This is a genomic window from Streptomyces sp. 8K308 (assembly GCF_004348315.1).
Classification (GTDB): domain Bacteria; phylum Actinomycetota; class Actinomycetes; order Streptomycetales; family Streptomycetaceae; genus Streptomyces.
Map to the genome: position 1 here is coordinate 1 of NZ_SMKC01000018.1, position 44,098 is coordinate 44,098.

Here is a 44,098-nt window from a genome sequence, read left to right on the forward strand (position 1 = left end):
GGCGCGAGGGGGGCGGCGGGCCTAGCGGACCGGCGCCGGCTCCCGGGGATCGCTGAGCGGGGCGTAGACGCCGCACAGCACCGCTCGGCCGCCGTCCAACGCGAACGGGTCGACGGGCGCCGCGGCCGGCGCCTCGGCCCGCTCGCCGGGCAGCAGCGGGCGCAGCGCGTCCGACGGGTCGCTCGCGCAGTCCATCGGCCCGAGCAACAGCTCGACCTCGCGGAGCAGCACGTTGCGGTCGCGCAGCTCCTCCCTGCCGAACTGCAGCCGCAGCTGCCGCTGCACGGTGAACGCGGCGACCGAGGCCGGCGCTCCGTCGCCGGTGCCGGCGGCACGCAGCGCGTAGGCGAGGACGTGGCGTGCGGTGACCTGGAGGGTGTCGTCGTTGGTCTCCACGAAGGTGAAGCCGCCGTCCACGCGGACCTGGCCGTCGGCCAGCGCGACCTCGGCCGGGTCGAAGCGGATCAGCCAGTCCGTCGGCACCGACTGGAGGCCGTGGCCGCGCATCGCGCTGTCGAACTGCCGCTGCTGCTCGGCGCCGAGCAGCTCGCGCACCGGCGTCACCGTGTCGCCGCCGAGCACCTCGGGGGTGAGGGCGCTGGCCACCACGTACTCCTTGGCCAGGGTCAGCGCGGTGAGGACCTGCTCGCGCGAGAAGTGGTCGGTGGCCCGGGGGTCGGGCAGGTGGACGCCGCCGGCGCCGATGCCGTAGCCGGCGGCCGGGGTGCCGGCGAACGCGGCCTCCGCGTCGACCCCGCCTGGCACCTCGTCGTCGGGGACCAGCACGACGGTGTCGGCGGCCGGCGGGTCGGTGTTGAGCCGGACCGGGGGGTCGTACGGGTTGTTGTTGCCCAGGTAGATGGCGGCCGCGAAGGCCAGCAGGATGATCAGCGCCAGTGCTATGCCCTGCATGGGCACCGTCCGGCCCTCGGCCGGCTCCGGCTCGCGCCGGCGCACCGCCGTCGTGTGGTCCTCGAGGCGCTCCTGCGCCGAGAACTCCTGGAGCCGAGCAGCTCTGACGAACGACTCGTCGAAGACGGTCGACTGGTACTCCTCGTCCCCGGCTCCCGGGGTGCCCCCGGGAATCCCCTCGGGAGGATCTGTGCGCCCGGCCACCTGTCCAGCGTAAATCTCCGAGAGGACGGTCAACAGTCCCAGTCGGCGGGGATTTTGCCGAGCCCGCCCGCGCACCCGGCGCACGCCCTCGGTGCGTCGCACCCTACGGCGCGTGATGGCGTGGGGTCGGCGACCGGCCGCGTCCCACCGCGGGGGGCTACAGGGAGCCGTCCTCGTCGATCACCTCGGTCGCTTCGGTCACCTCGGTCAACTCGGGCAACTCGGCCTCCACGGCCGAGCCCTCGCCGGTCTCCCCCTCGGCCTCCTCGACGGCGTCGGAGTCCGTGGGCTCGGTGGGGGCCGGCGGCGTCGGCCCCGGTAGCCGCGAGGGGCCGGAGCCGGCGCGCTGGATGGCTATCAGCGCGAAGGCGATCACGCTGATGCCCATCACCATGGCCAGCACGCACGCGACCGGCCGCTGCCAGCGCAGCGGCCGCCAGCCGGCGGGCGCCTCGGCGTGCGCGGCCGAGGGGCCGGCGCCGGAACCGGGTATCGCGCCGTAGCCGCCGCCGTAGGGCGGGTAGGGGCTGCCGAAGGCCAACCCGTCCTGCTCCGCCAGCTCGTCGTACTCGCCGTCCGGCAGTTCTGGCAGGTAGCGGGTGTAGTCGGAGCTGTCGAAACGGCCCTCGTCGTCGGGGTCCTCGCCGTCCGCCTCCTCGTCGAGGAAGCTGGCCGGGCCGCCCGGCTCGAACCCGCCGAGCCCGTCGGAGGAGCCGGGGTCGAGGTCCGGGTCTCGGTAGAACCCGACCTCGCCGCCCGCCTCGGCCTCCAACTCGGCCTCGGACTCGGCGCGCTCCAGAGCCGCGTACAGGATCCGCTCGGCCGCGGTCGGCTCGTGAACCTCGGCCGCCTCGATGAATGCCTCGTCCAGCACCACCGAGGCGAACGCCTCGTCGGCGGCCCCGATGTCCTCGCTGTTGGGCCCCTCGCCATTCGGCGACGGCAGGCCCCCCACGTCGTCCGGCACGCAACCAGCGTAGGCCGAATAAGCGGCCAGGGGGAGGGCCATCCGGATTTCACTCCACGGTGTGACCTTCGCCGGTGACCACGTAGCGGGTGGTCGTCAGCTCGGGCAGTCCCATGGGGCCGCGCGCGTGCAGTTTCTGCGTGGAGATGCCGATCTCGGCGCCGAAGCCGAAGCGGCCGCCGTCCGTGAAGCGGGTGGAGGCGTTGACCATCACGGCCGCCGAGTCCATCAGCGAGACGAAACGCTTCGCCACCGCGCCGTCCCGGGTGACGATGGCCTCGGTGTGGCCCGAGGTCCAGCGGCGGATGTGCGCGACGGCCGCGTCCAGGTCGGGCACCACGGCGGCCGCGATGTCGTAACTCAGGTACTCGGTCTCCCAGTCGGCGTCGGTGGCCGGCACCACCTCGACGCCGGCGCCGGCGCCCGCCTTCCGCCACGCCTCGTCCCCGTGCACGGTCACCCCGGCCGCGGTCAGGGCCGCGAGCGCCAGCGGCAGGAAGCGGTCCGCGACCCCCTGGTGCACCAGCACCGTCTCCGCCGCGTTGCAGACGCTGGGGCGCTGCGCCTTGGAGTTGACCAGCAGCTCGACGGCCATGTCCAGGTCGGCGTGCTCGTCCACGTAGACGTGGCAGTTGCCGGTGCCGGTCTCGATCACCGGCACGGTCGACTCGGTCACCACGGTCTCGATCAGCGACGCGCCGCCGCGCGGGATCAGCACGTCCACCAGGCCGCGGGCCCGCATCAGCTCGCGCACCGACTCCCGGCTGGTGCCCGGCACCAGCTGCACGGCGTCGGCCGGCAGCCCGGCGTCGGCCACGGCGTCCCGCACGACCGCGACCAGCGCCTCGTTGGAGGCGTAGGCCGAGGACGAGCCGCGCAGCAGCGCCGCGTTGCCCGACTTCAGGCACAGCACCGCGGCGTCCACCGTGACGTTGGGGCGACCCTCGTAGATGATGCCGACGACGCCGAGCGGGACCCTGATCTGCCGCAGCTCAAGGCCGTTCGGCAGCGTCGAGCCGCGCACCACCTCACCCACCGGGTCGGGCAGCGCGACGACGTCCCGCACGTCGGAGGCGATGGCCGCGATCCGCTCGGCGGTGAGGGTCAGCCGGTCGATCACGGTCTCCGTGGTGCCGGCCTCGCGCGCCCTCGCCACGTCCCCGGCGTTGGCCTCGACCACCTCGGCGGCCCGCGCCTCCAGCGCGTCCGCGACGGCCAGCAGCGCCCTGTCCCGCGCGGTGCGCGGCAGCGGCGCCAGGGCGGCCGCGGCGGCCCTGGCCCGGCGGGCGGTGGCGATGACGGGGGAATCGGCGGAGGCGGGCACGCTGCTGGTCATGGTGTGCAGGGTAGTCGCCGCCCGGCCCGCGGCCGAACCCGTTTCACGAGGCGGTCAAGCGGGACCCGACGGGCCCTGGAGCGGGCTCCGGGGGCGCCAGGGCTCTAGAAGGGGTGGACGCCGACCGGGGCGGCCGGCGGTGGGCCGTAGCCCTCGGCGACGCGCTGGTGGTAGGTCTCCCGGCCGATCACCTCGAGGCCGACGATCTCCCACGGCGGCAGCTGCGCCGAGCGCCGGTGCTCCCCCCACAGGCGCAGCGCGACGGCCGCTGCGTCGTGCAGGTCGCGTGCCTCCTCCCAGTACCTGATCTCGGCGTGGTCTCGGGCGTAGCGGCTGGTGAGCAGGAAGGGGTGGTCGTTCGCCAGCCGCTCGAGGCCGCTGCGGACGTCCTGCAACGGCGCGGCGGGTCCCGCCACGCTGAGCGTGATGTGCCACAGCCGGGCTGCGGGGTGCTGGGCGTCTGTCCGCCGCTCCTCCCCCACCGCCCCGGTGCCTCCCTGGACGCTGGCCAGTCGCCTCACCGGCGGCCTCCTGACGTGGTGCTCGTGCTGCTGCTCGTGCGCTTGGTGACGCTGGGTGACGCTTGTGGCTCCAGGCGGGTGACGCGCGACGAGCCACTCGTCGAGTTGACCAGTTCACGGGGCGCCACGGGGGCCGTTTCCCGGAACCTTCGGTGGAAAGACTGGTCTTTCACAGATCCGGCACCGGCCCGGTGTCCGTCACGGTACGGCGCGCGGCGAGCGGCACCGAGGAGGCGGGAGGAGGCGCCGAGGAGATCATGCCCGCAACAGCACCAGGTCATCGCGGTGGACGACCTCCCGCTCGTAGGCCGGGCCGAGCTCGCGGGCCAGGTCGTGCGTGGAGCGGCCGATCAACCGGGGGATTTCGCGTGCGTCGAAGTTGACGAGCCCGCGGGCCACGGCGCGGCCCGACTCGTCGAGCAGTTCGATCGGCTCCCCGGCGGTGAACTCGCCCGCCACGCCGGTGATCCCGGCCGGCAGCAGCGAGCTGCCGCGCTCGGTGATGGCCCGCACGGCGCCCGAGTCGAGCGTGACCGAGCCGCGCGGCGTCGAGGCGTGGGCCAGCCACAGCAGCCGGCCGGCCGAGCGGCGCCCGGTCGGCCGGAAGTAGGTGCCGACGGGGGCGCCGGAGAGCGCGTCGGCGGCCTGGCTCGCGGAGGCGAGGACGACGGGGATGCCGGCTCCGGTGGCGATGGCGGCGGCCTCCACCTTGGTGACCATCCCGCCGGTGCCGACGCCGGCCCGGCCGGCCTTGCCGATCTCGATGCCGGCCAGGTCCTCGGGCCCGGTGACCTCCGCTATCCGGCTGGTGCCTGGCTTGCCCGGGTCGCCGTCGTAGAGACCGTCGACGTCGGAGAGCAGCACCAGCAGGTCGGCGCGGACCAGGTGGGCGACGAGGGCGGCGAGCCGGTCGTTGTCGCCGAACCGGATCTCGTCGGTGGCGACCGTGTCGTTCTCGTTGACGACGGGGACCGCGCCCATGGTGAACAGCTGGTCGAGGGTGCGGTAAGCGTTGCGGTAGTGGGCGCGGCGGCTGGTGTCGTCCGAGGTGAGCAGCACCTGCCCGACGCGGCGCCCGTAGCGGGCGAAGGAGGCGGTGTAACGGGCGAGCAGCAGGCCCTGCCCGACGCTGGCCGCGGCCTGCTGGCGGGGCAGGTCCGAGGGCCGGCGCGACAGGCCGAGCGGGGCGAGACCCGCGGCGATCGCGCCGGACGAAACCAGTACGATCTGCCTCCCGTCCTGTTTCACCAGCACATCGACGAGTGCGTCCACCCGGTCGGCGTCGAGCCCTCCGGCCGCGGTGGTCAGCGAGGATGAGCCGATCTTGACGACGATCCTGCGGGCGTCGGAGACGTCCTGCCGTGGTGCCGCTGCCACCGTGGTACCCCTGCGTTCGTTCGTTCCCGGTCGAACTGACCTGTCGGGCGTAATCTACGCGACCCTCGCGTGCCGGAAGATCGCCTCAGCGCTCATACAACCGTAACCTCGCGGTTCGCCGCCGCGCTTTTTCCGGCCTCGCGTGCCGCTGGAGGCGGTGTCCTCCCACGGCGTCCTCCCACGGCGTCCTCCCACTGCGGTCGCGTTCCGCCACGCCGCCGGTTTTCATGGCCTTGCGGCCTGTCATCTGTTCACCTCCCCCCACGACGCATTTCGGGAGCCCCACCTTGCCCGCTGCACCGCCGCCTCGCCGCGGCACGCAAGCTCTTGCCCCCGGCATCCTGCTCGCCCTCTTCACCGCGCAGTTCCTCGGCGCGCTGCTGCCGAACGCGCCGCTGCTGTGCGCCGCCGGCGCGGGCGGCCTCACGTTCGAACTCGCGGTGCGCCGCTGGCGCCCCGGTGCGCTGTCGCTGCTCAACCGGGTCCGGTGCGACGAGACGGTCAGACAGCTGCTGCGGGACCTGCTTTTCGTGCTCGGCCTCGTCCACCTCACGGACGTGGGCGGGACGACGCGCCTGGCGCTGGTCGGCGGCCTGCTCGCCGGCTACGCGGCGCACTTCCTGTGCCGGGCGATCGCCATGCAGGTGCGGCGCCAGCGCACCCTGCCGGTGCTCACCCGGAACGTCGACGCGAGCGAGCTGCGGCTCTCGCCGGCGCCGCCACGGCTGCTGACCAGCCCGGCCCGCCGGATCCCGCTGTTCTCCGTGCCGGCGACGGCCGGGCTGCTCGCCGCGGTGGCCAGCGGGCGGCCGTCATGGGGGCTGCTCGGCGTCGGCGTCACGCTCGCGCTGTTCGCGGGGGCCGCGGTCCTTCTCGCGACCTGGCTGCTGCCGGCCAGGCGGCCACCGGGCGACGAGGCGGTGCTCGAGTGGTTCACGCGCTGGCTCGCCGAGTACCGGCCCGAGGTCGGCCTCTACTTCTCCGGCGGCTCTGGCACCGCCTACCAGGCCAACATGTGGCTGTCCACGATGGCCGCGCTCGACCGCAGGGCGATGGTGGTGCTGCGGGAACGACCGATGGTCCAGCAGATCGCGGCCACCGACCTGCCGGTGGTGTGCCTGCCCCGGGTCGCCCACCTGATGCTGCTCGAACACTCCTCGCTGAAGGTGCTGATCCACCCGGCGAACGCGCCCAAGACCTCGCAGGTGCTGCGGATCCCCACGATCAAGCACGCGTTCGTCAACCACGGGGAGAGCGACAAGCTGTCCAGCTGCAACCCGTACGCCAAGGTGTACGACGAGGTGTGGGTCGCGGGCCCGGCGGCACGGCGGCGCTACGCGCTGGCGGACGTCGGGGTCGACGACCGCGACGTGGTGGAGGTGGGCCGGCCGCAGCTCGCCCCCATCCGCCGGTCCGCGGGCCCGCCGCCGCCCGGGGGACCGATCACGGTGCTGTACGCGCCGACGTGGGAGGGCTGGACCGACGACCCCGGCAACACGTCGGTGATCCTGGCCGGCGAGAGCATCGTCCGGGCGCTGCTGGCCGACCCGCGCGTGCGGCTGCTCTACAAGCCGCACCCCATGACCGGCACGGTCAACCGCGCGGCGGCATCGGCCGACGCGGCCATCCGCGCCCACATCGCGAGCGTCGGGGGCGCCCCGACCCCCGTCATCTCGTCCCTCGACGACGCACCCGTCCCCGCGCGGCGGGGGGCCGTGGGCCGCCAGGCCGACGACATGGAGCGGATGGTCGCGCAGGGGCCGCCCGAGCCGGAGCGCGCCGCGGAGGTGGCGGCACACGCCACCGCGTGGGCCGCCGCGTTCTGGGCGGCGCAGTCGGCCAGGGCGCACCTGGTGTTGACCGGGCCCCGGCCGGACATCTACAGCTGCTTCAACCAGACCGACCTGCTGATCGCCGACGTGTCGAGCGTCGTCGCCGACTACCTGGCCAGCGGCAAGCCGTACGCGGTCGTCAACACCAGCGGCCTGTCCGAGGAGGAGTTCCGCGCCGCCAATCCCACCGTGCGGGCCGCGACCATCGTGCCGCCCGACGCGGCGGGGCTGACCGCGCTGCTCGACGCCGTCGTCGACCCGGCGCTCGACACCCTGGCGGCGGCCCGCGCCGAGCTCACCGAGTTCCTGCTCGGCCCGGCGAAGCCGCCGTCGCTGGTCCGCTTCCGGGCCGCCGTGGACGCCCTGTGCGCGGCGGCCGAGGCCCGGCGGGCGCGGCAGCGGGAGGGGGAGAGCGCACAGGAGGTGCCGATGACGCACCGATCTAGCGAGCCAGCCGAGCGGTCAGCCAGTCGCCGATCCGGCGCGTGACGGACGGCTGGGGCGCGGCCAGGCCGTGCCCGACCCCCGGCATCTCGATCAGCTCCGTGCCGGCCGGCAGCTCGGGGAACTCCTCGGGCCGGCCGAAGGGATCGGAGCCGCCCTGCACGACCAGCGTCGGCACCCCGGCCCCGGTCAGTTCGTCGGCCCGGGACCTCTCGGGCCGGCCCGGTGGGTGCAGCGGGAATGACAGCGCCAGCACGGCGCGGGCGCCCAGTGGGCGCGCCGTGCGGCAGGCCACCCGTGCGCCGGCGCTGCGCCCGCCCGCGATCACGGGCAGGGCGGGCTTCGCGAGTTCCGGCCACAGCGCCGTCCAGGCCGCGTCCAGGGTGCGCGGCGCCGGGGCGACCTTCTTGCCTGCCACCCGCCACGGCTGCTCGACCAGCGCCACGGTGATCCCGCGCGCCGGCAGCGCGGCGGCCAGGGCCTGGAGGTCGGCGGTCTCGATGCCCCCGCCGGCGCCGTGCCCGAGGGCCAGCACGGCCCGGGCGCCGGCGGCCGCGTGCCAGGTGATCCGCGCGTCCCCCGCGGGTGTGTGCACAGTTCGCGTCATAGGCCCAGATTGTGGCAGCCGCCGGCCGCTCCCCCAGGCCTCGCCTTAACGCCGGCTGACGCTATGGTTCCGAATTGATGAACGAGACTCGACAACTCACGGGCACCCAGGAGACCCCCGCCGTCCCCCGCCAGGCCGCCGGCGGGGCCAAGCAGCGGGACGCGTTCTTCGACAACGCCAAGTACCTGGCCATCGTCCTGGTCGCGATCGGCCACGCCTGGGAGCCGCTGCGCGGCGACTCGCGCGTGGCCACGGCGCTCTACATGGCGGTGTACGCCTTCCACATGCCCGCGTTCATCGTGATCTCCGGCTACCTGTCGCGCAGCTTCGACGGCCGCGCCGACCGGGTGCAGCGGCTGGTCACCGGCGTGCTCGTGCCGTACGTCGTCTTCCAGGTCGCCTACACCCTGGTCCTGCGGCGGTTCGCGGACGGCGGGAACGACGACACCTACGTCGGCTTCTTCGAGCCGCGCTGGCTGATGTGGTTTCTGCTCGCCCTGTTCATCTGGCGGCTGACCGTGCCGGTGTGGAAGGCGGTCCGCTGGCCGCTGCCGATCGCCCTGGGGGTGGCCGCCGTGGCGACCGCCTCGCCGACCCTCGGCAGCGACCTGCAGATCCAGCGGGTGCTGCAGTTCATGCCGTTCTTCGTGCTCGGCCTGGTCCTGAGGCCGGAGCACTTCCAGCTGGTGCGCCGCAGGGCGGTGCGGCTGCTCGCGGTGCCGGTCTTCGCCGGCGCGCTGCTGGTGGCGTACTGGGCCGAGCCGCGGCTGCGTTACCAGTGGCTCTACCACAAGCAGTCGGCGCAGGAGTTCGGCGAGCCGTGGTGGACAGGCGTGCTGATGACGCTTGCGCTGTTCGGCTGCGCCGCGGTGCTGATCGCCTGCTTCCTCGCGCTGGTGCCTGGCCGGCGGACCTGGTTCACGGCACTCGGGGCCGGCACCATCTCCGGCTATCTGCTCCACGGCTTCCTGGCCAGGGCCGCCATCGAGTGGGGCTGGTACGACGGCGAGCCGATGAGCGGGATCTACTTCTCGCTGCCGGTCACCACCGCGGTGGCCGCCGTGGTCATCACCGTGCTGTGCACCCCGCCGGTGCGGCGGCTCTTCCGGCCCGTGATGGAGCCGAAACTCGACTGGCTGTTCCGCCGCGGGAGCTAGGGCCTGTCTTCTGGATCCTCGTGGATCAGCGAGCGGCGGATGGCTCCCCCAGCTGACGCTGGGAGGTGCCCCCATTCGCTGGCAAGGCGCCCCACGCGGCGGAGCCGCACATCGACAGCAGCGCAGCTCGTACTCGCGCGCGGTGTCCATATGCCGCTCCGCGGCGTGCGGCAACGCGGCCAGCCGGGATGCCTGGGGGTACCTCCCAGCCGCCAGGCTGGGGGCTCGTCGCGAGCCCGCGAAGATCCGGAAGACAGGCCCTAGACCCCCCGGAAAAGCGTCCGGCCGCCGGGGCGGGGCCCGGCGGCCGTCGTGTGGTCGAGGGGCCTCAGCCCCTGGCCTGCCCGATCTCCAGCATCCGGTCCACCACCCGGGCGGTGGCCAGGCCGTCGGACGGTTCGCAGAACTCCCGCACGAACGCCGCGTACTTCTCGTCGTAGGTGCGGCGCACCGACTCGGCGGTGCGGATGGCGTGGATCAGCTCGGCCGAGGTCTTGATCAGCGGCCCCGGCGCCTTCTCCGTGAAGTCGAAGTAGAAGCCGCGCAAGGTGTCCCGGTAGTGCTCCAGGTCGTAGGTGAAGAAGAGCATCGGCCTGCCGGAGTGCGCGAAGTCGAACAGCACCGAGGAGTAGTCCGTGATCAGCACGTCGGTGATCAGGTAGAGCTCGGCGATGTCCGGGTAGGCCGACACGTCGTACACGAAGCCCTGCCCGGCGCCCGGGATCGCGTCCAGGATCTTCGGGTGCTTGCGGAACAGGAAGACGTGGTCGTCGCTGAGCGCCTCGCGCGCCGCTGTCAGGTCGACCCGCAGGTCGAGCTTGAACTTCGACGCCGTGTGCCGCTGGTCGTCCCGCCAGGTCGGCGCGTACAGCACCACCTTGCGGCCCTCGGGGATGCCGAGGGTGGCCCGCACCCGCTGCGCGATCTTCTCCCGGTCGGGGCGGTGGAAGATGTCGTTGCGCGGGTAGCCGGACTCCAGGATCTCGCCCTCGCAGCGGAAGGCGTTGCGCATGATCGGCGTCGTGAACGCGTTGGGCGAGACCACGAAGTCGAACTGCCGGAACCGGTGCGGCAGGCTGGCGATGTACTGGAGGTTGGCCTTCGGGGTGCCGAGCAGGTCGGCGCCGATCTTCTTCAGCGGCGTGCCGTGCCAGGTCTGCACCACGCACTGCCCGTCGCGCCGCTCGTACCAGTCGCCGAGGCCGACGTTGGTGACGACGTACCGGCTGCGGGCCAGCGCCTCGTACCACTCGCGGCTGTGCCACTCCACGGGCCGCACCCCGGGCGGCAGGTCCACCTGCGCGTCGGCGACCGACCACAGGTGCTCGACCTCGACGCCGCGCCGCACGAACTCCTCGTAGATGGCGCGCGGGGAGTCGGAGAACTGCTTGCCGCCGAAGCTGTTGTAGAAGACGGTCTCGGTCAGCGGCTCCCGCTTGAACGCCGGGGTGTGCACCTGGCGCAGCTCGCGCTGCCGGTAGGCGCCGCGCTCCTCGCCGCGCAGCACGGGGCCCGAGCCGAGGAAGAGCCGGTCGAAGTAGCGGCGGTTGACCGCGTAGGAGCGGCCGGCGACGCGCTTCTTGAGCGGCAGCGTGTCGATCAGGTCGGCGCGCAGCTTCACGGGCACGTCGCCCTTGTTGCCCCAGGCGTCCTGGTCGCGCAGCGAGAAGTACCAGCGGCCGGCGCGCAGCGGCAGCACGGCGTCGTACGACGCCATCCGGTCGGGGGCGATCCGCACGCTGAACCGGCTCTCGGAGTCCACCCAGTTCAGCGGGAGCACGTGCTCCTCGAACCGCTCGCCGTGCCGCAGCACGAAGCGCTTGCGGTCGCCCGGCCCGGTGTAGGAACCCTCGACGAGCAGCACGCCCTCGCGGGTCCACTCCATGCGGTCCACCACGGCCTGCCTGGCCCGGTCGTGCAGCTTGAGCAGCCCGGGGCCGTCCGTGGTCACCGCGATCTCGCGGCCGCCCGGGCGCAGGTAGCGGCCCGGCAGGAAGCCCTCGAGGACGGTGGCCCGGCGGGACGAGCCGTCGGCGAACTCGATGTGGGTGATGAAGTCCTGGGTCTTCTCGGTCGGCTCGGTGGCCACGGTCAGGTCGCCGAACGGGATCTCGGCGCCCCAGCGGGCCCACCGCTGGTCGCCGTCCCCGGCCTCCTGCACGATCAGCGGGTACTCGACGCCGCCCTGTTGTCCCTTGCGGACGACGCGCAGCTTGGTGGGGCGCTTGCCGCCGGCCGGCGAGCGCAGGCCGAGGCGGAGCGCGTCGGCGGTGGCCGTCTGGTCGGTGACCTCGGCCTCGGGGATGTCGATGCTGAGCTGGAAGTTGTCCTCGTGGAACCCGGCGATCAGGCGCGCCCCGTCACCCAGGGACCGGGACTGGGAGTGCCCGGCGGAGCCGATGTCGACGCGCTGGGCCTTGCCCGGCACGTAGCCGCCGGGGCGCGGCAGGGCGAGCGTGAGGCCCCAGGTGCCGGACTTCCACTTGCCGCGCGACTTGAGTTTCGCCGGGTCGATGGTGATCTCGAAGCCGGCGTTGTCGTAGTTGTGCAGGGCCTGCTTGGAGTCGCGGGTCGCGCGCAGCGACTCCTGGGCGCGGAAGCGGACCGGGATCCGCCGCCCGCCGGGGGCGCGCAGCCAGGCGAGCCTGGGCAGCGCGCCGGGGCCGTTCGGCAGGTTGGCGACGAAGGCGTAGCCGTGCACGACGATCTTGCCGTCCTGCCACAGCACCTCGGTCGCCTTGGCCCGCACCGGCATCTCGCGCAGCCGCAGCCGGGTGACGGAGGCGGGCAGGCTGCGGCTGTCCACGCCGGGGATTGCCACGTAGGGGCGCAGCCGGCCGCGGACGGGGAAGGCCGAGGGGTTGACCCGCTCGAAGTCGATGACGGTGAGCAGGTCCGCGAGCCGGCGCTCGCGGACCAGCTCCCACTTGACGCGGGCGACGGGGGAGAGCTTGCGGAGCTTGGCCGAGTCGGCAGCGGCCAGGAACTCGGCGGCCGCGTCGAGGAACGCCTGGCGGTCCTCGTCCGTGGCCTCCGGAAGGAACCGCAACCGGCGCGCGAGTTCCTGGGGGATGATGTCTTCTGGCTTGGCTACCACGTCAGTCAGTGCCTTCTCTTCCCGCTCTTCTGCGTCTCTTCCTGTTGGCTCGGGCGAGGCCTGGCGTTACGGCGCCGGCACCGCGGCCGGCGCGTCGTCCGCGCCCGCCTCGCCCTGGGCCCGGTTGCGGGCCGTCGCCCTGGCGGCCAGGGCGCGCACCGCGGCCCCGAACCGCTCCTGGGAGGGCGGCTGGTCGGGCCCGAGCAGGTAGTCCTTGAGCTCGGCGCGCGCGGTGGCCAGCGCGTCGGCCGCCGGCTGGTGCACCGCGTCCAGCAGTCCGCCCAGCTGGGCGGCGTCGTTGGACAGGATGACGGCCGCCCGCACGGCCGTGTTCTGCCGCTTGAACTCGTCCTCGCCGAGGCCGGCGGAGTCGGTGACGGCGTACGGCTTGCCGCTGGCGATCCAGTCGGAGACGACGCTCGAGATGTCGGAGACCAGGGCGTCCGACTCGTTGAAGCAGTCGAACAGGCGCGGCTCGGGTCCGGTGATCACCCGGTGCTCCCACCAGCCCTGGGAGCGCCAGTAGAGCTCGTTCCACTCGCGGAACCGCCGCTCCTCCTCGGGGGCCTGGTCGAGCGGGGTCTGCGCGTCGCGCGAGACGGAGGCGTCGTCCCAGCTGGCCGCCGGCGTGAGGGCGGGCCGTGCCGCGGTGAGCTCGCGCAGCGCGGCCTGAGCGCGCGCCCGCTCCTGCGCGGTGCGCTCGGCCTCGGCGGCCCAGCGCGGGTCGGCGGCGCGCCTGGCGGCGGCCTCCTCGATCATGGCGACGATCCGCTGGTGGACGACGCCGGCCGCGCGGTCCCGGGTGCCGGTGAACGGATGCGGCTTGTAGAGCACGCGGACCGGGCGCTCCGAGTCGAGCAGCCGCCGGATGATGTTCTCGCCGGCGAGCAGCAGCGAGGTGTTGCCCGGGTCGTCCGTCCAGCCCTCCCAGGTGGGGGCGTAGAGGATGGTCGGGATGCGGCCGGCGGGCGGCTGACCTGTGCCGGTGGCGATGGGGGCCAGCTGGGGCCGGCCGACCTCGACGATGTCCTCGTCGCGCACCCCGACGTCGGCGAGCGCGTAGCGGTCGCGGCCGGCCCGGCCCGCGGTCCACACCTCGTCGTACGCCTTGGCGTAGGGGTTGATGCTGGCGATCTTGTCGCTGTCGCCGTGGCCGATGAAGACGTGCTTCATGGTGGGCACGCGCAGCAGGTGCAGGTTCTTGCCGACGTTGGCCGGGTAGAGGCCGACCCGCAGCATGGACAGGTCCATCTGCATCAGGTGGACGGCGCTCGGCACGCAGACCACGGGCAGCGTGGTGGTGCCGAGCCGGGCCATGATGGCCCGCTCGCGGAGGATGACGATGGCCTTCTCGTCCAGCTTCTCCAGGGTCTCCAGCCACATGTTGGCCTGGTAGGCGGAGTCCTTGGAGCCGGAGAAGTAGAGCGCCACGGTGGGCTGCTCGGCGCGCAGCCACTCGTCGAACCACTCCAGGGTGCGGTCCGGGTCGGGCGGCAGCTTGCTCAACCTGAAGAACGGCAGCAGCACCAGCATGTAGCCGAGCACCAGGGCGATGGTGGCGGCGATGCCGGCGTAGCCGAAGTCCGGCTCGTCGGTGCCGGCGACGGCGAGCAGGCCGAGGAACAGCGGCACCTCGGTGTGCAGCACCTTCTCCACGGCCCGGTGGGTGAGCCAGCGCGGCGGCCCGTTGGGCACCGGGAGGGTCGACAGGTCGATGTTGCGGGTGGTGATGGGCAGCCGGCGCTTGCGGCGCAGCACCATCACCAGGGCGGTGTGCGGGGCCTGGAGCCCGTAGAAGGCGAGCAGGCCGACGATGGCCGCGTAGAACACCGTCTCGCCGCCCCAGTCGGAGCGGGCGAGCAGCAGGATCAGCAGCAGCTGCCGGATCAGGAAGCGGATGGTGAGGCCGAGCCTGGCCTTGCCGAACCGCACCAGCACGTAGGAGCCGCGGCGGTGCAGGAAGTGGTCGCCGAGGTAGGAGCAGACCGCGGCGGCGGCGAAGCCGCCGGTGGACGGCAGCAGCGCGGTGGCGAGCATCAGCGGGTAGCTGGCCGCCATCACCAGCGCCGCCACGAGTTCGACGGGGGAGGCCACTCCCCCGACGAGGCGGCGCAGGATGCTTGCGATCATGCCACCTCCCCCGCGGCTTCGGCCTGCTCGGCGTTGAGGGCGGCGGCCAGGGCGCGCTCGAAGGAGCCCGCGTTGCTGGCCTCGGCGGTCGGGTCCTGCTGGCGGACGTCGATGACGTGTCCCGTCATGGCGGACAGCAGCACGTCGAGCGAGGTCCTGGCGACGGCCTCGGAGGACAGCAGGCTGCCGGCGGGCTCCTGGCCGAAGGCCTTGGTGCGCATCGGGGTCGCGGTCCGCTCGGGGTTGACGCAGTTGACGCGGACGCCGTCGCCTGCCCACTCGTCGGCCAGGGCCTGGGTGAGGTTGACCATGGCGGCCTTGGTGGAGGAGTAGAGGCTGTACTCGGCGCGGCCGCGGGTGTAGCTGCTTGAGGTGTAGAGCAGCAGCTGGCCCGAGGTCTCGGCGAGGTACTTGTGGGCGGCGCGGGCGATGCGGACCGGCGCGAGGTAGTTGACGGTGAGCGCCTCCTCGATGGTGGCGTCGTCCGTCTCGGCGAGCTTCCCGATGCGCAGCACGCCGGCGGTGTTCACCACGTAGTCGATGCGCCCGGTCTCGGCGTAGGCCTTCTCCAGGGCCTCGGCGACGTCGCCCTGCTTCTCCACGTGCGTGCCGGTGGTGGAGCGGCCCAGCGGGTAGACGGTGGCGCCGTAGCGGGCGGCGAGGTCGGCGATGTCCTTGCCGATGCCGTAGGAGCCGCCGAAGACCACCATCGTCCTGCCGGCGAGCCGCTCGCGGTACGCGGCCTCGTCGGACTGCCGGGGGGCCGCGGTGGAGGCCAGCTGGAACATCTTGTCGGCGATGAAGACGTCGACGGGCTGGGTGACCTTCATGTTGAACTCGTCACCCGGGACGACGTGGATCGGCACGTCGGGCAGGTACCTGAGGACCACGGAGCAGTCGTCGGTGGCCTGGAAGTTCGGGTCGCCGGCGGCTATCTCGTAGGCGCGGCGGATGGTGGAGAGCCGGAACGCCTGCGGGGTCTGGCCGCGGCGCAGGCGGGAGCGGTCGGGGACGTCGGTGATGAACTCGCCGTCCTCGCCGTGGGTGCGGGTCACGATGATGGTGTCGGCGGACGGGATCGCGACGTCCACGGCCTGGTAGCGGTCCAGGGCCCGCACGCAGTCGGCTATCACGCGCTGGGAGAGCAGCGGGCGCACGGCGTCGTGGAAGAGGACGTTGCGGTCCTCACCCTCGGCCAGACCCTCGCCGAGCACCTCGATGGCCCGGCGCGTGGTCTCGTTGCGGGTGGCGCCGCCCTCGACGACCCGGCTGACCTTGGTCAGCCCGCTCTTGGCGATGATCCGCTCCACGTCCCCCGCGTAGCCCGGGGCCATCAGCACGATGACGTCGTCGATGTCCGCCGACTCCTCGAAGACCGCCAGCGTGTGTTCGATGACGGCCTTTCCCGCGATCTTGATCAGCTGCTTCGGTATGGAGAGACCCACTCGCTGTCCGGTGCCGCCAGCGAGAACGACCGCGGTGGTGTGTGGGGACGGTCCTTCGGGTTGGATGGACAAGGCAGCTCCTGCCGGTATCAAAGGTGTCGGCTACGCGAGGAGAAGGTTAACCCCCGTAGAAGCTTGACCCCTAAACCGGATGAACCGTTGTCGACTGTTATCGCTTCGTGACAGTGGCGCGTTACTCAGCGATGCCACCGGGGAAGGGTGGACACGCTCAGTCAAATGGGTCGAATTCCTCGAATTCCCGCTGGGCTGTGTCCTGTCGAGCGTCTCGTCGGCGCGCGTCACGCTCCTTGCGCCGCTGCACCGCCGGGCGCAGCTCGCTCATCCGGTGATCCTCGCCACGCCGGCCGAGCATCTCGGCGCCGCCCACCATCGAGGGCTCGAAGTCGAACACCACCGCGTCGTCCTCGTCGCCGATGGCCACCCCGTCGCCCTCCGTGGCGCCGGCCCTGACGAGTTCCTCCTCGACGCCGAGCCGGTTGAGCCGGTCCGCGAGATAGCCCACGGCCTCGGCATTCGCGAAATCCGTCTGCCGCACCCAACGCTCCGGCTTCTCGCCCCGGACCCTGAAGAAACCTTCACCTTCGGCGGTTACCGTGAAGCCCGCGTCATTCACGGCCTTCGGGCGGATCACCATGCGCGTGGCTTCCTCCTTCGGGCGCGCCTCCCGAGCCCTGCCGACCAGCTCGGCCAGCGCGTACGAAAGATCCTTCAGCCCCTTGCGGGAGACCGCGGACACCTCGAATACCCGCAGGCCACGAGCGGCGAGATCCGGCCGCACGATCTCGGCCAGATCCTGCCCCTCCGGAATATCCGTCTTGTTGAGCACCACGATCCGCGGCCGGTCGTCGAGGCCGCCGTACTTCGCCAGCTCCTCCTCGATCACGTCCAGGTCGGTCAGCGGGTCGCGCCCCGGCTCGAGCGTCGCGCAGTCCAGCACGTGCACCAGCACCGAGCAGCGCTCCACGTGCCGCAGGAACTCGAGACCGAGCCCCTTGCCCTCGCTGGCGCCCGGGATGAGACCCGGCACGTCGGCGACCGTGTAGACGGTGGAGCCCGCCGTCACCACGCCCAGGTTCGGCACCAGCGTCGTGAACGGGTAGTCGGCGATCTTCGGCTTGGCCGCCGAGAGCACCGAGATCAACGAGGACTTGCCGGCGCTGGGGAAGCCCACCAGCGCCACGTCGGCGACGGTCTTGAGCTCGAGCACCAGGCTCCGCTCCTCGCCCGGCTCGCCGAGCAGCGCGAAGCCGGGCGCCTTGCGGCGCGGCGAGGCCAGCGCCGCGTTGCCGAGCCCGCCGCGGCCACCCTGCCCGGCGACGAAGGTGGTGCCCTCGCCCACCAGGTCGGCGAGCGGCTGCCCGTCCCTGCCGAGCACCACGGTGCCGTCCGGCACCGGCAGCACCAGGTCCTCGCCGGCCGCCCCCGTGCGGTGCCCGCCGGCGCCCGGCTTGCCGTTGGTGGCCTTGCGGTGCGGCCGGTGGTGGTACTCGAGCAGCGTGGTCACGTCCCGGTCGACCACGAGGACCACGTCCCCGCCGCGCCCGCCGTCGCCGCCGTCGGGGCCGCCGAGCGGCTTGTACTTCTCCCGGTGCACGGAGGCGCAGCCGTGGCCCCCGTTACCCGCGACGACATGGATCTCGACGCGGTCCACGAAGGTGGTCATGACGGTGTGCCTCCCGGCGGGATCTGTGGTGGTGACGGTGCGAGCTGACGGTGCGAGAACGTTGTTGGTGAAACGACGAGGGCGGACCCGATCTTCCCGGCACTGGCCGGGAAGACGGTCCGCCCTCGGAGACTGAAGCCGCTGGTTACTCGGCTACGGCCGGGACCACGTTGATGACGCGGCGGTCGCGGTGGGTGCCGAACTGGACCGTGCCGGCCCGGAGCGCGAACAGCGTGTCGTCGCCGCCGCGGCCCACGCCCGCGCCCGGGTGGAAGTGGGTGCCACGCTGGCGGAGCAGGATCTCGCCGGCCTTGACGATCTGGCCGCCGAAGCGCTTCACGCCGAGGTACTGGGGGTTCGAGTCGCGGCCGTTCCGGGTGGACGACGCGCCCTTCTTGTGTGCCATCTGCCTACGTCCCTTACTTCGCGTTCGCGGCCGGAGCGGGGATCTCGGTGACCTTCAGCTGGGTGAGCAGCTGGCGGTGACCCATCCGCCGGCGGTAGCCGGTCTTGTTCTTGAACTTCTGGATCCGGATCTTGTCGCCCTTGTGGTGGTCGACGACCTCCGCCTGGACCTTGACGCCGGCCAGCACCCACGGGTCGCTGGTCACGGTCTCGCCGTCGACCACGAGCAGCGTGGAGAGCTCGACGGTGTCGCCGGCGCTCTTGCCGGCCAACCGGTCGACCTCGATGACATCGCCGACAGCGACCTTCTGCTGACGGCCGCCGGTGCGCACGATCGCGTACACGCGGAACTCCCTCTTCTCGATTCGGAACCCCTGACGCCAGCAGCGGGCGAACCCGGCCTCTCCCCCGGCGTGGGCGGCGACGCCGCGCGCCTCGCGGGGAGGTAGTTGCTCAGGAGCGATCGGCATACCTGCTGACATGCCGACCGCCAACAATACGGAGGCGCCGACAGAGGGGTCAAATTCACGGCCGCCTCAAGGCCGCGGCGGCCCTCCCCCGGGTTCGCCGGGGGAGGGCCGCCGCGGGGCGCCGTCCGTTACTCGCCGGTCTGCGCGGAGACCGAGGGCGGCTGCGGCTGCTCGGCGGCCGCGGCGCTCTTGCTCGCCTTCTTGGCCGTCGACTTCTTGGCCGCCGCCTTCTTGGCGGTCTTCTTGGCGGCGGCCTTCTTCGCCGTCTTCTTGGCCGCCTTCTTCGCGGTCTTGGCCGGGGCCTTCTTGCCCGCGCCGGGGGCCACGACGGTCACCACGGCCTCCGTGGCGCCCTCGGGCGACCCGGCCGGCGCCGACACCCGCCGCCGCGGCGGCGGCGCCACGGCCGTCAGCTGCGGCTCAGGGGCCGCCTCCGGCGCCGGCTCCGCCGGCCGCTCCGCGGGCGTCACGACCACGACCTCGGCCGCCTCGGCCTCCTTGGTCTCCGGCGGACCGGCGGGCGCGGTGACCTTCCGCGTCACCCGACGGCGCGGCCGGGCCGGGGCCTCCGGCTCGGGCTCGGCCACGGCAGCCGCCGGCGCCACGGTCTCCGGCTCGGGCGCCGCGGGCTCCGCGACCTCCGCTGCCTCGGCCGCCTTCGGCGGACCAGCCGGCGCGCTCACCTTGCGGGTCACCCGACGCCTCGGCCGGGCCGGAGCCTCCGGCTCGGGCACGACGGCCTCGGGCTCCGGCTCGGGAACGCGCTCCGCCTCCGGCTCCACCACCTCGGCCGCCTTCGGCGGACCAGCCGGCGCGCTCACCTTGCGGGTCACCCGACGCCTCGGCCGGGCCGGAGCCTCCGGCTCGGGCGCTACGGCGGCCGGCTCGGGCGCCGCAGGCTCCTCGGCACGCTCCGCCACCGGCTCAGGCGCGGCAGCCTCCGCCTCGGCCGCCTTGGGCGGACCGGCCGGCGCTGTCACCTTCCTGGTCACCCGGCGACGGCGCCGCGGCGCGGCCTCCGTCGGCTCGACCGACTCCGGCTCCACCGACTCGAGCGACACCACCGGCTCGACGGGCTCCTCAGTCACCGGCTCGCTCGGCTCGACCGGGCCCACCGGCTCCGGGACCACGGTCACGGCCTCCGGCTCCACCGCCTCCGGTTCCTTCGGGGCGATCGCCCCGGCGGGGGCACCGGCTTCCGCCCCGCGGCCCCGCTTGCGGCCCTTCTTGCCGCCGCCGGCGGCGGTCGGCACGTGCTCGACGTGCACGATCACGCCGCGCCCGTTGCAGTGCACGCACGGCTCGGAGAACGACTCGAGCAGCCCCTGGCCGACCCGCTTGCGGGTCATCTGCACCAGGCCGAGCGAGGTGACTTCCGCCACCTGGTGCTTCGTCCGGTCACGGCCCAGGCACTCGAGCAGTCGCCGCAGCACCAGCTCCCGGTTGGACTCCAGCACCATGTCGATGAAGTCGATGACGATGATGCCGCCGAGGTCGCGCAGCCGCAGCTGCCGGACGATCTCCTCGGCCGCCTCCAGGTTGTTCCTGGTGACCGTCTCCTCGAGGTTGCCGCCCTGACCCGTGAACCGGCCGGTGTTGACGTCGATGACGACCATCGCCTCGGTGCGGTCGATCACCAGCGAACCGCCGCTTGGCAGCCACACCTTGCGGTCGAGGGCCTTCATCAGCTGCTCGTCGACCCGGTAGGTGGCGAACACGTCCACCTCGGAGGTCCACCGCTCCAGCCGGTCCACGAGGTCGGGCGCGACGTGCGAGACGTAGCCGTGGATCGTCTCCCAGGCCTCGTCACCGCTGACGATGACCTTCGAGAAGTCCTCGTTGAAGATGTCCCTGACCACCCGGACCGTCATGTCCGGCTCGCCGTAGAGCAGCGACGGCGCGTTGCCCTTCCTGGCCTTCTTCTGGATCTCGGCCCACTGGGCCTGCAGCCGCTCGACGTCCCTGGTCAGCTCCTCCTCGCTCGCGCCCTCGGCGGCCGTGCGCACGATGACGCCGGCGTCCTCGGGGACGATCTTCTTGAGGATCTGCTTCAGCCGGGCGCGCTCGGTGTCGGGCAGCTTGCGGCTGATACCGGTCATCGACCCCTCGGGGACGTAGACCAGGTAGCGGCCGGGCAGCGAGATCTGGCTGGTGAGGCGGGCGCCCTTGTGACCGATCGGGTCCTTGGTGACCTGCACCAGGACCGGCTGCCCGGACTTCAGCGCGGACTCGATGCGGCGCGGGCCGCTGCCGAGGCCGAGCGCCTCGAAGTTGACCTCGCCGGCGTAGAGCACGGCGTTGCGGCCCTTGCCGATGTCGACGAACGCCGCCTCCATCGAGGGCAGCACGTTCTGCACCTTGCCGAGGTAGACGTTGCCGACGTAGCTGGACGACTGCTCCTTGTTGACGAAGTGCTCGACGAGCACGTTGTCCTCGAGGACGCCGATCTGGGTGCGCTCGCCCTGCTGCCGCACGACCATCACGCGCTCGACGGCCTCCCGGCGGGCCAGGAACTCGGCCTCGGTGATGATGGGCGCCCGGCGCCGGCCCTGCTCGCGGCCCTCGCGGCGACGCTGCTTCTTGGCCTCCAGGCGGGTCGAGCCCTTGATGGACTGCACGCCGTCGGGTGCCTCGTTCTCGTCCCGCTTGCGGCGGGGTTCGCGGACCTTGACGACGGTGCGCTCCGGGTCGTCGGCGCCGGTCGCCTCCTCGGCGCCCTCGCCACTGCGACGGCGGCGCCGACGACGGCGCCGCGAGCCGCCGGCGGCCTCGGCCTGCTCCTCGGCCTCCGCCTCGCCCTCGACGGTCTCTTCCTCGGTCTCCTCGGCCTCCGGCTCGACCTCGGCCGGCTCGACCGCGCGGGCCGCCGGCTCCTCGTGCGCGCCCTCCTCGGCGGCCTCTGCGGCCTGCTCGGCGGCGCGCTCCGCGGTCTCGCCGCGACGACGGCGCCGACCGCCGCGTCGGCGACGGCGCGCTGGCCGGTCGGCGTGCGTCTCGTCCTCGTCCTCCTCGACGACGTCCTGCACGTCCTCGAAGACCGGCTCCTCCTCGTCCTCCACCAGCGCCTCGGCCTCGGCGGCCTCCTCAGCGGCCTCCTCGGCGGCGCGCAGCGGGGTCTGGAACATGGGCGCCTGGAACACGGGGGCCTGGAACACCGGCCGCCCGAGCCGCGCCGGCGCGGGGGGCTCCTCGACGCGCGTCACATCGAACGCGTCCGGCTCGGACGCGGGTCGCTTGGGCCGCGTGGCCTCCGCGGCACGCCGCTGGCGCGGCGCGGTCTCCTCGGCGGGCCGCCGCTTGCGCGGCTCAGCGGGCTCGGCGGTCTCAGACGCGGCCACCGCGTGCTCGCGCTCCTCCGCGACCGCCTCGACCGGCTCGGGCGTGGCCGCGGCACGTGTCGCCCGACGGCGCTTGCGCGGCTCGGCGGCCGGCTCAGCCTCGTCGGCGGGCGCCGACTCCACGACCGGCTCAGGCGCCGACGCCGCACGCGTCGCACGCCGCCGCGTCCGCGGCTCAGCCGGCTCTGCCGTCTCCGACGCGGCCACCACGGGCTCACGCTCCTCCGCGACCGCCTCAGGCGCCGACGCCGCACGCGCGACCCGACGCCGCTTACGCGGCTCGGCGGCCGGCTCAGCCTCCGCCTCAGTCTCGGACACGGACACCGCGCCCCGCCGCTTACGCGGCTCAGCCGGCTCGGCCTCCGCCTCAGGGGCAGTCTCGACAACCGGCTCAGGCGCCGACGCCGCACGCGTCGCACGCCGCCGCTTACGCGGCTCAGCGGGCTCGGCGGTCTCAGACGCGGCCACCGCGTGCTCGCGCTCCTCCGCGACCGCCTCGACCGGCTCGGGCGTGGCCGCGGCACGTGTCGCCCGACGGCGCTTGCGCGGCTCGGCGGCCGGCTCAGCCTCGTCGGCGGGCGCCGACTCCACGACCGGCTCAGGCGCCGACGCCGCACGCGTCGCACGCCGCCGCGTCCGCGGCTCAGCCGGCTCTGCCGTCTCCGACGCGGCCACCACGGGCTCACGCTCCTCCGCGACCGCCTCAGGCGCCGACGCCGCACGCGCGACCCGACGCCGCTTACGCGGCTCGGCGGCCGGCTCAGCCTCCGCCTCAGTCTCGGACACGGACACCGCGCCCCGCCGCTTACGCGGCTCAGCCGGCTCAGCCTCCGCCTCAGGGGCAGTCTCGACAACCGGCTCAGGCGCCGACGCCGCACGCGTCACCCGGCGCCGCTTACGCGGCGCCTCGCCGGCGGCCTCGGCCGCCTCAGCGGCCTCCGGCTCCGCGGACCCGCGGGCCTTCGAGCCGTTCGCCCCGGCAGGGGCGCTCGCGTCCGCGCGACGACGGCGCGGGGGAAGAACATCACTCGGTGTAGTTGAATTGTCGCTCGCCTCGACGGCGGGCTCGTTGGGCTCGTGCATGCGGGGGTTTCTCCCGTCCACGCTCCCGGGCGCTTCACCGGTCACAGCGGGCGGCGCCGCTCGGGAGCTGTCGTGTAGCTCGCCGGTTCCGGACCCGTTGGGCCGGCTTCGGCGAAAGTCTCCTGGTCGGTGCGTCGCCCGGAACTACCGGACCCGAGTGGCTCCCTGGCACCTGGTGGTTAGGCGGCGCGGCAACGGCATCGCTATCCGGTGATCCCCGGCGCCGCCGCGGCCTGCTGTCCGGCGGCCGTGGGTGAGGCGGCCAGGACAGCGTCGCGGTCAGGCGCGAACGGGTCGTTCACCGTGCCGGTCTCCTCATCGAGCGGCCCCTGCGCCAGCCTGGTCACCGCTGCGGGGACCGGCGGCGCCAGGTCGGCCGTAGCGCGGAGGCCGGACAGGACGTCGTCGGGTCGTACGGCAGGTGTGTGATGCCGTACTACCAGCCGCAGTATCGCACAAAGGGTGGGGTCAGGCCCATCGGACCCACCAATTTGGCGCTGTCGGGCTTCCTGGGGCTCCAGTGCTGTCAGCGACACCACGGCACCACGCGTGTCGAAGGCGCGCAGGCCCTTCTTGGTCTGCCGCCGCACCTCGACCGCCTCCTGGGCGAGGAAGGCGCCGACGGCCCGGTCGGCCTCGGCCGGGTCGACGCCGTCGAGCCGCAGCTCCCAGTGGGAGGCGTTGAGCAGCTCGGCGAAGTCCGTGGTGCGCGCCTCGACGGCGTCGACGACGTCGAGGCCCGGCGGCAGTGAGGCGTCGAGACTGGCCCTGAGCTCCTCGGGGTCACGCCGCTCGACGAGGGCGATCTCCAGGTACTCGGCCTCGCTCGCGGTGCCGGTGGGCGCGGCGTTCGCGTAGCTGACCTTGGGGTGGGGGGTGAAGCCCGCCGAGTAGGCCATGGGGACCTCGGCCCTGCGCAGTGCGCGCTCGAAGGCCCGCTGGAAGTCGCGGTGGCTGGTGAACCGCAGGCGGCCCCGCTTGGTGTACCGCAGTCGCACGCGCTGCACCGCCGGTGCGGGCGCCGGGCCTACGGGCTGTCGCTTGCCCAGTTTCTCTCAGTCCTTCGGTCGCGGATCGCGAGCGGGGTGAGCCGGTCGCGAGTCGTTGCCTCCTTCCAGGTTACGCCAGGGCCCCGGTGGCGCCGGTGTCGATCCAGTAGCGCAGCTTCTCGCCCCTGCGGTCCTCGAAGACGCCGCCGTTGGCCTCGATGACCTTGCGGGAGGCGACGTTGTCGTGGTCGCAGGTCACCAGGACGCGCTCGTGGCCGATGCGGCGGGCCACCGGGAGTGAGTCGCGCAGCATGGCGGTGCCGTGGCCGCGGCGGCGGGCGGTGGGGCGCACGTCGTAGCCGATGAGGCCGCCCCAGTCGAGCAGCCGCTGGGTGAGCCGGTGGCGGATGGAGAGGCGGCCGAGGAACGTGTCGCCCTCGACGTACCACAGCACGGTGGAGGGCACGAAGCCCGGCGGGCGCGGGGCGTCCTCCTCGGCGTCGGCGACGGTGGCGGCGACGAAGGTGGCGAAGCCTGCGGGGTCGTCCCAGTGCCGGCCGTGGGCGCGGATGTCGCGGCCGAGCAGCGACTGGTCGTCGGGGGTGCCCCGGCCCTCGGCCTGGAACTCGGCGATCGCCTCCAGGTAGGAGGCGTGGACAGCGGTGATGGGTGTGACGAGCTCGGGCACGGGTCCCATCCTGCGTCAGCCGGCGGGACGAGATCAACGATCTCGCTCCCGGGGATTGACGTGCTCCGGGCAGATCAAGAGGCTGGTCAGTCGGGCCAAGTCGACGACCACCCTGGGGAGTTCGCATGAGAGTCCGCACCGTGCTGGCGGCCGCGCTGGCGGCGTCACTGCTTCCGATGGCCTCGGCGACGGCCGAGTCGGGCGGCGGCCCGGCGGCCGGCGCCAGGGGAAGCATCGACTTCCGCGACGCCCGGCAGGCCATCGACGGCTTCGGCATCTCCCAGGCGTTCCAGCGGGCCGACGTGATGCACGGCGCGCGTGGTCTCACCCCCGAGCACCAGCGGGAGGTCCTCGACCTGCTGTTCGACCGCGAGACGGGGGCCGGCTTCAGCATCCTGCGGCTCGGCATCGGCTCGTCGGCGGACGACGTCTACGACCACATGCGGTCCATCCAGCCCACCGACCCGGGCGGCCCGGACGCCGAGCCGCGCTACGAGTGGGACGGCGACGACGGCGGCCAGGTGTGGCTGGCCCGTGAGGCCCGGGACTACGGCGTCGAGCGGTTCTACGCCAACGCGTGGAGCGCGCCCGGCTACATGAAGACCAACGGCTCGGACGCGAACGGCGGCGAGCTGTGCGGGGTGCCCGGCACCGACTGCCCGAGCGGCGACTGGCGGCGGGCGTACGCGGAGTACCTGGTGCAGTACGCGCGCTTCTACGCCCGGGAGGGCATCGACATCACGGACATCAACTTCACCAACGAGCCGGACCTGACGACCTCGTACGCGTCGATGAGGTTCACGCCCGGGCAGGCGGCCGACATGGCCGCGGTGCTCGGCCGGACGGTGGCGGAGTCGGAGCTGTCCGGGATGAACGTGGCCTGCTGCGACGCGGCCGGCTGGGCGGAGCAGCGGGCCTACACGGAGGCCATCGAGGCGCACCCGGAGGCGTCGGAGCTCGTCGACCTCCATACCGGCCACCCGTACCGAAACCCGGCGAGGAGCCCGCTGCCCACGGACCGGCCGGTGTGGATGTCGGAGTGGAACCCGACCGGGGACAGGTGGACGGAGGGCTGGGACGACGGCACCGAGTTCGACGGGATGAGCCTGGCCGAGGACGTCCACGAGGCGCTCGCGGACGCCGAGGTCAACGCGTACCTGTACTGGTTCGGCGCGTCGATCGGCGCGACCCGGGCGGCGATCCAGCTGGACGGCCCCGACTACCACGTCTCCTCGCGGCTGTGGGCGCTCGCCGCGTACAGCCGGTTCATCCGGCCCGAGGCGGTGCGGGTGGACGCCGCGTCCGGGCACGACTCGGTGGAGGTGACGGCGTTCCGCAACGCGGACGGCAGCCGGGTGGTGGAGATCCTGAACCACGACGCGGCGCCGGTGCGCCAGTCCTTCGACGTGTCGGGGGTGCGGGGCTCGGCCCGGGGCGACGTCTATCTCACGGACGAGACGCACGCGGTGGAGCGGACCGGCCGGGCGAGCGTGGCGGGCGGCAGGCTCTCGGTCGAGCTGCCGCCGCGCTCACTGACCACCGTCGTCCTCGACCGCTGGCTAACGGGCCACGTACTGCGAGAGGATGGCCTGCACCTGGTAGATGTCAACGCCCTTGGTGAAGGTCTTCTCGATCGGGGTCGGGTTGCCCGAGAGCCAGATCTTGAGCTCGGCGTCGAGGTCGAAGTGGCCCGCGGTCTCCACGGCGAAGTGGCTGATGCTCCGGTAGGGGATCGAGTGGTACTCGATCTTGCGGCCGGTGATCCCCTGCTTGTCGACGAGGATCAGCCGCCGGTCGGTCAACAGGATGGTGTCCCGGATCAGCAGGTAGGCGGCCAGCACCTGCTCCTGTGGGCCGAGCAGCCGCGCGTACTCCTGGTGTGCCTGTGCCGGGTCGATCGCGTGCGCGTTGCCGAACAGTGCCATGGCGCCCCCTCAGTTGTTCTGCCACCGGGCAGCGTAACCGTCGTAGGTGCCGTCGTTGAGGGCGAGGTGCAGCCACTGGTCGACGTAGGCCCGGAACTCCTCGTCGCCGCGCGGCAGCAGGTAGGCCTTCTCGGCGAAGGTGAAGGGGTCGTCGGGGTTGATGGCGCACAGCTCGGGGTGGAGGGTCTCCTGGTAGCGGGTCTCGCTGCCGTCGGTGATCATGACATCGGCGCGGCCGGCGACGATCTCCTCGAAGATGGTCGTGTTCTCGGGGTGCCTGATGACCGTGGCCCGCTCGATGTTCTCGTTCACGAACCGCTCGTTGGTGCCGCCGGGGTTGACGATGACGCGGACGCCCGGCTGGTCGATGTCCTCCAGGGTCTGGAATCGGTCGGTGTCCTCGCAGCGGGCGATGGGGGCCTTGCCGTCGACGAGGTACGGCACGCTGAAGTACGCCTCCTGGGCGCGGTCGAGGGTGACGGAGACGCCGCCCATGGCGATGTCGCAGGCGCCCGAGGTGAGGTCGTCGAGCAGTTCGGCCCAGGTGGTGGGCGTGAACTCGACCTCGGCGCCGAGGCTTTCCGCGAGGTCGCCGGCCATGTCGACGTCGATGCCGCTGTATTCGCCGGTGGCGCGGTCGAGATGGGTGAACGGGCGGTAGTCGCCGGTGGTGCAGACGCGCAGTTCGCCGCGTGCCCGCACCTCGTCGAGCAGGGTGCGGTCGGCCGGCGGCCTGCCGGGCCGCTCGCCGGCGGTGGCGACGACGGCGCCGCCGGCGGCGGTGGCGAGGGTGAGGGCGAGCGCGGAGAGAGCGGTGCGGCGGTGGAGCGGGCGCATGGGGTCCCTTCCCGGTGGGGGACGGCTGGATCGCCGCCAAGTATGACCAGGGGAAGGGCCGTTATCACCTGGGCTGAACGAACTCGGGCTGGTCGAGGACGCGCAGCCAACTGCCGTCGGGCTGGCGGCGCACCACCTGGGCCCTGGCGCCCGCGCCGTCCCTGGGCGGGGTGGCGGTCAGGGCGAGGTCGCCGTTGATGAGCGTCGGCAGTGGCGGCTCGGGCTCGAAGTGTGGGCGGTTCGCGAGCACCTTCTCCCAGAGCGCGCGGATGGCCTCCCGGCCGACGGTCCGCTCCCCCGGCGGGTAGGCGAGCACCGCGTCCTCCTCGTAGAGCGCGGCGACGCCGGCCGCGTCGCCGGCGTTGGAGCGCTCGACGAACAGCCGGGTGATGTCCTCGGGGCGCATGGCCTTCTCGTAGGCGTCCTTCTCGTGGGCGTCCTTCTCGTGGGCGTCGTGGTTCGTGTTCTCGGTCATGCCCCAAGACTGGCCCGTGGAGATTGAGAAGTCCAACAGCTGGTTCTGCTGGTAGCTAGAATTCCCAGTCATGGAACTGAGGCAGCTCGAGTACTTCGTGGCGGTCGCCGAGGAGCGGAACTTCACCCGGGCGGCCGAGCGGGTGAACATCAGCCAGTCCGGGGTCAGCGCCCAGATACGGCAGCTGGAGCGGGAGCTCGGCGCCGATCTCTTCGACCGCTCGGCGCGGGCCGTGACGCTCACCGTGGCGGGGAAGGCCGCGCTCGAGCCGGCCAGGGCGGCGCTCGCGGCGGCGGCCGCCGTCGGCCAGGCGGTGGGCGAGGTGACCGGCCTGATCCGGGGCCGGCTCACCCTCGGCATGGTCGTCGGCTGCACCCTCACCCCGCTGTTCGAGGCGCTCGCCGGCTTCCACGGGTCCCATCCCGGGGTGACGGTCTCCCTCCTCGAGGACGGCTCCGACCGACTGGTGGACGGCGTGCGCTCCGGCACTCTCGACCTGGCCCTGATCGGCGCGGCGGTGGCCGCGCCGGCCGACCTCGGCTCGTTGACGCTGCTACGCGAGCGGCTGGTGGCCGCCGTGCCGTCCGACCACCCGCTCGCCGGTCGCCGCCGGCTGACGCTCCGCGCGGTGACCGAGCACGCCGTCGTCTGCATGCCGCCGGGCACCGGCCTGCGCACCGCCTTCGACCGCGCCTGCGCGGCGCGCGGGCTGCGGCCGGCCATCGCCCTCCAGGCCAGCGCCGCCGACGCCATCGCCGGCCTGGCGGCCAGAGGCCTGGGCGTCGCCGTGCTGAGCGAGTCGATGGCCCCCGCCTACGCCGACCGCCTCACCGCGCGCGTCATCGACGACGCCGACACGCCGGCCCTGCTGGCCATGGTCTGGAAGGAGCCGACGAGCGTGGCCACCCGCGCCTTCCTGACATCCGTGCGCCGTGCCTGGCCGGGGCTGGGACAGGACTGAGCGCCGTGCCCGCCCCGCCCCCTCCCACTGCTCACCGTGCATCGTGGTGCGACGGTCACCGCCTCCATACGCTCGTGTCCACCGGGGCCCCGTCAGCAACCGAAGCGCATCAAGGAGGGGACATGACCTTACGCAAGCGTCTCCCGTTGGCCGGCCTGGCCATGGCGGCGAGCGCCGTCCTGGCGGTGACGGTCTCGACCGCCGGCACGGCCACCGCGGCCACCCCGCTCGCCGACCCGGACGGCACGAACTGCGTGATCGACCTCGATGACCTGGCTCAGGAGGGGGTCTGCTTCGCGACCGAGGACGACGCGACCGCCTACGTCGAGGCCCAGGCCGACTACGTCCTGCTCGAGGTCTATGACTGGATCGGGCTCAACGCCGACGGCCCGCACGCCTACTACGTCGGGAACGCGCCCTGCACCCCCACCACGGACGACATCGACCACACCGTTCCGACGCTCTACGAACTGACCTACAACTTCGCGAACCCCGACAGCGTGTCGATGAACGACTCGTTCAGTTCGGTGATCACCCACGAACAGTGCGACATCAGGCTCTCCGACTGGGTCAACAACAACCCCGACGGTCCCCGATCGGGCTGGATCGACCACTGCACCAACCTGACCGGCTCCGGGGCGGGTGACTGCCCGACGGTGCTGAACTGGAACAACCGCGCCAGCTCCTTCATGTTGAGCTGAACCACTCCCGACCGCACACACGTGGCCTGACGCCACGCCCCCGTAACCGGGCGGCCGCCCCTGTCGGCCTCCGCGCCGCCGGCCCCGTGGCCGGCGGCGCGGGGTCGCGGTCTGGATCGGCGCCCCGTGTTGTGGTCCCCTGAGGGGAGGATGGGGACAAGGGGGCGGAGTATGGCCGAGCGTGACGGGGAGACGACGCGGCAGGGGGCCGGCGGAGAGCGGGAGCTGCTGCGCGAGTTGACGCGCCAGATGTCCAGGGACGCCACGCCGGACGTCGGTCAGGTCGTCGAGTGGTTGGCGCGGCGGACCGGCGCGAAGGTCGGTCTTCTGACGGGCGACGGGGTCGTGGAGGCCGGCACCGCCGGTTTCCCGCGGCGGATGCCCGACTGGCTGGCGCGGGTGTTCCCGCGGTTGGCCGGCGGGGACGTGGCCACGGCAGCCGAGCAGTCCGGCGGGCTGCGGGTGCACTGCGAGGCCATCGGGCCGCGGGTACCGCATCCGGTGCTCGTGGTGATCAGCTCGTCGCCGCCGAGCGGGGAGTCGCGCGCACTGGTCTCGGCCGCCTGCGGCGTGCTCGCCGCGCTGCACGGGACGCGCGAGGCCGCCGCGATGTCCAGGAGCAACCGGGATCGGGCGCGGCAGTTACGGTTCGCCGTGTTCAGCGCCCTGATCGAGGGGCAGCCGTTCCTGGCCCGCCGGATGATGGCCGGCGCCGTCCCCCCGGTGTTGGACGCCGCCGCCGTCCGGGTCTATCTGCTGCAGTGCGGGCCGGCCGACCGGGACCGGATCTCCGAGGCGTACGAGGACGACCAGGGGTTCCACGGCCCCGACCTGTTGGTGCGCTGCCCCGTCCACAACCACCACCTGATCTGCGTCCTGGCCGAGGGCGCCGACGACGCCGGCGGCCACCGCCGCGACCTGCTCCGTCTGGTCCGCGAGAACCCCTGGTACGCGCTGGGCATCAGCGGACCGCATCCGCTGGCCGCGACGGCCGAGGCGTACGCCCAGGCCGCCAACGCCCTGGCGGTCGCCCGCAACTGCCCCACCCGGCTCGTCGACTACCAGGGCCAGTCACCGCTCGTCCACCTGCTCCCCGAGCGGGAGGCCCTCGCCTGGGCCCGTGCCTTCCTGCGCCCGTTGGGCTCCGCGCCCAAGCTCACGATCAACGTGACCCGCCTCGCGACCGACGTGCCGCAGGCGGGGGTGGCCCGCCTGCTCGGCATCAGCCGCAACACGGTCCGGGCCCATGTCCGGCGCGCCGAGGAGGCCATCGGGACGGACCTGAACGAGGTGAGCTCCCGTGCCGCGCTCGCGCTGGCGCTGGCCATCACCGCCCCGGGGTTCGGCACGGGCGGCGACGTGGACGTGCCCCCTCCCACCCTGGAGGACCTGTTCCGCACCCAGCCCGCCGTCGCGTGGGCCGAGGCGTTCCTCGGCCCCCTGCGGGACGCCGACCACCGCGACCTCGACGCCACCCTGCGGGCCTGGATCGGCGCCAACACCGACGCCCAGCGGGCCGCCACGCGCCTCGGCATCAGCCGGAACACGGTGCGAGCCCGGGTTCGCACGGCGGAGCGGCTGCTGCACCGTGCCCTGCTGAACAACGCCGGAACCGGCATCCACGACCTCGTCCACGCCCTCCGCATCTCCCAGGAAAGCCCGGTGCTCGCGGTGGCCTGACCTGGCGCGCCGGTCAGGTCGCCGGCTCGGCTGCCGGGACCGGCCTCGGGCGCAGGGCGAGCGGGAGGAGGGCGGTCACGACGGCCAGGGCGGCGTAGCCCCAGGTCAGGGTCGCCGTGGCGGCGATGGCCGCGACGAGCAGTGGGCCGCCGGCGTCGCCGAGTTCGCGGCCGAGTTCGGCGGTGCCCATCGTCTGGCCGAGGCGTTCCCTCGGCGTGGCGGCGGCCAGGGCGGCGAAGCCGAGCGGGGTGATCAGGCCGGTGCCGGTGCCGATCGCGGCGGCGCCGGTGAGGACGCCGAGCGGGCCGGGCAGCATGGCGCAGCCGAGGCCGGCGGCGGTCACCAGGAGCCCGGCCACCAGGCCGCCGCCCGTCGTCAGCCGGCCGTCGTCGAGCCGGCGGCCGGCCCAGGGTTGGGCGAACGCCGCGCAGGCGGCGAGGACCGAGACGGCGGCGCCGGTGGCCAGCGGGGAGAGGCCGGCGGCCGCGCCGGAGAGCGGCAGGAAGCCGACGCCGGCGGAGAGCGCCGCCGTTGCGGCGGCGAGCGCGGCCACCGGCCGCAGGAAAGCGCCGTCGGTGAGCCGCCGCACCAGGCCGAGCAGGGTCTGGCGCGCCTTGGGGAGCGGCGGCACGGCCGGCACGGCGAGCGCGGCCCATATCGCGACCGAGGCGGCCAGCGCCGCGAGGACGGCGAAGAGCAGGGTGAGGTCGCCGAGCCAGATCAGCACGCCGCCGATCAGCGGCCCCGCCGTGTAGCCGATGGACTTGTGGAAGCCGTAGGAGCCGAACGCGCGCCCGTGCCTGACCTGCGGGTTGAGGCGGGCGACCAGCGCCGAAGCCGCCGGCGAGAAGGCCGAGGCCGCCGCGCCCTGCCGAGCCTGGCGGCCCACAGCCAGCCGGGGTCACGGACCACGACGAACAGCGCGGAGGCGGCGGCGAACCCCAGCAGGCCGCCGATCAGCACGGGCCGGGCGCCGACCCGGTCGGCCAGCGTGCCGAACACCGGCTTGAGCACGACCTCGGCGCCGTCGTACAGCGCGAGCAGCAGGCCGAGGTAGAGCAGCGAGGTCGCGAGGTCCTCCTCGCCCTGGCCGAGGTTGGCTGCGATGCCGTGCGCGCCGAAGGCGGTGGTGAAGCCGGCCGCGTACAGCGGCCACATGGCGGACCTCATGACGCGTCCCCCGGCGCGTCGAAGGCGTGCAGGTGGGCGAAGACCCGCTCGCCGTACTCCTCGAAGTGGCGCGCGCACGCCGCGAGCCGCTCCTCGGCCTCGGCGGCGCCGGGCGAGCCGAAGACGTCCTTGAGGCGGAGCTCGCGGTGCCAGCGGCGCAGCCGCTCCAGGCTCTGTTCCTCCTCCTCGAGCTCGGCCAGGGTGAACTTGGCCTGCCGGGTCTCCTTGTCGAGCTCCGCGAGGTACTTGCCGCAGTCGGCGACGAACTCCGCCCAGTCCTCGGCCCGCGCGGCGGTGAACATGTCCCGCAGCCGCTCGGCGTCCGCCGGGCCTCGTCCGCCGGCGCGCAGCGCCACGGCCTCGCCGCCGGCGCGCTCCGTCATGGCCACGGCCCGCTCGATGCCGTCCGCGAACACCGCCACCTCGGGCGCGGCCCACACCCCCTGCCCGAGCGACAGGGCGCCGACCCGGCGCAGTTCCCGCCACACCGCGACGCGGTGTCGCGAGGGCTGCGCCGGCAACCGCACGATGAGCACGACCCACTGGACCTGCGCCACGTCTTCCACCTGTCCAATGTAACGCTTGCTACATCGTGATCAGAAGCGGGTGTCACGGCGAGGTCGGTAGGCCCGCCAGTTCGAGCACCAGGTCGCGTACCTCGGCGGCGGCGACCCGGTCGCGGCGCCCGGTCGGGGCGTCGCAGAGCAGCACAGGTCCTTCGGCCGGTTCCGCGGGGAGGCGGCCGTGGGTGCCGCCGACCCAACGTCCGTCGAGCGGAACGACGTTCGTGGTGTACCGCAGGCCCAGCTTCTTGCGGGCGAGGCCGACACCCGCGCGCAGCCTGGCCCGGGGGTCGGCGGGGTCGAAGAAGAGCTCGGCCGGGTCGTAGCCGGGCTTGCGGTGGATCTCCACGCCGCGCGCGAAGTCGGGGGCGCGCTCGTCGTCCAGCCAGTAGTAGTAGCTGAACCACGACTCGGGCTCGGCGACCAGCACCAGCTCGCCGGACCGCTCGTGGTCGAGCCCGTACCCGGCCTGCCCGTCCCGGTCGAGCACCTGGTCGACGCCCGGCAGGTCGGCGCAGAGCTTGGCGACGGCCGGCACGTCGGCCGGGTCGGCGACGTAGACGTGCGCCACCTGGTGGTCGGCCACCGCGAAGGCCCGGGAGGCCCACGGGTCCAGGTACTCCATGCCCTCCTGCGTGTAGACCTCGAGCAGCCCGGACCGGCGCAGCGCCCGGTTGACGTGCACGGGCCGGCTGGCCGGGGTGATGCCGTACTCGCTGACGACCAGCACCCGGGTGTCGGTCTCCCGCGCGTCACGCAGCAGCGGCGCGAGCACCCGGTCCACGTCGGCGGCGGCGCTGGCGGCCTGCGGGCTGTCGGGGCCGTACCGCTGGAGGTCGTAGTCGAGGTGTGGGACGTAGCACAGGGTGAGGTCGGCGCGCGGCATCAACCGGCGGGTGGCGGCGACGATCCACTCGCTCGAGCGCAGCGAGGCCGTCGGCCCCCAGTAGTGGAACAGCGGGAACGGGCCGAGCTCCTCGGTCAGTTCGTCGTGCAGCTCGGTCGGCCGCGTGTAGCAGTCGGGCGACTTGCGGCCGTCCGCGTGGTAGACCGGGCGCGGGGTGACGGTCCAGTCGGTGGTGGCGCCCATCGCGTACCACCAGCAGACGTTGGCCACCTTGTAGCCGGGCTTGGCGCGGCGCGCGGTCTCCCACACCTTCTCGCCCGCCACCAGCCGGTTGTGCTGCCGCCACAGGTGGACCTCGCCGAGGTCGCGGAAGTACCAGCCGTTGCCGACGATGCCGTGCCCGGACGGCGGCAGCCCGGTGAGCATGGTGGACTGCACGGAGCAGGTGACGGCGGGCAGCACGGTCTCGAGCTCGGCCTGCCAGCCGCGTTCGGCCACGGCCCGCAGGTTGGGGGTGTGGTCGAGCAGCCGTGGGGTGAGGCCCACGACGTCGAGCAGCAGGACGCGTTGCGCGGTGGTCATGCCGTCTCCTCCTCGGTCCGTTGCTCGGTCCCGTCCCCGGTCCCGTGCTCGTTGTCGGTCAGGCCGGCGCGGCCCACCGCGTCGGCGGCCCAGCGCAGTTCGGCGGCGAGGCCGGCGGCCAGGTCGGCGTCGCCGGCCGGCCGGAACCGCTCGGGCAGCACGGACCAGGTGTAGGTCTCCACCTCGAGGTGGTCGGTGCGCGCCGCCGGCCCGGCGAACAACTCGGCCAGGGTGCGCTCCAGATGGTCCGTGGTGGTGTCCAGCGGCGGCTCGGGCCGCTGGTGCAGCGGGGCGTGGAAGTGCACCCGCCACGGCCCGGCGCCGGGCAGCGCCTCGGGGCCCGCCAGGGCCTCCGGCAGGTCGTCGCGGGCCGTCACCGCGCCCTCGCCGGCGGGCAGTTCGCGGACCTGGTGCAGGAAGCGGTCCTCGGTGTAGCGGGACAGCGCGGCCCTGGTGTCGGGGTCGGCCGGCGCGGCGGCGTGCAGGGCCGCCGAGACCTGCGCCTTGACGATGGGCAGGCCGGCCTCGGCGAGCACGGCCACGGCGCCCGCCGGGTCCTCGAAGGCGACGGCCAGGTGGCAGGTGTCGAGGCAGACGCCGATCCGCCGGGTGTCGACTCCGGCCAGCAGCTCGACGGCCTCGGCCACGGTCTCGACGATGCAGCCGGGTTCGGGTTCGAGGCCGACGCGAACGGTGCGGCCGGTCTCCGCCTCCAGCTTCTCCAGGCCGTCGGCCAGCCGGTCAAGCATGGCGCGGGCGGCGCCGTGCCGGCCGGCGTCCCAGGGCTCCCGCCAGGCAAGCGGCACCGTGGAGACGCTGCCCCTGGCGGCGTCGTCGGGCAGCAGCCCGGTCAGCACCCGGGCGCAGTCGAGGGTGTAGCCGAGCCGCTCCTCCTCGGTCCAGTCGGGCCGGTACACGGCCTTCTTGACGACGGGGGCGTGGAACCCCCGGTAGGGGAACGCGTTGAGGGTGACGACCTCGATGCCGTGCTCGTCAAGGGCGCGGCGCAGCCGGTCGAGTTCGGCCGGCTCGGTGGCGAGACGGGCGGCGAGCGGCGCGGGCAGCCACAGGCCGAGGCCGAGTCGGTCCGCGCCGAGCCGGGCGCGGACGCCGGCGCCGAAGACCCGCAGCTGGCGGTGCAGCCCCTCGGCGTCCTCGGCGGGGTGGACGTTGGTGCAGTACGCGAGGTGGACGCGGGTGCCGTCGCGGTGCCGGAACGTCATGGCAGCTCCTTTCGGTGTCTCGGGCTCGGTGGCTCAGGCTGGCCGCTGGCCGCGCAGGATCGAGTTGCCCTCGAAGGTGGCGGCGGCGTCCTGCCCCTCGGTCGCCGGCTCGTCGAGCAGCAGCCGGCCGCTCTGGGCGTAGAACGCCACCGGGTTGCGCCACAGGACCCGGTCCACGGCGTCCTCGTCGAAGCCGGCCTCGCGCATCGCGGCGCCGGTCCTGGCGGTCTTCAGCGGGTCGCTGCGGCCCCAGTCGGCGGCGGAGTTGACGATCATCCGGTCGAGGCCGTACTCGGCGAGCACCTTGACCATGCGGTGCTCGTCCATCTTGGTGTCGGGGTAGATGGAGAAGCCCATCCAGCAGCCGCTCTCGGCGACCAGGCCGACGGTCACCTCGTTGAGGTGGTCAATGAGTACCATCTCCGGCGGCAGCCCGGAGGCGGCGACCAACTCCAGGCTGCGGCGGGTGCCCTCGGCCTTGTCGCGGTGCGGGGTGTGCACCAGCACGGGCAGGCCGTGCTCGGCGGCGAGGCCGAGCTGGCGGACGAACACGGTCTCCTCGGCCTCGGTCATGGAGTCGAAGCCGGTCTCGCCGACGGCCACCACGCCGTCCTTGGCCAGGTAGCGGGGCAGCAGGTCCAACACCCCGTGCAGGCGCGGGTCGTTGGCCTCCTTGGGGTTGAGGGCGACGGTGCAGTGGTGCCGGATGCCGAACTGGGCGGCCCGGAACCGCTCCCAGCCGACGAGGCCGTCGAAGTAGTCCTTGAACGAGCCGACGGAGGTGCGGGGTTGGCCGAGCCAGAACGCCGGCTCGGTGACGGCGCGCACGCCCGCGTCGTACATCGCCTGGTAGTCGTCGGTGGTGCGGGACGTCATGTGGATGTGGGGGTCGAAGATGCGCATCAGCGCTCCCCTTCGGCTGCTCGCGGGTTCAGGGCGAGGATGCGGCGGGCGTCCTCGGGGACGGTGCGGCCTGCGGACTCCCGTTCGGCGACGAACGCGGCGGTCATGCGGGCGAGTTCGTCGTCGACGCGGCCGGTCCAGGCGGCGACGGCGTCCAACGGCACGCCGACGAACAGGCACTTGAGCACGCCGTGCCGCCAGCCGTCCGCGCCGAGGTGGCGGTCGGCGTACCGGCCCATGGCGGCCGCCACCAGCCGTGGGTCGTTGCTGCGCAGCCCGTCCTCGACGAGCCCGAGGAGCCCCAGGGTGTCCAGGACGTCGTCGAGGGCGCGCAGCACGCCACGTTTCTCGTCGGCGTCGCCGTCCTCGTACAACTCCGTTAGCATCATGGCCAGTTCGGCGTGCGAGAGGCGGCTGGAGGCGGCGACAGCGGCCACCAGGGCGGCCCGGGCCCGGTCCTCGATCCGGGGCACGCGCAACCCGTCGGGGTCTCCCGGGTCGGTCGGTCCCCGGCCGACGAGGCGCCCCACGGCGGGGAAGAGCGCCGGGAGCCGGGTCGGGTCGCCGGCCACCTCCGTCGCCAGTCTGAAGAATCGTTCATCCAGCTGCTCATCGCTCACCGGGCCACCGCCTCCGCCTTGCGGAGCGCCTCCAGCGCGCGGGCGGCGACGGTCGGCGCGGCGTGCGCGTGCCGGGGCAGCTCGACGGCGACGAGCCCCCGGTAGTCGATCTCGCGCAGGGCGCCGAGCGCGGCCGGCAGGTCGATCTCGCCTTCGCCGAACTCCAGGTGCTCGTGGGTGCCGCGCCGCATGTCGTCGGCCTGCACGTTGGCGAGCAGCGGCCCGACACCGCGCACGCAGTCGGCCGTGGACGCGTTCTCGTTGCACACGGTGTGCCCGAGGTCGATGGTCACCCGCAGCGCCGGCGGGTCGCCGAGCCGGCGGCGCAGCTCGGCGACGCCGCCGAGCGTGTCGACGAACATGCCGGGCTCCGGCTCGAACGCGCAGACCACGCCGTGCCGCTCGGCCGCCTCCAGGACCTCGGCCGTGCCGGCGGTGAGGCGCCGCCAGCCCTCCTCGGCCGAGGTGCCGGCGGGCAGCGTCCCCGACCAGAACGAGACGGCGTCGGCGCCGAGGTCGGCGGCGACCCGCACGGCCAGGCCGAGGTAGTCGACGCGCCGGTCGCGTCCCCCGGCGGAAACGAGGGTGGGCTCGTGCTTGTGCCAGGGGTCGAGGACGTAGCGCGCCCCGGTCTCGACGACGACGCCGAGCCCGAGTTGGTCCAGGCGCCGCGCCAACGCGGCGGTACGGGCGGCGAGATCGGGGGCGAACGGGTCAAGGTGCGGGTGGTCGAGGGTCAGCGCGACGCCGTCGTAGCCGAGGCCGGCGATGACGGTCAGGGCCTCGTCGAGCCGGTGGTTGGCGAAACCGTTGGTGCCGTAGCCGAAGCGGAGGGCGGTCATGTCGGGGACACCTTTCGCGAGGCGAGACGAGCGAGCGGACCGAGCGCCGACAGGGCGGCGGCGACGACCGGCGCCCCGGCGCCGGCGACCAGCGCGGACTGCAGTCCGATGCCGCCCCGCACGCCGGCGCCGGTGGCGCCCCGCGCGGCGCGGGCATCCCCCGCCGCCCGCAGGACGGCGACCTGCGCCCGCCCAACGGACCTGGCGTACCCGGCCGCCGCCAGGACGCCGCCCACGGCGGCAGCGAGGTGGCCTGCGGTGAGGACTGCGGCCGGCATGGCCGGGTCGGGGAGCTCGGCCACCTGGCCGGCCGAGCCGCCCGCGGCGGCGGACGGGCCCGGCGCGCCGGCGCGCGGCGGCGGTGCGCCCGGCCTCCGGCTGTGGGCCGGCACGGCGCGGTCCCGGCGAAGCGGGGTCAGCCCTGCGGCCACGGCGGCGCCGCCCGCTCGGCCGGTGGCCGAGCGGACGCCGGACGTGGCCGGGCCCTCTCCCGCGCCGCGCGCCGCCACGGCAGCCGGCCTCCGGCCAGGGAGGCCGGCCGGCACGGCGGCGATCCGGCGCAGCCAGGCCGGGCCTGTGGCCGGCCGAACGGCGGCCGTGGCCAGGCCGTCCGCCGACGCGGCGGGCGAGCGCGGCGCCCCCGCGCCGCTGAGATCGACGGCCGTCCTGCCATGGGCCGGCACGGCACGGCCCCGGCGAGGCCGGGCCGGTACGCCGGCTTCCTCGGCACCGGTGGTCGCGAGCGCCTCGGCCCACCGGCCGGAGGCCGCGCCGCGCGCGGCGAGCCGGCGGCCGACCGGACCGAGGCCGTCGGCCGCTTGGCCGGAGGCCGGGCCGCGCGCCGCGTGGGCCGCGGCCGCGGCGGCCGTTCCGGCCGTTCCGGCCGTTCCGGCCACACGCCGGCCGCCGCGGCCGGTGGGCACGGGGCCCTCGGCCGTCCGGCCGGCGGCCAAGCCGCGCGCCGCGCTCGCCGCGGCCAGCGCGGCCGCCGTGGCCGTGCCCGCCAGAGCGGCCAACGCCGCGCCGCGAGGCGCCCCGTGGACCTCGCCGCGGCTCAGGGTGGTCACGCCGGCGGTGTGGGTGGCCATGGCGAGCGCGGGGACGGCCGCCGCCGAGGCGTGGCCGCCGGCGCCGAGCAGGACGTCGAGGCCGCGGGCGGCGGCCATGAACGCCGGTCCTGCGGCGGTGCGTTGGGCCCACAGGTCGTAGGCCCACACGGTCGCGGCGAGCGGCACCGCGATCCGCAGGGCGCGGCGGCCGCCGGCCACCGCGGCCAAGCCGAGGCCCGCGCCGGTCAGCGCCGTGGCGAGGCCGAGCGCCTCGAAGGCGTCGACGCGGCCGGACGGTATCGGCCGTTCGGGACGCTCCCGCGCGTCCAGGTCGCAGTCGGCGAAGTCGTTGAGCGCCATGCCGGCGAGGTAGAGGCAGACGGACGCGGCCGGCGCCGCCCAGCTACGGCGGCCGTAGGGCCAGCCGGCCGCCGCCGCGCCGGCCAGGCTGTCGCCCGGCGCGGTCAACGCGGCCGGCAGCCGGACGAGTTCGGCCGCGTCGCGAGCCCTCACGCCCGCTCCCCGAGCGCCGCGCACCACTCGGTGAGGGCGCGCCACTGGGTGCCGAGGTCGTGTGTCACGCCGTCGCCCGCCGGGTCCTTGAAGAAGAAGCCGAGCGCGGCCAGCGGCCCGGTCTCGCCGGCCTCGGCGGCGCGCGCCGTGAGCCGCACCAGGTCGAGCACCAGCGGCGCGGCCAGCGCCGAGTCGCAGCCGCTCCAGGTGAACTGCAGCGACATGCGGGTGCCGAGGAAGCCCTCGAAGGAGACGTGGTCCCAGGCGGTCTTCCAGTCGCCGAGGTCGGCGACGTAGTCGATGTGCATCGGCCCGTCGACCGGCCGGCCGAGGATGGCCTCCAGGCCCTGTCCCTTGGTGCGCAGCTTGCTCTCGGCCGCCGCCGGGTCGGCGAGGGTGCGGCCGTCGCCGCCGCCGAGGAGGTTGACGGAGGTCCAGGAGCGTACGGTCAGGGCGCGGCTGGCGAACATCGGGGCCAGCGCGGACTTCAGCAGGGTCTCGCCGGTCTTGCCGTCCGAGCCGGCCCACGGCAGGCCCTCGCGGGCGGCGAGTTGGACGAGCGCGGCCGGGCGCGGGCCAGGGCTTGGGGTGAAGGCGACGACGGGGCAGCCGGCCCGGTAGGCGGCGTAGGCGTAGAGCGAGCTGGCCGGCAGCGGCGACTCGCCCGCGTCCAGGGCACGTTCCAACTCGTCGAGGTCGCGCAGCGCCGCGGTGTCGGGGGCGGGCGGCTCGGTGCTCGACACGTCGACGACGACCACCCGGTCGAGGCCGTGCCGGTCCCGGAACGCGGTGATGTCGTCGCGTATGCGGCGCGCGGCGGCCCGCTGGGTCTCCCCGCCGGGACCCGCGCCGGGGCGTATCCGGCCGTCGGCCTCGGCGAGTTCGGCGCTGAGCGCGCGGGCGAGCTGGGCGGGGAACACGCCGCCGGCGGCCAGTTCCTCGGCCCGCTTGGGCAGCGAGCCGTGTCCCAACTCGTGTCCGCCGGTGATGAGTTCGGCGAGCGCCGGCGGTCGGGCCGCAGCCACCTCCGGGAGTTCGGCCACGCAGCCGTCGGGCGAGCCGAGGCCGGCGCGCAGCGCGAGGGCGCCGACCGTGGCGGTGGTGGCGACCGAGCCCCTGGCGCCGACGAACCAGGCACCGATGCGGGGAGCGGGAGAGGGAGGGGACAGCGCGGACATGTGCGGACCTCCTGGTCGGTGTTTCCATGGGATTGCCCCGGCCGGGCCCCGGTGTCACCCGGGGCCCGGCCGGGGCTCACCCGGTCCCGGTCACTGCACCGGGACGAGGGTCACCTCGGCGATGCCGGTGAGCGGGGGCAGCCCGTTCACGCCGGGGTCGGTGTAGCTCGCCGTGAACACGCCCCGCAGATCGTCATGTTCCGGGTCGTGCGAGTCGTCGAGGGCGGTCGTGATCGAGCCGACGCAGCCCCGGGCGGTGGTGAGCGGGTGCCCGTGCGTGTCGTGCCCCAAGGTGTAGGTCACGGAGACCCGCGAGCAGTCGAACGGCTGGTCGTCGGTGACGGTCACCTCGTAGGCGATCGTGTCACCGAAGGAGAACTCCTCGCCGCCGACCGGGGTGACGAAGGAGACCCGCGGCACCTCGTTGCCGATGACGATCTCCACCTCGGCGTTGGCGGCGCGGCCGGTGCGGTCGGTCACCCGGAGGGAGGCGAGGTAGGCGCCGTCCTCGGTGTAGGTGAAGGCCGGGTTGGCCTCCCGGGAGTCGATCCGGCCGTCGGAGTCGAAGTCCCAGGCGTAGCGCAGCCGGTCGCCGTCCGCGTCCGCGGTGCCCTCGCTGGAGAAGTTCACCGTCAGTGGCGCGTGTCCGCTGGTGACGTCGGCAGAGGCGCGCGGCACCGGGGTGTGGTTGCCGCCGCGGCCTATGTAGTCGATGCGGGCGAGCTGGGCCTCCGGGTTCTCGGCGAAGAAGCCCTTGCCGTACTCGAGCACGTAGAGCGCTCCGTCGGGGCCGAACTCCATGTCGATCAGCGAGGAGAAGTCCAGTTCGGCGAGGACCTCGTCGATGCCGGTGAGGTTGTTGCGGCGGTCGACCTCGAACCCCCAGACCCGGTCACGGGCGAACTCGTAGAACAGTGGGTGCCCCTCGTACTCCCGGGGCCAGGCGCGGTCGCCGTGCCGGATGGCGGTCCACCAGTCGTACTCGTAGGCGGGGCCGGCCATCGGCGCGATGCCGCCGGTGCCGAGTTCGGGGAAGTTCTCCGACTCGCCGTAGCCGTACCACATCTGCGGCTGGGCGACGGGCGGCAGCTCGCGCTGCCCGGTGTTGTGCGGCGACTCGTTCACCGGGGCCGCGCAGTCGAACGGCTCGCCCGAGGCGTTCGTGGCGAAGTCGTAGTCGACGTACGGCATGCTCGGGGTCACGCAGTACGGCCAGCCGTGGTTGCCGGCCTGGGTGGCGGCGAACCACTTGCCGGTGCCGGCCGGGCCGCGCCCCGGGTCGTCCTCGCGCGCGTCGGGCGAGTAGTCCGCGACGTAGAGCGCGTCCGTCTCCGGGTCGATCTCGATCCGGAACGGGTTCCGCAGGCCCATCAGGTAGATCTCGGGCCGGGCGCCCTCCGTGCCCGGCCGGAAGAGGTTGCCGCGCGGGACGGAGTAGGAGCCGTCCCGGTTGACCCTGATGCGCAGCACCTTGCCGCGCAGGTCGTTGGTGTTGGCGGAGGTGCGCTGCGCGTCGTAGGCGGGGTTGCGGTCGGCGCGTTCGTCGATCGGGGTGTAGCCCCCCGAGGAGAAGGGGTTGGAGTCGTCGCCGGTGGACAGGTAGAGGTTGCCGTCACTGTCGAAGACGATGTCGCCGCCGACGTGGCAGCAGATGCCCCGGGTGGCGGGGACCTCGATGATCCGCTGCTCGGTCGACAGGTCGAGGGTGTCGCCGCGCAGCTGGAAGCGGGAGAGCTGGGTGTAACCCTCAAACGGCTCGAAGTCCTCGGGGGTGCCGGTCAGGGGCGCGTCGCCCTCGTTGACGTCCGGGGTGGCCGGGTCGTCGACGGGGGTGTCGAGCGGCGGGGCGTAGTACAGGTAGACCCAGCTGTTGCCGCGGCCGTTGAAGCCGGGGTCGACGGCGATGCTCTGCAGGCCCTCCTCGTCGTGCTTATACACGTCGAGCTCGGCGGCGAGCGTGTTGAGGCCGGTGTCGGGGTCGTTGATCCACACCTGGCCGTCGCGGGTGGTGTGCATCGCGCGGCCGTCGGGGAGGACGGCGAGGTCGATGGGCTCACCCGGCGTGTCGTTGAGGGTGACCTTCTGGAACTCGGCGGTCTCGGGCGCGTCGGGGCTCGGCTCGTGCCCCTCGTGGGCGTTGGCGGCAGCGGGTACGCTCAGCAGCGCGGCCGCCATCATCGCCGCGAGGGCTGGAACGGATTTTCTTCGCATTGCTTCCTCTTCGTGCGCGTATGGCCGGCGGTTCGTTCGCCCCTGCCGTTCGGTGCCAGCGACACGGCGGGGCCGGGCCTGGTGGCGGCCGGTCGGCCGCCACCAGGAGCGAGAGGGGTGGCGAAGGGCTTTGGCCTTACGCGCCGAGGTAGTCGTAGCCGACCTCGGCCGACTGGAGCGGGGTGACGTCGGGGGTGTCGTTCTCGACGATGTACTCGTCGACCCGGTGGGCACGGAAGATCCGCGGGAAGTCGATGACGCCGGTGCCGAGGTCGACCATGTCGCCGTTGACGCCGCTGCGGTCCTTGACGTGGAACTGGATGACCCGCTGCGGGGCGCGGCGGATGACGTCGAGGGAGAAGCGCTCCAGATCGCGCTCGCCGAGCTGGAAGGCGGCCGTCGCGGTCCAGTAGAGGTCTATCTCCAGGTGGACGTAGCGCGGGTCGAGTTCGCGGGTGAGGATGTCCCACGGGGTGCGGCCGCGCCCCAGGTCGATGGTGAACTCGTGGGCGTGGTTGTGGTAGCCGTAGCGCAGTCCGAGCCGGCGGGCGGCGCGGGCCTCGACGTTCATCCGCTCGGCCCAGGCGTACCAGTCCTCGGCGTTGGCCGAGTTGAGGTAGGGCACGTTCATGTACTTCTGGCCCAAAATGAGGGCGTTCTGCAGCTTGGTGCGCAGCGCGGCGTCGTCCGCGCTGATGCCCTCGTGGCTCGAGGTGGTGCGGATGCCGAGGCTGTCGTGGAAGCGGCGCAGCTCGGTGGCGGTGCGGCCGTAGTAGCCGGCCTGCTCGACCTTGCGGTAGCCGATCCGGGCGAGCGAGCGCAGGGTGGCGTCGTAGCCGGCCGTGCCGCCCAGGTCCGAGCGGAGGGTGTAGAGCTGGACGCTGATCTTGTCGCGGGGCACCAGCGAGCGGCCGGGCCCGTGGCCGCCGCCGTGCGCCGCGGCGGTCGGGGCGGCGGCGAAGGCCGCGCCGGCGCCGAGGGCGCCGAGGGCGGCTCCGCGCAGCAGCGTGCGGCGGCCCAGGCCCCGGGCGGCGAGTGACTCGGTGAGGGATCTGTCTCCGTCGTATCCGTAACACATGACGGCTCCTGTGGTTCTGGGGGGTGGTCCGCGGGGAAGTGGTGTGTCACGTGG

35 protein-coding genes and 1 pseudogene are annotated in these 44,098 nt (G+C 73.7%); 6 read left to right on the forward strand and 30 right to left on the reverse strand.

All coding sequences use genetic code 11. The features are described 5' to 3' along the window. Positions 1–21: 21 nt before the first annotated feature. The 5 genes from E1265_RS04885 to proB all read right to left on the reverse strand — a co-directional run bounded on the left by E1265_RS04885 (position 22) and on the right by proB (position 5,317). Positions 22–1,116 (reverse strand): hypothetical protein, encoded by a 1,095-nt coding sequence (locus E1265_RS04885; RefSeq protein ID WP_132928967.1) that lies wholly within the window; start codon positions 1,114–1,116, stop codon positions 22–24. 157 nt (positions 1,117–1,273) lie between these two features. Then, positions 1,274–2,083 carry a hypothetical protein gene (locus E1265_RS04890; RefSeq protein WP_207930951.1) on the reverse strand — a complete coding sequence of 270 codons (810 nt, stop codon included), beginning with the start codon at positions 2,081–2,083 and terminating at the stop codon, positions 1,274–1,276. Positions 2,084–2,132: 49 nt separating this feature from the next. Beyond that, on the reverse strand, positions 2,133–3,419 hold the full coding sequence (locus E1265_RS04895; RefSeq protein ID WP_132928968.1) for a glutamate-5-semialdehyde dehydrogenase: 1,287 nt from the start codon (positions 3,417–3,419) through the stop codon (positions 2,133–2,135). A 104-nt stretch (positions 3,420–3,523) separates the two neighbouring features. Continuing rightward, entirely contained in the window at positions 3,524–3,901 is a 378-nt protein-coding gene (locus E1265_RS04900) for a hypothetical protein (protein ID WP_132928994.1), read from the reverse strand. 294 nt (positions 3,902–4,195) lie between these two features. Next, positions 4,196–5,317 carry a glutamate 5-kinase gene (gene proB, locus E1265_RS04905; RefSeq protein WP_132928969.1) on the reverse strand — a complete coding sequence of 374 codons (1,122 nt, stop codon included), beginning with the start codon at positions 5,315–5,317 and terminating at the stop codon, positions 4,196–4,198. Positions 5,318–5,604: 287 nt separating this feature from the next. On the opposite strand from proB, the gene E1265_RS36825 reads away from it, so the two are divergent. Further along, positions 5,605–7,638, forward strand: a complete 2,034-nt coding sequence (locus E1265_RS36825; RefSeq protein WP_243740539.1) for a hypothetical protein — start codon at positions 5,605–5,607, stop codon at positions 7,636–7,638. On the opposite strand, the gene E1265_RS04920 is transcribed toward E1265_RS36825, so the two are convergent. Further along, the gene (locus E1265_RS04920; RefSeq protein WP_132928970.1) at positions 7,592–8,200 is read right to left on the reverse strand and encodes an alpha/beta family hydrolase; all 609 of its coding nucleotides are present in this window, start codon (positions 8,198–8,200) and stop codon (positions 7,592–7,594) included. The genes E1265_RS36825 and E1265_RS04920 overlap by 47 nt on opposite strands. 77 nt (positions 8,201–8,277) lie before the next feature. Here E1265_RS04920 and E1265_RS04925 point away from each other — a divergent pair, with 77 nt between their 5' ends. Then, complete coding sequence (locus E1265_RS04925) at positions 8,278–9,357, forward strand: acyltransferase family protein (RefSeq protein ID WP_132928971.1); 1,080 nt, start codon at positions 8,278–8,280, stop codon at positions 9,355–9,357. Positions 9,358–9,685: 328 nt separating this feature from the next. On the opposite strand, the gene E1265_RS04930 is transcribed toward E1265_RS04925, so the two are convergent. The 9 genes from E1265_RS04930 to E1265_RS04970 form a co-directional block, all read right to left on the reverse strand. After that, on the reverse strand, positions 9,686–12,454 hold the full coding sequence (locus E1265_RS04930) for a CDP-glycerol glycerophosphotransferase family protein (RefSeq protein WP_243740540.1): 2,769 nt from the start codon (positions 12,452–12,454) through the stop codon (positions 9,686–9,688). A 66-nt stretch (positions 12,455–12,520) separates the two neighbouring features. After that, positions 12,521–14,584 carry a hypothetical protein gene (locus tag E1265_RS04935; RefSeq protein ID WP_207930952.1) on the reverse strand — a complete coding sequence of 688 codons (2,064 nt, stop codon included), beginning with the start codon at positions 14,582–14,584 and terminating at the stop codon, positions 12,521–12,523. Further along, positions 14,581–16,101: a bifunctional cytidylyltransferase/SDR family oxidoreductase gene (locus tag E1265_RS04940; RefSeq protein ID WP_132928972.1), complete on the reverse strand. Its 1,521-nt coding sequence runs from the start codon at positions 16,099–16,101 to the stop codon at positions 14,581–14,583. Before E1265_RS04940 ends, E1265_RS04935 begins: the two co-directional genes overlap by 4 nt. A gap of 157 nt (positions 16,102–16,258) precedes the next feature. After that, positions 16,259–17,713 (reverse strand): GTPase ObgE, encoded by a 1,455-nt coding sequence (obgE, locus tag E1265_RS04945; RefSeq protein ID WP_132928973.1) that lies wholly within the window; start codon positions 17,711–17,713, stop codon positions 16,259–16,261. Positions 17,714–17,858: 145 nt separating this feature from the next. Further along, positions 17,859–18,119 carry a 50S ribosomal protein L27 gene (gene rpmA / locus E1265_RS04950; protein WP_132928974.1) on the reverse strand — a complete coding sequence of 87 codons (261 nt, stop codon included), beginning with the start codon at positions 18,117–18,119 and terminating at the stop codon, positions 17,859–17,861. 13 nt (positions 18,120–18,132) lie between these two features. Then, positions 18,133–18,462, reverse strand: coding sequence for a 50S ribosomal protein L21 (gene rplU, locus E1265_RS04955; protein ID WP_132928975.1), 330 nt, complete (start codon positions 18,460–18,462; stop codon positions 18,133–18,135). 254 nt (positions 18,463–18,716) lie between these two features. Continuing rightward, positions 18,717–23,009: an Rne/Rng family ribonuclease gene (locus tag E1265_RS04960; RefSeq protein ID WP_132928976.1), complete on the reverse strand. Its 4,293-nt coding sequence runs from the start codon at positions 23,007–23,009 to the stop codon at positions 18,717–18,719. 203 nt (positions 23,010–23,212) lie between these two features. Further along, positions 23,213–24,016: a TIGR03936 family radical SAM-associated protein gene (locus E1265_RS04965; protein WP_132928977.1), complete on the reverse strand. Its 804-nt coding sequence runs from the start codon at positions 24,014–24,016 to the stop codon at positions 23,213–23,215. A 112-nt stretch (positions 24,017–24,128) separates the two neighbouring features. Further along, positions 24,129–24,686, reverse strand: coding sequence for a GNAT family N-acetyltransferase (locus E1265_RS04970; protein ID WP_132928978.1), 558 nt, complete (start codon positions 24,684–24,686; stop codon positions 24,129–24,131). A 176-nt stretch (positions 24,687–24,862) separates the two neighbouring features. Here E1265_RS04970 and E1265_RS04975 point away from each other — a divergent pair. Then, a pseudogene (locus E1265_RS04975) lies at positions 24,863–26,218 on the forward strand (glycoside hydrolase); the annotation flags it as partial. Between the two features lie 27 nt (positions 26,219–26,245). On the opposite strand, the gene E1265_RS04980 reads toward E1265_RS04975, so the two are convergent. From E1265_RS04980 to E1265_RS04990, 3 genes are all read right to left on the reverse strand, one after another. Beyond that, complete coding sequence (locus E1265_RS04980) at positions 26,246–26,611, reverse strand: PH domain-containing protein (protein ID WP_132928979.1); 366 nt, start codon at positions 26,609–26,611, stop codon at positions 26,246–26,248. Between the two features lie 9 nt (positions 26,612–26,620). Continuing rightward, positions 26,621–27,448 (reverse strand): transporter substrate-binding domain-containing protein, encoded by an 828-nt coding sequence (locus E1265_RS04985; RefSeq protein ID WP_132928980.1) that lies wholly within the window; start codon positions 27,446–27,448, stop codon positions 26,621–26,623. 64 nt (positions 27,449–27,512) lie between these two features. Beyond that, entirely contained in the window at positions 27,513–27,923 is a 411-nt protein-coding gene (locus E1265_RS04990) for a nuclear transport factor 2 family protein (protein WP_132928981.1), read from the reverse strand. A gap of 70 nt (positions 27,924–27,993) precedes the next feature. Between E1265_RS04990 and E1265_RS04995 the strand changes: the two genes are divergently transcribed. From E1265_RS04995 to E1265_RS40200, 3 genes are all read left to right on the forward strand, one after another. Further along, positions 27,994–28,884 carry a LysR substrate-binding domain-containing protein gene (locus E1265_RS04995; protein ID WP_132928982.1) on the forward strand — a complete coding sequence of 297 codons (891 nt, stop codon included), beginning with the start codon at positions 27,994–27,996 and terminating at the stop codon, positions 28,882–28,884. Between the two features lie 122 nt (positions 28,885–29,006). Further along, on the forward strand, positions 29,007–29,585 hold the full coding sequence (locus E1265_RS05000) for a hypothetical protein (protein WP_132928983.1): 579 nt from the start codon (positions 29,007–29,009) through the stop codon (positions 29,583–29,585). 171 nt (positions 29,586–29,756) lie between these two features. Then, on the forward strand, positions 29,757–31,265 hold the full coding sequence (locus E1265_RS40200) for a helix-turn-helix domain-containing protein (RefSeq protein WP_132928984.1): 1,509 nt from the start codon (positions 29,757–29,759) through the stop codon (positions 31,263–31,265). Positions 31,266–31,278: 13 nt separating this feature from the next. On the opposite strand, the gene E1265_RS05010 is transcribed toward E1265_RS40200, so the two are convergent. From E1265_RS05010 to E1265_RS05060, 12 genes are all read right to left on the reverse strand, one after another. Beyond that, complete coding sequence (locus E1265_RS05010) at positions 31,279–32,094, reverse strand: MFS transporter (protein WP_243740543.1); 816 nt, start codon at positions 32,092–32,094, stop codon at positions 31,279–31,281. Further along, on the reverse strand, positions 32,001–32,435 hold the full coding sequence (locus tag E1265_RS38615; protein ID WP_243740541.1) for an MFS transporter: 435 nt from the start codon (positions 32,433–32,435) through the stop codon (positions 32,001–32,003). Before E1265_RS38615 ends, E1265_RS05010 begins: the two co-directional genes overlap by 94 nt. After that, positions 32,432–33,001 carry a Chromate resistance protein ChrB gene (locus E1265_RS05015; RefSeq protein WP_132928985.1) on the reverse strand — a complete coding sequence of 190 codons (570 nt, stop codon included), beginning with the start codon at positions 32,999–33,001 and terminating at the stop codon, positions 32,432–32,434. Before E1265_RS05015 ends, E1265_RS38615 begins: the two co-directional genes overlap by 4 nt. Before the next feature lie 43 nt (positions 33,002–33,044). Continuing rightward, entirely contained in the window at positions 33,045–34,427 is a 1,383-nt protein-coding gene (locus tag E1265_RS05020; protein WP_132928986.1) for a nucleotide pyrophosphatase/phosphodiesterase family protein, read from the reverse strand. After that, the gene (gene eboE, locus E1265_RS05025; protein ID WP_132928987.1) at positions 34,424–35,650 is read right to left on the reverse strand and encodes a metabolite traffic protein EboE; all 1,227 of its coding nucleotides are present in this window, start codon (positions 35,648–35,650) and stop codon (positions 34,424–34,426) included. The genes E1265_RS05020 and eboE overlap by 4 nt, the downstream gene beginning before the upstream one ends. Positions 35,651–35,683: 33 nt before the next feature. Next, positions 35,684–36,553, reverse strand: a complete 870-nt coding sequence (locus tag E1265_RS05030; protein ID WP_132928988.1) for a TatD family hydrolase — start codon at positions 36,551–36,553, stop codon at positions 35,684–35,686. Further along, on the reverse strand, positions 36,553–37,173 hold the full coding sequence (locus E1265_RS05035) for an EboA domain-containing protein (RefSeq protein ID WP_132928989.1): 621 nt from the start codon (positions 37,171–37,173) through the stop codon (positions 36,553–36,555). The genes E1265_RS05030 and E1265_RS05035 overlap by 1 nt, the downstream gene beginning before the upstream one ends. Next, entirely contained in the window at positions 37,170–38,015 is an 846-nt protein-coding gene (locus tag E1265_RS05040; RefSeq protein ID WP_132928990.1) for a sugar phosphate isomerase/epimerase family protein, read from the reverse strand. Before E1265_RS05040 ends, E1265_RS05035 begins: the two co-directional genes overlap by 4 nt. After that, positions 38,012–39,577, reverse strand: coding sequence for an SCO3242 family prenyltransferase (locus E1265_RS40610; RefSeq protein ID WP_347877153.1), 1,566 nt, complete (start codon positions 39,575–39,577; stop codon positions 38,012–38,014). Before E1265_RS40610 ends, E1265_RS05040 begins: the two co-directional genes overlap by 4 nt. After that, positions 39,574–40,755 (reverse strand): inositol-3-phosphate synthase, encoded by a 1,182-nt coding sequence (locus E1265_RS05050; protein ID WP_132928991.1) that lies wholly within the window; start codon positions 40,753–40,755, stop codon positions 39,574–39,576. Before E1265_RS05050 ends, E1265_RS40610 begins: the two co-directional genes overlap by 4 nt. A 90-nt stretch (positions 40,756–40,845) precedes the next feature. Further along, positions 40,846–42,966, reverse strand: coding sequence for a PQQ-dependent sugar dehydrogenase (locus E1265_RS05055; RefSeq protein ID WP_132928992.1), 2,121 nt, complete (start codon positions 42,964–42,966; stop codon positions 40,846–40,848). A 136-nt stretch (positions 42,967–43,102) separates the two neighbouring features. Further along, positions 43,103–44,044, reverse strand: a complete 942-nt coding sequence (locus E1265_RS05060; RefSeq protein ID WP_132928993.1) for a sugar phosphate isomerase/epimerase — start codon at positions 44,042–44,044, stop codon at positions 43,103–43,105. Between the last annotated feature and the right edge of the window lie 54 nt (positions 44,045–44,098).

Excerpts from the sequence above, each read along its gene's own strand:
- E1265_RS04895 (WP_132928968.1), bottom strand. The coding sequence starts at position 3,419 with ATGACCAGCAGCGTGCCCGCCTCCGCCGATTCCCCCGTCATCGCCACC.
- E1265_RS04920 (WP_132928970.1), bottom strand. The coding sequence starts at position 8,200 with ATGACGCGAACTGTGCACACACCCGCGGGGGACGCGCGGATCACCTGG.
- E1265_RS04925 (WP_132928971.1), top strand. The coding sequence starts at position 8,278 with ATGAACGAGACTCGACAACTCACGGGCACCCAGGAGACCCCCGCCGTC.
- E1265_RS04935 (WP_207930952.1), bottom strand. The coding sequence starts at position 14,584 with ATGATCGCAAGCATCCTGCGCCGCCTCGTCGGGGGAGTGGCCTCCCCC.
- obgE (WP_132928973.1), bottom strand. The coding sequence starts at position 17,713 with ATGACCACCTTCGTGGACCGCGTCGAGATCCATGTCGTCGCGGGTAAC.
- rpmA (WP_132928974.1), bottom strand. The coding sequence starts at position 18,119 with ATGGCACACAAGAAGGGCGCGTCGTCCACCCGGAACGGCCGCGACTCG.
- E1265_RS04960 (WP_132928976.1), bottom strand. The coding sequence starts at position 23,009 with ATGCACGAGCCCAACGAGCCCGCCGTCGAGGCGAGCGACAATTCAACT.
- E1265_RS04980 (WP_132928979.1), bottom strand. The coding sequence starts at position 26,611 with ATGGCACTGTTCGGCAACGCGCACGCGATCGACCCGGCACAGGCACAC.
- E1265_RS04985 (WP_132928980.1), bottom strand. The coding sequence starts at position 27,448 with ATGCGCCCGCTCCACCGCCGCACCGCTCTCTCCGCGCTCGCCCTCACC.
- E1265_RS04990 (WP_132928981.1), bottom strand. The coding sequence starts at position 27,923 with ATGACCGAGAACACGAACCACGACGCCCACGAGAAGGACGCCCACGAG.
- E1265_RS04995 (WP_132928982.1), top strand. The coding sequence starts at position 27,994 with ATGGAACTGAGGCAGCTCGAGTACTTCGTGGCGGTCGCCGAGGAGCGG.
- E1265_RS05000 (WP_132928983.1), top strand. The coding sequence starts at position 29,007 with ATGACCTTACGCAAGCGTCTCCCGTTGGCCGGCCTGGCCATGGCGGCG.
- E1265_RS40200 (WP_132928984.1), top strand. The coding sequence starts at position 29,757 with ATGGCCGAGCGTGACGGGGAGACGACGCGGCAGGGGGCCGGCGGAGAG.
- E1265_RS38615 (WP_243740541.1), bottom strand. The coding sequence starts at position 32,435 with ATGAGGTCCGCCATGTGGCCGCTGTACGCGGCCGGCTTCACCACCGCC.
- E1265_RS05020 (WP_132928986.1), bottom strand. The coding sequence starts at position 34,427 with ATGACCACCGCGCAACGCGTCCTGCTGCTCGACGTCGTGGGCCTCACC.
- eboE (WP_132928987.1), bottom strand. The coding sequence starts at position 35,650 with ATGACGTTCCGGCACCGCGACGGCACCCGCGTCCACCTCGCGTACTGC.
- E1265_RS05030 (WP_132928988.1), bottom strand. The coding sequence starts at position 36,553 with ATGCGCATCTTCGACCCCCACATCCACATGACGTCCCGCACCACCGAC.
- E1265_RS05040 (WP_132928990.1), bottom strand. The coding sequence starts at position 38,015 with ATGACCGCCCTCCGCTTCGGCTACGGCACCAACGGTTTCGCCAACCAC.
- E1265_RS05050 (WP_132928991.1), bottom strand. The coding sequence starts at position 40,755 with ATGTCCGCGCTGTCCCCTCCCTCTCCCGCTCCCCGCATCGGTGCCTGG.
- E1265_RS05055 (WP_132928992.1), bottom strand. The coding sequence starts at position 42,966 with ATGCGAAGAAAATCCGTTCCAGCCCTCGCGGCGATGATGGCGGCCGCG.
- E1265_RS05060 (WP_132928993.1), bottom strand. The coding sequence starts at position 44,044 with ATGTGTTACGGATACGACGGAGACAGATCCCTCACCGAGTCACTCGCC.